48 protein-coding genes and 1 tRNA gene (1 of these 49 only partly in view) are annotated in these 47,050 nt (G+C 36.2%); 16 read left to right on the top strand and 33 right to left on the bottom strand.

All coding sequences use genetic code 11. From position 1 onward, the window contains the following. Positions 1–227: 227 nt before the first annotated feature. From FN817_RS19985 to FN817_RS19970, 4 genes are all read right to left on the bottom strand, one after another. The gene (locus FN817_RS19985) at positions 228–3,395 is read right to left on the bottom strand and encodes an ABC transporter permease/M1 family aminopeptidase (RefSeq protein WP_142719472.1); all 3,168 of its coding nucleotides are present in this window, start codon (positions 3,393–3,395) and stop codon (positions 228–230) included. 2 nt (positions 3,396–3,397) lie between these two features. Next, on the bottom strand, positions 3,398–4,270 hold the full coding sequence (locus FN817_RS19980; protein WP_142719471.1) for an ABC transporter ATP-binding protein: 873 nt from the start codon (positions 4,268–4,270) through the stop codon (positions 3,398–3,400). Positions 4,271–4,456: 186 nt separating this feature from the next. Beyond that, positions 4,457–4,660 (bottom strand): helix-turn-helix domain-containing protein, encoded by a 204-nt coding sequence (locus tag FN817_RS19975; RefSeq protein WP_002980904.1) that lies wholly within the window; start codon positions 4,658–4,660, stop codon positions 4,457–4,459. 1 nt (position 4,661) lies between these two features. Further along, positions 4,662–5,177, bottom strand: coding sequence for a DUF2975 domain-containing protein (locus FN817_RS19970; RefSeq protein WP_142719470.1), 516 nt, complete (start codon positions 5,175–5,177; stop codon positions 4,662–4,664). Positions 5,178–5,345: 168 nt separating this feature from the next. On the opposite strand from FN817_RS19970, the gene FN817_RS19965 reads away from it, so the two are divergent. Further along, positions 5,346–5,687, top strand: coding sequence for a TfoX/Sxy family protein (locus tag FN817_RS19965; RefSeq protein ID WP_142719469.1), 342 nt, complete (start codon positions 5,346–5,348; stop codon positions 5,685–5,687). A 92-nt stretch (positions 5,688–5,779) separates the two neighbouring features. Here the strand turns inward: FN817_RS19965 and FN817_RS19960 are convergent, their stop codons facing one another. The 3 genes from FN817_RS19960 to FN817_RS19950 form a co-directional block, all read right to left on the bottom strand. After that, positions 5,780–6,886 carry a nucleotidyltransferase domain-containing protein gene (locus tag FN817_RS19960; protein ID WP_142719468.1) on the bottom strand — a complete coding sequence of 369 codons (1,107 nt, stop codon included), beginning with the start codon at positions 6,884–6,886 and terminating at the stop codon, positions 5,780–5,782. Positions 6,887–6,892: 6 nt separating this feature from the next. Next, positions 6,893–7,420, bottom strand: a complete 528-nt coding sequence (locus FN817_RS19955; RefSeq protein ID WP_142719467.1) for a hypothetical protein — start codon at positions 7,418–7,420, stop codon at positions 6,893–6,895. Positions 7,421–7,482: 62 nt separating this feature from the next. Continuing rightward, positions 7,483–8,232, bottom strand: a complete 750-nt coding sequence (locus FN817_RS19950) for a nucleotidyltransferase domain-containing protein (protein ID WP_142719466.1) — start codon at positions 8,230–8,232, stop codon at positions 7,483–7,485. A 275-nt stretch (positions 8,233–8,507) separates the two neighbouring features. Between FN817_RS19950 and cobT the strand changes: the two genes are divergently transcribed. The 3 genes from cobT to FN817_RS19935 are packed head-to-tail and all read left to right on the top strand — an operon-like array spanning position 8,508 to position 10,834. Next, entirely contained in the window at positions 8,508–9,512 is a 1,005-nt protein-coding gene (cobT, locus tag FN817_RS19945; protein ID WP_142719465.1) for a nicotinate-nucleotide--dimethylbenzimidazole phosphoribosyltransferase, read from the top strand. Continuing rightward, positions 9,513–10,295, top strand: a complete 783-nt coding sequence (locus FN817_RS19940; RefSeq protein WP_142719464.1) for an adenosylcobinamide-GDP ribazoletransferase — start codon at positions 9,513–9,515, stop codon at positions 10,293–10,295. Then, positions 10,280–10,834, top strand: a complete 555-nt coding sequence (locus FN817_RS19935; RefSeq protein WP_142719463.1) for a histidine phosphatase family protein — start codon at positions 10,280–10,282, stop codon at positions 10,832–10,834. The genes FN817_RS19940 and FN817_RS19935 overlap by 16 nt, the downstream gene beginning before the upstream one ends. A gap of 58 nt (positions 10,835–10,892) precedes the next feature. Here the strand turns inward: FN817_RS19935 and FN817_RS19930 are convergent, their stop codons facing one another. From FN817_RS19930 to FN817_RS23625, 4 genes are all read right to left on the bottom strand, one after another. Beyond that, positions 10,893–12,098: a DUF1566 domain-containing protein gene (locus FN817_RS19930; protein WP_142719462.1), complete on the bottom strand. Its 1,206-nt coding sequence runs from the start codon at positions 12,096–12,098 to the stop codon at positions 10,893–10,895. Positions 12,099–12,242: 144 nt separating this feature from the next. After that, positions 12,243–13,997 (bottom strand): hypothetical protein, encoded by a 1,755-nt coding sequence (locus FN817_RS19925; protein ID WP_142719461.1) that lies wholly within the window; start codon positions 13,995–13,997, stop codon positions 12,243–12,245. A 237-nt stretch (positions 13,998–14,234) separates the two neighbouring features. Beyond that, positions 14,235–14,345 (bottom strand) — tRNA-OTHER (locus FN817_RS23245). A gap of 94 nt (positions 14,346–14,439) precedes the next feature. Then, complete coding sequence (locus FN817_RS23625) at positions 14,440–15,240, bottom strand: RtcB family protein (protein WP_394345055.1); 801 nt, start codon at positions 15,238–15,240, stop codon at positions 14,440–14,442. A gap of 749 nt (positions 15,241–15,989) precedes the next feature. Between FN817_RS23625 and FN817_RS19915 the strand changes: the two genes are divergently transcribed. The 3 genes from FN817_RS19915 (at position 15,990) to FN817_RS23490 (ending at position 17,612) form a co-directional block, all read left to right on the top strand. Next, positions 15,990–16,325, top strand: a complete 336-nt coding sequence (locus tag FN817_RS19915; protein ID WP_142719459.1) for a HopJ type III effector protein — start codon at positions 15,990–15,992, stop codon at positions 16,323–16,325. A gap of 69 nt (positions 16,326–16,394) precedes the next feature. Next, positions 16,395–17,414, top strand: a complete 1,020-nt coding sequence (locus tag FN817_RS19910) for a helix-turn-helix transcriptional regulator (protein WP_142719458.1) — start codon at positions 16,395–16,397, stop codon at positions 17,412–17,414. A gap of 63 nt (positions 17,415–17,477) precedes the next feature. Next, positions 17,478–17,612, top strand: a complete 135-nt coding sequence (locus FN817_RS23490) for a hypothetical protein (RefSeq protein WP_262712114.1) — start codon at positions 17,478–17,480, stop codon at positions 17,610–17,612. Positions 17,613–18,010: 398 nt separating this feature from the next. Here the strand turns inward: FN817_RS23490 and FN817_RS19905 are convergent, their stop codons facing one another. Further along, positions 18,011–19,195 (bottom strand): DUF1501 domain-containing protein, encoded by a 1,185-nt coding sequence (locus FN817_RS19905; RefSeq protein WP_142719457.1) that lies wholly within the window; start codon positions 19,193–19,195, stop codon positions 18,011–18,013. Positions 19,196–19,395: 200 nt separating this feature from the next. Next, on the bottom strand, positions 19,396–20,778 hold the full coding sequence (locus tag FN817_RS19900) for a DUF1800 domain-containing protein (RefSeq protein ID WP_142719456.1): 1,383 nt from the start codon (positions 20,776–20,778) through the stop codon (positions 19,396–19,398). Positions 20,779–21,186: 408 nt separating this feature from the next. Here FN817_RS19900 and FN817_RS19895 point away from each other — a divergent pair, with 408 nt between their 5' ends. The 6 genes from FN817_RS19895 (at position 21,187) to FN817_RS19870 (ending at position 26,544) form a co-directional block, all read left to right on the top strand. Continuing rightward, complete coding sequence (locus FN817_RS19895; protein ID WP_047423738.1) at positions 21,187–21,750, top strand: hypothetical protein; 564 nt, start codon at positions 21,187–21,189, stop codon at positions 21,748–21,750. 116 nt (positions 21,751–21,866) lie between these two features. Continuing rightward, on the top strand, positions 21,867–22,916 hold the full coding sequence (locus FN817_RS19890) for a glucokinase (protein ID WP_047423737.1): 1,050 nt from the start codon (positions 21,867–21,869) through the stop codon (positions 22,914–22,916). Positions 22,917–23,058: 142 nt separating this feature from the next. Further along, the gene (locus FN817_RS19885) at positions 23,059–23,625 is read left to right on the top strand and encodes a YceI family protein (protein WP_142719455.1); all 567 of its coding nucleotides are present in this window, start codon (positions 23,059–23,061) and stop codon (positions 23,623–23,625) included. 78 nt (positions 23,626–23,703) lie between these two features. Then, positions 23,704–24,330, top strand: coding sequence for a YceI family protein (locus FN817_RS19880; RefSeq protein ID WP_047423735.1), 627 nt, complete (start codon positions 23,704–23,706; stop codon positions 24,328–24,330). Positions 24,331–24,452: 122 nt separating this feature from the next. Next, the gene (locus FN817_RS19875; protein ID WP_142719454.1) at positions 24,453–25,094 is read left to right on the top strand and encodes an alpha/beta hydrolase; all 642 of its coding nucleotides are present in this window, start codon (positions 24,453–24,455) and stop codon (positions 25,092–25,094) included. A 106-nt stretch (positions 25,095–25,200) separates the two neighbouring features. Beyond that, the gene (locus tag FN817_RS19870; RefSeq protein ID WP_142719453.1) at positions 25,201–26,544 is read left to right on the top strand and encodes an ammonium transporter; all 1,344 of its coding nucleotides are present in this window, start codon (positions 25,201–25,203) and stop codon (positions 26,542–26,544) included. Between the two features lie 61 nt (positions 26,545–26,605). Here the strand turns inward: FN817_RS19870 and FN817_RS19865 are convergent, their stop codons facing one another. Continuing rightward, entirely contained in the window at positions 26,606–27,229 is a 624-nt protein-coding gene (locus FN817_RS19865; RefSeq protein WP_142719452.1) for an FMN-dependent NADH-azoreductase, read from the bottom strand. Positions 27,230–27,289: 60 nt separating this feature from the next. Further along, positions 27,290–27,868, bottom strand: a complete 579-nt coding sequence (locus tag FN817_RS19860; protein WP_142719451.1) for a Crp/Fnr family transcriptional regulator — start codon at positions 27,866–27,868, stop codon at positions 27,290–27,292. Between the two features lie 181 nt (positions 27,869–28,049). Here FN817_RS19860 and FN817_RS19855 point away from each other — a divergent pair, with 181 nt between their 5' ends. Next, on the top strand, positions 28,050–29,468 hold the full coding sequence (locus FN817_RS19855; protein ID WP_047423730.1) for an L-serine ammonia-lyase: 1,419 nt from the start codon (positions 28,050–28,052) through the stop codon (positions 29,466–29,468). Positions 29,469–29,578: 110 nt separating this feature from the next. Here the strand turns inward: FN817_RS19855 and FN817_RS19850 are convergent, their stop codons facing one another. From FN817_RS19850 to FN817_RS19815, 8 genes are all read right to left on the bottom strand, one after another. Then, positions 29,579–30,421, bottom strand: coding sequence for a prephenate dehydrogenase (locus FN817_RS19850; protein WP_142719450.1), 843 nt, complete (start codon positions 30,419–30,421; stop codon positions 29,579–29,581). A 230-nt stretch (positions 30,422–30,651) separates the two neighbouring features. Next, positions 30,652–31,191, bottom strand: a complete 540-nt coding sequence (locus FN817_RS19845; protein WP_142719449.1) for a hypothetical protein — start codon at positions 31,189–31,191, stop codon at positions 30,652–30,654. 10 nt (positions 31,192–31,201) lie between these two features. Then, positions 31,202–31,654 carry a hypothetical protein gene (locus FN817_RS19840; RefSeq protein ID WP_142719448.1) on the bottom strand — a complete coding sequence of 151 codons (453 nt, stop codon included), beginning with the start codon at positions 31,652–31,654 and terminating at the stop codon, positions 31,202–31,204. A gap of 22 nt (positions 31,655–31,676) precedes the next feature. Then, positions 31,677–32,234, bottom strand: a complete 558-nt coding sequence (locus FN817_RS19835) for a hypothetical protein (protein ID WP_142719447.1) — start codon at positions 32,232–32,234, stop codon at positions 31,677–31,679. A gap of 23 nt (positions 32,235–32,257) precedes the next feature. After that, the gene (locus FN817_RS19830; RefSeq protein ID WP_142719446.1) at positions 32,258–33,022 is read right to left on the bottom strand and encodes a hypothetical protein; all 765 of its coding nucleotides are present in this window, start codon (positions 33,020–33,022) and stop codon (positions 32,258–32,260) included. Between the two features lie 4 nt (positions 33,023–33,026). After that, positions 33,027–35,654, bottom strand: coding sequence for a M23 family metallopeptidase (locus tag FN817_RS19825; RefSeq protein WP_142719445.1), 2,628 nt, complete (start codon positions 35,652–35,654; stop codon positions 33,027–33,029). Positions 35,655–35,657: 3 nt separating this feature from the next. Beyond that, the gene (locus FN817_RS23340; RefSeq protein ID WP_185149926.1) at positions 35,658–36,509 is read right to left on the bottom strand and encodes a DUF4280 and LysM peptidoglycan-binding domain-containing protein; all 852 of its coding nucleotides are present in this window, start codon (positions 36,507–36,509) and stop codon (positions 35,658–35,660) included. Next, positions 36,506–37,534, bottom strand: coding sequence for a LysM peptidoglycan-binding domain-containing protein (locus FN817_RS19815; RefSeq protein WP_142719444.1), 1,029 nt, complete (start codon positions 37,532–37,534; stop codon positions 36,506–36,508). Before FN817_RS19815 ends, FN817_RS23340 begins: the two co-directional genes overlap by 4 nt. 191 nt (positions 37,535–37,725) lie before the next feature. Between FN817_RS19815 and FN817_RS19810 the strand changes: the two genes are divergently transcribed. Continuing rightward, complete coding sequence (locus tag FN817_RS19810) at positions 37,726–38,373, top strand: hypothetical protein (RefSeq protein WP_142719443.1); 648 nt, start codon at positions 37,726–37,728, stop codon at positions 38,371–38,373. Between the two features lie 7 nt (positions 38,374–38,380). Here FN817_RS19810 and FN817_RS19805 read toward each other — a convergent pair whose 3' ends face one another. The 10 genes from FN817_RS19805 to FN817_RS19760 all read right to left on the bottom strand — a co-directional run bounded on the left by FN817_RS19805 (position 38,381) and on the right by FN817_RS19760 (position 46,538). After that, the gene (locus FN817_RS19805; protein WP_317129988.1) at positions 38,381–38,905 is read right to left on the bottom strand and encodes a hypothetical protein; all 525 of its coding nucleotides are present in this window, start codon (positions 38,903–38,905) and stop codon (positions 38,381–38,383) included. A 35-nt stretch (positions 38,906–38,940) separates the two neighbouring features. Beyond that, complete coding sequence (locus tag FN817_RS19800) at positions 38,941–39,438, bottom strand: hypothetical protein (protein WP_142719441.1); 498 nt, start codon at positions 39,436–39,438, stop codon at positions 38,941–38,943. A 104-nt stretch (positions 39,439–39,542) separates the two neighbouring features. Continuing rightward, entirely contained in the window at positions 39,543–41,822 is a 2,280-nt protein-coding gene (locus FN817_RS19795; RefSeq protein WP_228451617.1) for a cation:proton antiporter, read from the bottom strand. A gap of 96 nt (positions 41,823–41,918) precedes the next feature. Then, on the bottom strand, positions 41,919–42,308 hold the full coding sequence (locus tag FN817_RS19790) for a hypothetical protein (protein ID WP_142719440.1): 390 nt from the start codon (positions 42,306–42,308) through the stop codon (positions 41,919–41,921). 111 nt (positions 42,309–42,419) lie between these two features. Next, positions 42,420–43,130, bottom strand: a complete 711-nt coding sequence (locus tag FN817_RS19785) for a LytR/AlgR family response regulator transcription factor (protein WP_142719439.1) — start codon at positions 43,128–43,130, stop codon at positions 42,420–42,422. Beyond that, complete coding sequence (locus FN817_RS19780) at positions 43,105–43,878, bottom strand: histidine kinase (protein ID WP_081983612.1); 774 nt, start codon at positions 43,876–43,878, stop codon at positions 43,105–43,107. The genes FN817_RS19785 and FN817_RS19780 overlap by 26 nt, the downstream gene beginning before the upstream one ends. Before the next feature lie 15 nt (positions 43,879–43,893). Then, positions 43,894–44,265 carry a DUF4258 domain-containing protein gene (locus tag FN817_RS19775; RefSeq protein ID WP_047423718.1) on the bottom strand — a complete coding sequence of 124 codons (372 nt, stop codon included), beginning with the start codon at positions 44,263–44,265 and terminating at the stop codon, positions 43,894–43,896. Then, complete coding sequence (locus FN817_RS19770) at positions 44,265–45,455, bottom strand: alanine dehydrogenase (RefSeq protein WP_142719438.1); 1,191 nt, start codon at positions 45,453–45,455, stop codon at positions 44,265–44,267. Before FN817_RS19770 ends, FN817_RS19775 begins: the two co-directional genes overlap by 1 nt. 67 nt (positions 45,456–45,522) lie before the next feature. Next, positions 45,523–45,930: a tRNA (adenosine(37)-N6)-threonylcarbamoyltransferase complex ATPase subunit type 1 TsaE gene (gene tsaE, locus FN817_RS19765; RefSeq protein WP_142719437.1), complete on the bottom strand. Its 408-nt coding sequence runs from the start codon at positions 45,928–45,930 to the stop codon at positions 45,523–45,525. 2 nt (positions 45,931–45,932) lie between these two features. Continuing rightward, the gene (locus FN817_RS19760; RefSeq protein ID WP_167498901.1) at positions 45,933–46,538 is read right to left on the bottom strand and encodes a transglycosylase domain-containing protein; all 606 of its coding nucleotides are present in this window, start codon (positions 46,536–46,538) and stop codon (positions 45,933–45,935) included. A 141-nt stretch (positions 46,539–46,679) separates the two neighbouring features. Between FN817_RS19760 and dnaG the strand changes: the two genes are divergently transcribed. Then, positions 46,680–47,050: the beginning of a DNA primase gene (dnaG, locus tag FN817_RS19755; protein WP_047423715.1), read on the top strand. The gene runs 1,615 nt beyond the window's last position; only the first 371 of its 1,986 coding nucleotides appear in the window; it begins with the start codon at positions 46,680–46,682; its stop codon lies beyond the right edge, outside the window.

The raw sequence follows: 47,050 nt of genomic DNA, 5'->3' as shown, positions 1-47,050 counted from the left end.
TATAGATTTAATTGAACGATGAGAATTTTTGTGAAGGTTAATACATTCTAATTTGAAAGCAACGCTAAATTTTTCTTTTCTATACATAAAAAAATGCCCCTAAAAAGTGTCTAACTTTTTGGGGGCAGTCCAATTTGAGGGATTTTTGCTTTTATATCATTGCGAACCGAAGGTGAAGCAATCTATTCCAATTTCTTACCTTGAGAATCATAGGTAAAATTCAAATTTTAAATGGTTTTAAATAATCTGTCAATCTGTTTTCTGGTTGAGGCATCAGGGGCAACTTTATAAAACTCCTTTATCAGATCCAATGACGTAGGCTTCTTCGGATATTGATTGTTTTTCAAGAAGCTTTTTAATGCTATATTGACATTATCCTCACCGATTAAATTGCTCAATTCTACCATGGCTTCAGCCCCTTTGGAATAAGAAATATGAGGAACATCTCCCGTAGCCTTATAGATAGGAACATTATCGGATAATCCTTTTTCATTGTCATACATCTGTTGATGCATTCTTATTCTTTCCATCATTTTTTCTCTGCCATGCATTTTCTTGTAAAGCATCATTTCCGTATACATCGCCAGTGTTTCGGTAAGCATTACAGAACCTTCTCTGTCGTCAGGATTGATCTGGCTGTTTCCCCACCAGAGGTGTGAAAGCTCATGTCCTGCCAGTTCATTGATGACATCCTGTTTTTTATCCGCCTGTATATTAGCATGGAAAATCATATCTTCAGGCATAAAGACGGCAGAAGGATAGGCCGTGGCAGCAAAACCTCGGGTAAAAGACGAAATCTCTGCAAAATTGATGGTTTTAAAAGGATATTTTCCGAAATTCTGCTGGCAGTACTCTAAAGTGAGCTTTGCATTTTCCAGAAGATGATCTGCATTTTCAAAATGTTTTTGATGATAAAAGATATTGATGGTAATTCCTTTATACTTCTCACTTTTTATTTCATAGTTAGCTGAAGAAATGGCAAATCGAAAGGGAATTTCACTTGCTTTGTACTTAAAATAATTACGCCCTGATTTTGTCCATTTCCTTATCAGATCTCCTGTACCTATGGCTGTTTGGTTCCATTCGGTAGAAACAGTCATATTAAGATTAATGAAATCCTTTTTTACCACTTCAGGAGCTTCTGGTTTTTTCAGTTCCGTAAGCTTTCCCAATTTGAACTGGCTGCGTTGCTTTTCATCCTGAATTTCATAATCCTTTTGATAACCAATGGTGGGATAATATCTGCTGATTCTCATAAAAGATCCGTTTTTAATAATAACATTAAAGGATTGATGACCATTAACAGCAAACCATTGGTAAGACAGGATGAAGTTCAGAAAAGCAGTTTTGCCCGGTTGAATAGGATGTTTTAGTACAATTTCTGTAGTGTTTTTATCAATTTTCATTGTTTCAGGACCTGATGTCAATGCAGCAGATTCAAGCTTTAAATCCTCATTAAAATTGATGAGTATTTTGTTGACAGGCTGATCGGTTTGATTGGTAAGGGTGTATTTTCCTGCAATCTGATAGGCATTTTCTGAAGGATACAACTTAATTTCTGTGGTAACATCGGTAATATCAGGCTGTGGAATATTGTCATATTTCCTGAAGTTTTTTTCATATTCTACAGAGCTTAAGAGGTTCTGGTCTTTGTTTTTAGAAATATATCCTCTCATAAAAAATATTCCGGCAAAGATTCCTGAAACCAGCAGAAGAATACTTAAAATGGAAGAGGCAACAGATATTTTTTTACTCCTGATTAAACCATTAAACATCCATAAAGTAGAGATAACACCCGCTCCGAACAGAAGCCTTTGTGCAAAAGCTTTTTCATAGATTCCATAGCCGTTGAAATCGCTGTAAGTGCCTTTGAAATCTGAAAATATTCTGAAAAGAGGGTAGGTGATGATTTTCCCGGAAACAGGGCTGGACAATACAAAAACTGCAAGAATGGAAAATCCAAGTGCAATGAATTTATTAGGAATTCTGTCATTAATCAATAGGATCAATCCGGAAAACAGCATCAGAGGGAAGGTATTGAAAAGGAAAACACCGAGATACGCCTTCCAGTCGATATGAAAATACTGATAAGCGGCCTGAAAAACAATTCCCTGGGCAATTAGAATTCCTGTAAAGAAAAACAGCAGAAGACTGATCGAAATAAAATGTCCTGTTAATCTGTTTTTGGAGAAATAAGTACTGTTTTCAATCAGAAAAAATCCGGAAGAGCGGCTTCTCCAGAAGATATCGTTCAGAAAATACACTGAAATAAGAAGACCAAGCAGATGAAAATTCTCTGAAATCGTTGTGGCCATAAGTCCCGAACCGGCATATTTCTGCGGAAGACGAATCCCTTTTTCAATCTCGGCATACATTTCCATGCCGATACAAAATAATAGGAGGATAGAAACTGCAGGAACAGCAATACTTTTGAACAGATAGGTAAGATCGGTTTTCACAAATGAAAATACAGCCCGAAAAGAAGAGACTCCACCAAAATTAGCTGAAACAGTTGAATATTCTGATCTGTTCGTTTCCGATAATGACTGAACAATTCCCGACGTTTTTACTTTCTTTCCTGATACATTGGAGAATGAAAATAATCTGAGTGAGAGAAAAAGAAATCCAACTGATATAAGGATAAATAAGAGTCTGTTGAACAACAGGTAACCTGTAAAAGGAACCATGTGAATATTTTTCTGATGCGAACTAAGGTCACGGGCCTGCATGAAATAAGCAGACAGTCCAAAAGGGTCAATCAAAGCTGAAAACTGCTGTGTTTCCAGAGATTGAGGCAAGCTTCCCGCCATAAAAGGTGAGTTGGAAAATAATAAAATAACCATATAAAAGACATACAAAAGCAGCCCACCCACTACAACCAGTAGTTTTTTCTTAACAATAAATGAAATAAGAAACAGGAAACTGCAGACAAACAAGCTGTTGATAAGGCCGAAGATCAATAGTGGGTAGATGTAATGGATGATATTAAAACCTTCCTGCATCTCACTTCCGGTACGCATGATTTGTCCTATGAGAAATCCTGTCATCAGAAACGAAAAGCTTACAAATGTCTGAAGAAAATAAGCGGTGAATTTCCCTTTTAGATAAGTAGATTTTGAAATCGGAAATGAAAACAGGATGTGGTCAAATTTTGAATCCTGATCTTTAAACAAGAGCTGTAAGGCATACACGGTAGCAAAAAAAATAACGGCAAGACTTAGCATTCCGGTCATAAAACCGATGGTATAGGGTGAGTTTAAATAAATTCCTTCCCCTACTGAAAGATTAAACTGGCTCCCGCAAAAAATACCAATAGCAACCAAGAGTAAGGCCACAAGATAGGTGAGCCAGTGCTTGGAAGAACGTCTGGCTTCAAATAAAAATATAGTGTTCATGATTAAGGTTTTTGGATGAGCGTATGGAAATAAACGTGTTCCAGTAAAGGAGTTACGGAACTGAAATCTTTGGGAGATTCTTCAGAAAATACGGTAATATGAAGTTCTCTTTCAAGAAGCTGTCTGCTGATGATCTCATAGCTGGAACCATAGGTTTCCAGTTCGGTTTTGTCAATCGGTTTTGACCAGATTTTATTTTCCAGCGCTGCGATTAATTTTCCCGGATTTCCTTTTCTGAGAATCTGTCCGTGATTCATTACCGCCATTTCTGAGCAAAGGTTTCTGACATCCTCAACGAGATGAGTGGACAGAATAACGATCACCTCCTGGCTGATATCATTAAGCAATGTATTAAATCGGTTACGTTCTTCAGGGTCTAATCCTGCAGTGGGTTCATCCACAATAATAATTTTCGGATCTCCCAATAATGCCTGAGCTACGCCGAAACGCTGTTTCATTCCTCCGGAGAAGGTGTGTACTTCTTTTTTGGCAAAATCAGAAAGGTTAACCTTTTCAAGAAGACCAAGAATTTGATTTTTACGATTAATTTTGTCGGTAATACCTTTCAATACAGCGATATGCTCCAATAGATCATAAGCAGATACCTTTGGATAAACTCCAAAATCCTGGGGTAGAAATCCAAGATTCTGTTTGATATAATCGGGATTTTTAATAATATCTACTTCATTGAAAAGCAGTGTTCCCGATGTTGGTTTCTGAAGCCCTACAATGGTTTTCATCAGAGAAGATTTTCCGGCTCCGTTGGGACCAAGAAGCCCAAACATTCCGTTTTGGATGTCGAGGGAAATGTTCTTAATGGCTTGAAAACCATTTTTGTAGGTGAGACTTAGGTTGTTGATTGATAATGTGTTCATAACGTTGTGTTTGGGGAATAGAAGGACAGGCGGCCTTTCGGCAGCTAGTTTAGGTTTAAAGTTTAAAGTTTAGGGTTTAGAGTTTAAAGTCTAGAGGTTAGTAGCTGGAAGTTAGAAGTAGGATTTTTACACACCTACCCTCAAACTCTCTAACACGCAACTCGTACCCTGCAACCCGAATCTCGTCTACTCTTTAAATTCAAGAATATCTCCCGGCTGGCATTCCAGGATTTTACAGATGGCTTCAAGGGTATCGAAGCGTACCCCTTTGGCTTTGCCGGTTTTCAGGATAGAGAGGTTTACGGGCGTGATACCCAGTTTTTCTGCCAATTCTTTACTCTGCATTTTTCGTTTGGCAAGCATCACATCTAAGTTGACTATAATTGGCATTTTAAATAAATAGGTCTTGTTCGTTTTGCAAATGTAGTCCTTGCTTAAAGATATTCGCAAGAAACAGGCAGAAAATTCCAAGCATAAAGTGAATAAACACCAGTCCCCATATCATACTTTCTACTTCCACAAAGAAATTCGCGATAATCACCATCGGAAGAGGAATGAAAATATTGTACAGGTAAAATTTCTTAAGCTGAATGATATTTTCCTGAGTAAACAGTTTCTGCTGGAAAAATACTTTGAAAACCCTGGCAGATAACCAGAAGAAGATTCCATAGGTGATGAGTACAGACAGAAATGAAAAAATCATATAGGAGTAATTGTTTTCGATATTCAGAAATGGCTGTTCTGTAAACGGATAATTAATGTGGAGGAACTTTCCCTCTTTATAAGATGTAACCGCAAACCCGCTGATCAGGCAGAATAAGGAATACACAAAAGTGATTAAATATCCGGCCGACAATACAGAACAGATATAGAATAAAATTTTTGAAATAATTTTGGTCTGGTTCATGGTACGAAGAATAATTACTATTGCAAATGTATAATTAATTATCGTAAAACAATAATTAGTTTAACTAAAATTTTATTTTGTGTTATATAAAATTTGAGAATAAAGTACTGAAAACATTGTGATAATCACTGTTTTTAATTAATTTTAAATAATAAAAAAATAGAAACCATGGCTTACAGTACTGAACTTGCCGACCGGGTACGTGAACGGCTTTCAATCATAGAAAATATTGAGGTTGAAGAGAAGAAAATGTTTAGCGGACTGTCTTTTCTGGTGAACGGGAAAATGTGTATCAATATCAGTCACGACAATCTGATGTGCCGTTATGATCCTGAAATGGAAGATGAGGTTTCGGAGAAAAAAGGTTTTCTGCCGATGATTATGAAAGGGAAGCAGCTCAATGGGTATTGCTATGTAGAACCCATTGGTTTTAAAAAAGCAGCTGATTTTGAATATTGGATCAGGATCTGTCTGGATTATAATCCGATAGCAAAGACTTCGAAGAAGTGAGTTGTTGGGTTTGAGAGTAAGAGAGTAAGAGAGTAAGAGAGTAAGAGAGTGGGAGTGATGGAGTTCACAATCCCACATTCATCACTCATCATTTATAATTCATCATTATCTCCGTACAGTTTTTCTCTGATCTTAATTAATATTTTTGTTGTTTTTTCCAGATCCGGCCCGTCAGGAAGACTGGATATTGAATAATGTTTTTCTATTGATTGTATAAGATGTTCTGCCTTTTGCATTACACTTTCATACGGTTGATTGCCTGCTTTGATATCTAATAGTTCGTCCCGGTTTTCTACGCGGATCGTTAGTGAACTGGTTTTAAAAATCTGCTCACAGGATTGCAGCAGCCGGATGGTGTGCATCATATTTTTGCTGTCGTAATTTTGCCCGTGGGTCTGATTGACATTATAACGGTCTTCATTACGCTCAGCAACCCATTTCCAGTATTCCCTGTAGTCTTTGCAATACGTAGAGTAGGCATCAAGGTTACAGAACAGATAAGCGACCGGTTTTTCATCTTTAGGAATGGACGACACAGAAACCTGATTGGCCTCTTCATTCTGGATAACACCTTTATATCCCAACGTTCCCGATTCATCATAGAATAAAGCATACATTCCCTTTGTGTGATCAATGCTTATTAATCCACATTTCTCTTGTGATAAACCACCCCGTCCTGCGGACACCCCTCCAGAGGAGGGGAATTCATGCAGCCATTTTTTCAACGGTACAGAACCTTGACCGTCAAGGATAAAACAGAAATCCAGAATAGATTTTCTCTCTTTATCGATAGGGTTTAAAATCTTTTTGTTAAGACCTTTCGCTTTTTTGATCTGTGATATAGCATAGCCTGCAAAGGTATCTTTACAGAGTTTTGACAGGAAATCTTCAGTTTTCAGAAGATCCATCAACGGATGTTTATATTGAATACAATCTTCAGGACTTGCCAGAATTTCAAGAATATTAGGATTATTTTTCTGCAGTAGCTCTACAAACCTCCCGATTTCATAATACGTAAGGTCATTGGTCTCGTTGGAAATCTGCGGAATATAGTTCAGACCAAAGAAATCTTTCTTCGGAAGATAATACACCCCGCGGATATCCGTATCAGAATTCTCCGTTGCCAGCCCAAAAGCCCGGCTTCCGGAAATAGCTTCGAAGAGGAGGAGGTTTTTGTTTTTAAGATCTTGGATGGTCATTTTTAACTACTTAAATTGGAGCTTTTTGATGAAATCTATTTTTTGATATTTAATAGAATTTGTATTAATTTCAATTTTTTTAAAATCATAATGAGAACGTCCTGCAATATACCCGGCTTTGTTATCATTAATTATGAGGAATTCTTCACCTCCACAGGTTTCAAATGTATAAATTCCAATATAAAAAGGAATTGAATGATATTCCTGAAGACATTCATTCAAAAAAGAAAAATCAATATTTTCAGAGACGAATCTTTTTTCAAGCAATGAATATTCATAATTCCCTTCATCAATTATATTTTGAAGAAATTCAAAATCTATAGCAGCATCTGGATATTTGCTGATAATAAACTTAACAAATTCTTTAGTATAAAATATTTTATAATCATCAGCTTTTTTAAGTGTCTGATAATAAAAATTGTCGGAATCTTCTGAAAATTTGGCAAAATAAGTCTGTATATTTTCTGGTATTATAATTCCATATTTTGACTGTATGATATTACAATGTTTAATAAAAGAGTTTTCTTTTTTCATGAGTATTAATTTTTAATACAACTGTTCAATTATTGTCAAAGTTTTCTTAGTATTGTTTTGATTTATAGTGATAATATTTCCCTGAAAACCCTCTCCATCTCACCTTTATCCGCCTTTCCTCCTGATAAACCTTTCGATTTCTCTTCATTTTCCGCGATTGTTTTCTCCAAAAAATCAAACAATTCCCAATCGTTTGGGTGGTAGTAAGACTCTCCTTTGGTTGCTTTTAAGACGACAAGTTCTTCTATTTTCCGTCTGGTTTTATCATCTTTTAAAACAAGCAGATCACTGAATAACACAGGAGGAACCGTACCTTTTTCTATGATCCATTTTCCTGTTAATGTCGTTCGTAAGCAATAAAAGTAACTTTTTAATTTTACTTCATTACTTCTGCAGGCTTCCAGATATTTCTTGCTCATGCTTAAATAATGGTAAGAAACAGCAACCGGAGAAAAACAGTCATCTGCCAAAGGTCTGAACAACTCCACAAACTTTTCATCTGCTTTATAGACGATAGGAGAGTAGAACCAGCTCAGCAAGGCCGCATTCGACTTCAGTAAAAGATGAAAGGTCTTTCTCAAATCCCAGCCGGAACCGTCCAGATCATCTTCTGTCATAAATTCTATCGTTTCATCCTTATCCCAGGGAGAAAGATACCAGTCTTTTTGATGACGGTATATGAAACGTATATCATAATCACTATCAGGAGACGCAAAACCCCAGGCTCTGCTCCCTGATTCTACAGCAAGAAGGACTTTTACGCCCCGTGTTGCTTCAACTTCTTTTATTTTTTCTAGTATTTTTGGTGTCATTGTTTTTTTATTTATGTTACAAAGTAAAAAGAATAGTGCGCAATGTACTCGCGTAGTTATTTTGAGTTACGGGATTCGAGATGCGGGGTGAGAGTTTCCGAGTTGGTGAGTTTGTGTGTAGGAGAGTTTGAGAATGGTGTGGGAAATTTCTTCTTCTTACTTCCAGCTCCCCAGCTTCTGGCTTCCAACTTATAAAAACTACAGACAAACGATACAAAATACTCTCTATTTTACTAATATTGCACTTTTCCATTTAACATAATTATTAAACATCCATGTTATCATCAGAATTACAGCATAAAATTGATTTTAAGACAAAGCCTTTAGGCGCATTAGGACATCTGGAACACCTTGCTCATAAAATCGGAATGGTTCAGAAAACCACTTCACCACAGTTATTGAATCCTCATATGGTAGTTTTTGCAGCCGATCATGGAATTGCCACGGCGGGTGTAAGTGCTTATCCACAGGAGGTAACCTATCAGATGGTGATGAATTTCCTGGGCGGAGGAGCGGCCATCAATGTTTTTTGCAGACAGAATGGAATTAAAATTAAAGTAGTAGATGCCGGAGTGAATTTTGATTTTCCGGAAGGGCTGAATCTGGTAGACAAGAAAGTCAGAAAATCCAGCCGTAATATTCTTGAAGAACCGGCAATGACTTCTGAAGAATATCAGCAGGCCCTTAAAAATGGGAAGTCTGTGGTATCTGAAATTGCAGGAAAAGGCTGTAATATCATTGGTTTTGGTGAAATGGGAATCGGGAATACTTCAGCTTCTTCATTGATGATGAGCAAACTGTTTGACATTCCGATTACCAATTGTATCGGTCGCGGAACAGGTTTGAATGACCATCAATTACAAAGTAAGATCCATATTTTAACACAAGCGATAGAGAAATATCCGTCTGAAATGACTGAAGATGAAATTGCTATGACCTTCGGAGGATTAGAAATCGTACAAATGATTGGGGCCATTGAAGAAGCTTATCATTATAACATGCTGATCATGGTAGACGGATTTATTGCAACGGTAGCGGTAGCCACGGTCTGGAAAAAGAATCCTGAAATCCTGAACAACTGTATTTTCTGCCATGTAAGCAATGAAAATGCCCATCCTCAATTGTTGGGACTGATGAGAGAACAAGCTATTCTCAATCTGAACCTGCGTCTTGGGGAAGGAACAGGTTGTGCATTGGCCTATCCGATTATTCAAAGTGCAGTTAATTTCCTGAATGAAATGTCGAGTTTTGAGGGAGCGCAGGTATCAAATAAAGATTAAATGAAAGCCATAAAAAATGAATTGATCTACTTTGCAACAGCACTGATGTTTTTCACAAGAATTCCGGTTCCGTTTACCATTCCATACTCCAGTGAGATTATGAACAAATCTCAAAAGTATTTTGCCTGGGTTGGATTAGTGATAGGACCCGTCAATGCGCTGGTTCTGTATTTTTCCACAATACTTTTTAATTTGGAAATAGGAATTGTTTTAATGATGATCTCCAGTGTTTTACTTACCGGAGCGTTTCATGAAGACGGTTTCACAGATATGTGCGACAGTTTCGGAGGCGGATATGGAAAGGAAAAAATCCTGACTATTATGAAAGACAGCCGGGTAGGAGCGTATGGAACGATTGGTATTATCCTTCTTTTTGCTTTGAAATTTTACAGCATTCAGGCTTTGGGAGTTGTTGCTCCTTTAAGAGTCTTGGGTATCATTATTTTAGCGCATACGGCAAGCCGGTTTATTTCAGGAACAATGATTTATACTCACCAATATGTTACCGATATTGATATCAGCAAATCAAAACCTTTGGCCAATAAACCTTTGGATGGAATGGCTTTGCTGGTAGGATTTATCAGTGTTTTAATTGCTTTTGCCTTGGTTCCGGACTGGCGTTTGATTTTCGCTTTTGCGCTGGCCTATTTAGGTAAAATATATATGGGATGGTATTTTAAAAAGCACATTGGCGGTTACACAGGTGATTGTTTAGGATCCGTACAGCAGGTTTGTGAAGTTTTATTTTACTTAGGAACAATAATCGTATGGAAATTCATTTAATCCGTCATACTGCCGTAGAAAATCCGGAGAACCTGTGTTATGGTTTTGCTGAAATGCCTTTAAGAAAAGATTATCCTGAAGATTTTAATACATTAGAGATAGATGATGATTATGATATAGTTGTCTCAAGTCCTTCTGAGCGATGCTATCTTCTGGCCGATTATTTTATATTGGAGTATCACACAGACGAAAGACTTCGGGAAATGAATTTCGGGAACTGGGAACTGAAAAAATGGACTGATATTCCGGAAGAAGAAATCAATCCCTGGTACAAAGATTTTGTTCATGAAAAAACCTCAGGAGGAGAAAATCTTCTTGAAATGCAAAAGAGGGTTCTCAACTTCTGGCAGGAATTGATTCAGAAAAAAGATATCAAAAAAGCTTTAATTGTTACCCATACCGGAGTTATCCGCCTGATTATTCAGTCTGTGCTTCAGTTTCCGCTGGAAAATATGTTCAGTATCCAGATTGATTATGGAAAGAAAGTCATCATCAATGTGAATGAAGGAATTTTTTCTGTTAAAAAGGTGAATGTTTAAAATCATTTTATATTCTCATTACAATAAAAAAAACCGCTAAGAGTAGCGGTTTTATATTTTAGAATCTTCTGAAAGGTCTTACCCTTACCATGTTGTAATCTTTGTTATATTCCCACATATAACCAGCATATCCGTCCAGAATTCTTGCTGAGTTACCACCCGGTATTTCGGTAGAACTCCAATAATACTTTTGAGAAACATCATTCCATGGGTTGGATGCAATATTGTAAACATTCTTGGCACTTTTATAAAATGCCATTAATTCTTCTTCAGATGGTAAAAACCAGTTACCAATGCCATTCACAGTGTAATTAGCACATAATCTGGCCGCGCAGTTGGCATCCGAACACTGGGAAATAATTCTTGTGGTATTGGCAGGTCCTGATCCCATGACAGCCTGAGTCTGGTTGATGATATTAAATGTACATCCCCATTTGATCTTATCAGAACCATTATAAGTAAGGTTGGCAGGCGCAGCTTCCAGATATCTCCAGCCGTCCGTAAACTCTCCCTTATCATAAAAAACATATCCTCCTGATGCACCAATGGCACCAGCTGTTTTAAATGTTTTTTCGTCCGAATAATATATCTGTGCTCCTTCTTTTACATAAGATCTTACATAATATGTGGTGTTCGGAAGTAATGCCGTAGCTTCCAGCTCGTACGCTGAATAATTGTTAGGATTTGATATTTTGATGATTTGGCCGTTTGATATATTAACTCCGGCACTCGTTCTGTAGCAGAATCCTTTTTCATCAGGATAGAATGCTTCAAGATAATTCACCGCAATATCATCAGTACTTAAAGTGGCGGAAGTAGTATATATTGCCTTAGCTATTTTGAAAGTAATATCCATCTTTGCGGGCGTAACGAATGTTACATTATCTCCATAAATAATATCCCCGTTATTAGTCGCAACATATGCTCTTACATAATAAGTTGTTGACTTTTCAAAATCAGTACTGTAAGTCGCCACAAGCTGATAATCTCCTGTAGTATTGGTATACTCTTCAATCATTTTGGAGTTGATGACGGTAGGGTTAATATTCTTTGCCCAGCAGAACCCGCGTCTTGAATATCCGGATCCGGAAGAAGTTACTGTTCCTGCAAATTTGAACTGTGCATTACTGAAAGTAGGTTTACCGGTTACCACTTTTGGAGAAGCATTGACATTGTTGGTTGTACCGTTTTCATCATCTCTGCCGCCGTCTGAACCACATGATGCCAGCGTAAGAGATAAGAATAGAAATAATAATTTCTTCATGATTATGTTATTAGTTTTTAATTAGGTCGGCAAATATATAGAAAAAGATGATCACTTTAAAAAAAATAATTTGCCTGTCGTTGAGAGTGTTCCAATAGATAAAACCAAAAGCGCCATCCGATACTATCAGATGACGTGAAGAATTTATTTAAAAATTCTGATAAAACTATCTTTTTCCAGACTTTCCAAAGAAAAATCAAAGTCAGCCTCGGACTTTTCTGTCGTAATCTCAGCCCCAAGTTCTTTTACAAGCTCATTGAAGGGCATGGCATCATACCATTGCTGATATAATGCGCTTGTTGCCATAGTGGAAACTTCACTATTTCCAGAAACATGAGAATGTCCGGCTCCGAAATTCAATAGTACGAAACATTGCTTTTCGTTTTTTGTGACCAGCATTCCCAGAATCATTTGCTTCTGAACAGAATTACATCTCGCTTCAGCAAATAGACTGTTGGGATTCATCATATAATCGTAAGAAATATTATCTCCTTTTCCGATGACGATTTTATATCCACAATTGGCAGCTCCGCTGAAAACGTTGTTCATGACAAGTGTTGGTGCACAATGACCTGTATTGGCATAAAGATATTCAACAGCACCGTTGGGAGCAGAAGTCATATCTCCTGAATACATCAATTGTCCGTCACCATGGTTATAAGCAGCATTCCAACCTATTTTTCCGGCGATATTCAATCCTGAAAGGTCAAGGTCATTGGCTCCCCATTGATCTTCCCAATAAATACCTACTGCCAGTCTATCAGCATAAAAACGGGTTCCGGTAGGAATATTTCCAACAAACATTTTTTCAGAAGTTGGTAACGCAAATTCTACATTATCAGGGAAATAGAATTTCTTTCCGGAAAGGTTTTCATATTTCAGTTTCAGAAAATCTAAAATAAAATCATAGTTGAATTGATTCACGTAAGTTTCCTTACCTTTTTTTACCCACGATTTTCCGTTTCTTACTCTATAGACAAAAGTATCCTGACCGTACATTCTTGAGTAACAGGCTGACAATGCTTTAAATAATGCAAACGGTGTCGCATTTTCCAGCCAATGCCAATCACTGTTTTCCAGCAATGTATTGGTGGCGTCATTCAATGGGTTTGAGACCAATGGCTTATGGTTTACTTTAGACAGCTTTGAAATTTTATTAATGACTTTCGGAGCTTTGTTTTTATACGCAAGGAATAAAGGCTTAAATCTGTTGAAAATTTCTGCCAGTTTTTCCATACCAAAGCTTTCAAACAGATAGGCTGGGTTAAAATTACTTTGCTTAATTAAATCAATCAATTCATCGTTTTTGATTAAAAGTGTTGTATTGGTCGTTTTATAAATGACATAACGGAAAAACTCAACAGGATTCTCAGGATAAATGTCGTATAAATCAGCTATTTTTATAATGGCTTCCTTATTTCTGATATTTTCTTTTCCTGTGAAATCATATTCCAGTTCCGTATGCAGAATATACAGCAAATCATCAATGGTTTCTTCTTTTAAAGCAATCCCTGACTTTAGGAGAGAAAGGCATTTTTCCTGCATTTCTTCTACGGTATAAGCTTTGATGACTTTAAAGATCAACTTTGCATCAGGAACATTCAATAGTTCTTCAGGAATATAAATTTCACTCTGGAAATTACTTCCATAGGTCGAAATATAATGTCTGATCTGTTCAAAAAACAATTCAACTCTGGAAGTATTTTTTATTTTCTCCCAGGATTTATGGAAGGTTTTATTCAAATCATTCCCATTCAGTTTTTCCTTGGCATAATAAGAGATGATTTCATTTTTTGCCCAAACTGCATTCGGTTCAATAACAAAACCGTCATTGGAAATAAATGGCTCTGAATTCGACTCTTTGGCCAATACCGCATTGAATAATTGTAGTGTTTTCATTGTTTTAAGTTTAAAAAATAAGTGAGGAGTATATTCATTAAAAGTGAAGGGTATAGGAACTCCTTTTACCTATAGTTTATAAAAAGCGGGGAGTATTTTTCCAAAATATAGGAACTCCCTTTGCCTTATAATTTGTAAAAAGGCGGAAAGTAATTCTGAATTGTAGGAACTTTCTTTGCCTTAAATTTTTTAACTGATGAAAATGAATAGGTTAATGTAAATATTTTCATTGTATTGAGGAGCAGACAGGACTCGAACCTGTGACCCACAATCTTGGCGATGTATAGGAACTTTAGCTGCCTGCAGCGAAAAGTAATTTTGATGCTCTGCCATCTGAGCTACTGCCCCTGCCTTTATAAAAAGTTTTCATGAACCTTACAGGCTTTTATACCTGCAAGGCTGGTTATTAGTTTTTGAAAACCTGTAAGGTTTATATTAAAAATTATGCTTTTCTGAATTTCTTCTTTTTCTTCCATGGAGCATTCTTCTGCACGTCTCCGGCCATGATACACCCGTAAGGCATCACTTCATCCAGAACTTTACAAAGTCCATATTCTTCAATCTGTGCTCTTACGTTCTTGGCACTTTTATAAGCGCTCGGAAGTTCAGAAATATCAACCTCATTAGAGTAGAAACGGATATCTAATCCTTCTGTTTCTTCATTGAAGATTTCTTCAGTTGTTTTATGAGCTAAAGATCTCTTATGCTGGCTTCTGCTAAAGTTTCTTCCGGCTCCATGCGGTGCAAAACCTATGTTTCTTTCATTTGTTTTTCCCTGCACAATCAGTACCGGTTCTGCCATATTCAACGGAATCAATCTTGGTCCCGTGATATCAGGCATGAATTTATCATCCAGCGGCGTTGCCCCTTTTGCATGGTAGAACAGATCTCCATCTTTGAAAACGAAGTTATGCTCATTCCAATATCTGTTTTCCTTCTCCATTTCCAGTTTATTCAAAACTGCATCATGCAGGGAAGTATGGTTTTCTTTTGTCCATTGTCTGATCAGCTGAAGCGCTTCCCAATAGGATTTACCTTCTTCAGTATCATAAGGGATCCATGCATTTTCTTTCAATGTTTCAGGAGAGATTTCCTGTCTGAAACGGTTGGCTGTTTTCATTCCTTTATCATATAATGCAGCTCCCGGTGCTCTTGAACCGTGATGAGTGACCATCATTGTATTTCCGGTATTTTTGGAAATTCCTACGAACAGGAAATGGTTTCCGTCTCCCTGAGTTCCCATATGAGAACGGGCAATGCTGATCAGTTTTTCATCATTTAAGAATTCATTTTCTCTGAAAGCATCCATCAGTTCCTCAGACATCGGCATCTGTTCACCTCTTGGTCTTCCTCCGTATCCGAAGTGCGTTACAGAATGTGCAGCATCCAGAACCTCTTTAGGATTGGTTTTTCCAAAATCTGTCAGCATCACTGAACAGCAGATATCAGCACTATGGAATCCCGGGTGAATGGCATTCTTTGCAATGACCACACCTCCTACCGGAATCTGACCTTCAGGACCTGTAGGGCAGGCATCAGGCATTATTGCACCACCAACGAGAGTAGGGGTTTTCATCAGAACTTTCATGGTTCTGATTACTTTTTCCACATTATCATTTTCACTTTCATGTTCTGCACGGATGTTGATCACAAAATCTTTAGCTGTTTCATGAAGCGGAATAATATCCGGCTGCTTGAACTGCACCAGATATTCTGAGATCTGATGTTCATCCAGGTTATTCTCATTGATATAGCTAATGGCATCTTTAAACCATTTTGCCGGTCTATATCCTAATTCGATTAAATGATTTCCATTAAATTCCATTTTGTTTCATTTTGATGATGCAAAGTAATATCATTATTGCGCAATAGTTTTGCGTAGATAAAGAAATTTTAATTATTTTTACAAAAAGTTATAAAAAGGCCGGAAAGCTGATCCGTGAATTGGTACATAAGCCTGAAACAATATAAACAAAATTAAAATCTGCAGTTATGGTACTATTAGAACAACTAAAACATTTCCCTGAAACGATTCAGTTTAGTGATGTTATCGCTTACATTGATGAACATTATGAATTTACTCCTACAGCTTTTCAAAACGGAGATACTACCAATCAGGCAGGGCAGAACAATGGATCGTGTAAAGTATTCAGCTTCGCAAGTATGCAGGATCTGACGAAAGAAGAGACACTTTGGCTTTTTGGAGAATTTTATAGAGATGATGTTTTGAAAAATCCGGAGGGAAATGATCACCAGAATATCCGAAACTTTATCAAATTCGGTTGGGAGGGAATTACTTTTGACGAAAATGCTTTAAAGGAAAAATAACTTTTAGAAAAGAGCAAAAATAAATAAGTGAACAGCTTATTTAAAACACCAATCATTAAACACTAAGGTATGTCATCCAATAAAAACGCTCTGATCCGGTATAAAACATTAGACAAATGTCTTAAAAACAAATACAGGAAATATACGCTGGAAGATCTCATTGATGAATGTTCAGAAGCATTATTCGAATTTGAAGGAAAAGAATCCTATGTAAGCAAACGGACGGTTCAGCTTGACCTTCAGAATATGCGGAGTGAGAAATTCGGGTATGAAGCTCCTATTGAAGTCTATGAAAGAAAATATTACCGCTACAGTGATCCGGAATACAGTATTCATAATATTTCTGTGAATGAAAGTGATCTGAAGGCTATGAACAATGCAGTCCAGATTTTAAAACAGTTTAAGGACTTTTCCATGTTCAAAGAGATGAATGGGGTTATTCAGAAACTGGAAGACTCAATTCATGCAACCAATCAGAAATCAATTATTCACCTCGATAAAAATGAACAGCTGAAAGGATTGGAACATATTGATATTCTTTATGAAAGTATCGCGAATAAAAAAGTACTGAAGATTCTTTACAAAAGCTTTACGGCAAGAGAATCCAATGTATTTACGGTACATCCGCAGCTGTTGAAGGAATTCAACAACCGTTGGTTTCTGATCTGTCTTTATAAACAGAAAATGTACAATCTGGCACTGGACAGGATGGAAAGTATTGAAACAGATGAAAGCCTTCCCTATATTGATAAAGATCTGGATGGAGATGAATACTTCAAAGATATTGTAGGAGTTACCGTTTCGGAATCAATGGACCCGAGAAATGTGATTTTTTGGGTAGATGCAGGAAATGCTCCTTATGTGAAAACAAAACCGCTGCACAAAAGTCAGGAGATCATCCGGGAAGATGAAGACGGTACCTTATTTAAAATATGTGTTCAGATCAATTTTGAATTAGAAAGATTGCTGCTGGGATTTGGGGACAGTCTGATTGTTCATAAACCCCGGAAACTGCGGTTGAAAATGGAAGAAAAGTTTAAAGCAGGATACAGAAATTACCAGAGTTTGATTGTTCCTGAGGAAAACTAAGCTTTCTGCTTATTTTCATCTTGGCTTGGAAATTGCATTATTTAAACACACAAAATTAAATTTATGAAATCAAGAATATTTAAAGCATTAATTGCGATCCTGGCACCCATAGCGATAGAATATATTGTTAAAAAAATATCTGAGAAACTTGATAAAAAAGAAGATCAGAATGAAAAACCAAAGCAGATTACGGCTTAAACGTAAAAGTAGTTAAAATTTAAAATTATTGAAAAGAGACTGTCATAACTAGGTACAGTCTCTTTTTTTTGTTAATGGATATTCTTGATGAACGCTGAAAACCACCCCGTCAAAAATTCTTTGAATTTTCGCCACCCCTCCAGAAGAATGGAATCCTTACGTTTTCAACTCAAACATTTTTATGGATATAGCTTCGATACTTTTTTGACGGATCACATGGGCTGGATTCCTACGGAATGACACAATTGGAATAATGGTCTATCCCTTCACCTTGTCATTCCGTAGGAATCTAAACAGTTTTATTATAGTTTTAAGATAAAGCTTAAGTGCAGTTCTTAAGCATTTAGTAGTATCTTAGAATAACTTAAGTGTTTAAAAAGCTTTTGTGGTTCGATAGATCATACAAAATCATAAATACCGTCCTTCCATCCCAGTACTTTAGAAGAATCCGCTTTAAGCCAGTTTTTCAGGATTGTTGCATATACTTTTCTGAAATCTTCTTTATAGATCAGATCACCTTCATTCAGATTTTGCAAATCAGGAAGTGCATTCAACAGACCTTTCTTTTTAAGGTTTCCGCTGACAAAAAACATCTGGTTAGCGGTCCCATGATCCGTTCCGTTACTGGCATTCTGGGCTACGCGGCGACCAAATTCTGAAAATGTCATCAGGAGGATATTATTGAAAAGCCCGTTATTTTTCATATCAGCAACAAATGATTTTACGGCTTCATTGATGTCATCAAATAACTTCTTTTGTCTGTCATTCTGATTAACATGGGTATCAAAACTTCCGATCGAAAGATAGTAAACCTGTGTATTGATATCAGATTTTATTAAAGAAGCCACAGTCTTAAAGTCTTTTCCCAACTGAGAATTAGGATAAACCTGTTCTGTCTTCTTGGCTTTGCTTTTTTCAAAGATATAATCTGCATTATTAATCGTAGAACCTAATGTCTGATAAAGATAAGACACGGTTTCATCATCGTGATGGTGATCGTAGAGAGATTTAAAATATTTTTCCTGGCTGGTTTGATAGAGCCTTTTAGGATCTTTAAAGGCAAAAGCTTTATTGTTTTCTCCTTTTAAAGCTAAACTTAGCATATCATCTACTTCCAGCGCCTGAGTCGGGTGGTCACAACGATAACACTCTTCGTCCAGAAAACGTCCCAGCCAGCCTGTTTCCAGAAACTGGTCACTTCTGCTTGCTGACTGCCAGATGTCCATGCTCCGGAAGTGAGATTTATCGGGATTAGGATAACCTACATTATTCATCACAGAAAGTTCTCCATTATCAAAAAGCTCTTTAAAGTAGGAGAGAGCCGGGTTGATTCCTGCTTCATCGGTCAATGGTATTGAATCCTGAATGGCCAGTGTTTTCCTTTCTCTGAAATAAATATCATTTTTAGCCGGAATAATAGTATTTAAACCGTCATTTCCTCCTGTAAACTGAAGCACTACCAGAATATTCTGACTGGGATTCAAAGCCTCATCCAGCGTCATCGCTTTTAAAAAATTAGGCATAAGCATTGAAGCCGTAGCCAGCGAACTTATTTTGAGGAATTCTCTTCTTTTGATTAGCATAATTTTGTTTTTTTAGGTAAAGGTGGCAGAGGATAGGTGGCAGATGATAGGTAGCAGGTTGTAGGTTGTAGGTTGTAGGTTGTAGGACTAGGTTGCATTTTTACTGGCATTTATTTTTATAACAATAAAAGATAAATAAATGGTAATTAAGCTATACTACGACAGGTATTACCTGCTACCTGCAACCTGAAATCTTCTCCCTAACATAACTGGTATTCCGGGGTAGACATCAGGTTGATGACATTCATTTTGATACTCTTATCAGAAAAATTTCTTACTGAGTTCATATCGAGGCTTTGAGTATTCTGGAGAAGATACTCTTCACAGTTTTTATGGGCAAATAGTTTTTCAATACGCTCCCAGTCGATGGTGATATTCGGGTTTTTAAAGCCCTTGTTAAAAGCTGTTTCTCTGGATTTCATTCCCATATCGATATCATCATCCTGTCGGGGGCTGTATTCCAAAGGCCGAAGCCCGGACCAGATTTGTGGAATCTGGAGTCTCACCATCAGAGTAGAACTGTCAATCCATGCCTTTCCATTCGGCCATCCCGCTACATTCGGTGGATAAAGCAGCATTTGCCCCAATAACTTCTGATAAACGATGAGGTTTTCAGGGTTCTGAATATGCATGGGAAGTATCCGCATTATACCAGCCATCAGTTCTACAGGAGATTTTATCCGGTTACCGATATTCTTTTGATCATAAAACCATGTGCTTGAAAATATTTCAGTCATCAGTTTTTTGATGTCATATCCTGAATTGTAGAAGTTTGCACTGAGTGTATTGACAATATCCTGATCTACCTTTTCATTCACAAAGAACTTATAGATTTTCGTGGTTATAAATTGTGCTGTTGCTTTCTGTTCCAGGATGATATTGAGTACATCACTTCCATCAAAGTTGCCTGTTTTACCTAAAAAAGTTTTAGAGCCTTCATCGTGGAGATTTTTTCTTTCCCTGAAATTTCCTTCCTTATCATAACTCCATCCCGTAAAGGCTCTGGCTCCTTCTCTTACATCTTTTTCAGTATAATTACCTCTGCCCATGGTAAACAGTTCCATGACCTCACGGGCGAAATTTTCATTAGGATGATCCTTTTTATTCTGTTGATTATTCAGAAAATTAAGCATAGCTGGTGACTGGCTTACTTCGAAAAGAAGATCTTTAAAACTTCCCAGTGCATTCTTTCGGAGGGTATTTAAAAGCTGTTTGTTAAATCTTGGATTGACTACTCTTGAAGCAAAATGTCCATGCCAGAAGAACGCCATCTTTTCCCTCATTTGTTCTTTGCTGTTTACAATTGTATTCAGAAAATTGAGATTCAGTTCATTGTTTTGCTCCCTGTTGAGCCGCTGCATTTCTTTTTTCTTTTCTGCAGGAGCTGTACTGTTCATATAATCTGTCGCCAAATCCGTATCAGGCGTGTCATACGTGACCTCGCTGAAGCTGTTTTCTTTCAATAATTCAGCCATTAAAGTTTTAGTGCTTTTGTTTTTCAAGTCATCAATCTGATGAATGCCAACACCAAAACCCGCCCGCCAAAGAAGATGCTTGTTTTTTAATAATGAATCAGCTGTCATGAGGAATTTATTTTTTTGATACGCTTTGAAGAAAAAGGTTAAAATGATAACGGGTTAAGGATTGTTAATATTATTTTTAAGGCTGGAAGCTGGAAGAATGAAAGCTGGGAGTTATGGTGAGCAGGAGGGAGCAATTTTCCTTTACTTTAATTATAACAGACATAAGTTGTATATAACAGCATATTACTTCCATCCTCCATCTTCTTGCTTCCTTTCTTTTTTTCTTTAATTCACTTTTTGAGGTCAATTTTTTGATAATTTTTGTTAAACAAATATTTAAATTTTGTTAAAAATAACGAGCTGATATTCATTATTTTATGATTTTCAATGGTGTTAAAATCAAAGAAAAAACCTTGCTTGGCATGATTTTTACATCCTCTTGTTTAATAAAATTTAAAAATTAGAGTTATGAAAATGTTTAAACAAGCAATAGTACTGGCTGGTATTTTAACAGCAGGTATCGCAAGCGCCCAAAGTTCTCAGATGAATAATATGATCAAAGTAGGTGCAAATGTTGGTTTAGCAGTTCCCGCAGATAATCTTTCCGCTGCAGTAGGAGTGGATGTATCTTACCAGAACCTGATTACACCAGGATTCGGATTAGGTATCGCATCAGGATATACTCACTACTTTGGAAAAGAGAACAACGGATATAAAAATAATGATGTAGGAGTAGTTCCTGTAGCAGCTTTAATCAGAATTTATCCAAAACAAACCGGTTTCTATTTCGGAACAGACTTAGGATATGGTTTCCTTGTTGGAGATAAAGCAGTGGCATCCAACACCAATGTTGAAAGAGCAAGCGGAGGTTTCTACCTTAAACCCGAGATCGGTTACCACAACAGAGACTGGAATTTCTTCGTACAATACCAAAAGGTTTTTGTAGGAACAAAAGGAGATTTGCCAGGTCAGGACTATAATGTGGGGAATATCGGTGTAGGATTCGGTTACAATATTCCATTAGGAAAGTAGTTAGATTTAATATATAAACAATTATTAACCAAAACCTTTTCACGAAAGTGGAAAGGTTTTTTTGTTCTGTGCAGGATTTACAAAAACTATTATTATATTTGGTAAAATTTGAGGTTATGATTCTGAATCCAAAATTTCCACTTTATTTACCAGGAGTAGAGAACAGTAATAATGATAATGTTTCTATCATAGGGGCAAGTCTCCGTGAAGATGTAACGATCTTAGGCTATTTCGTTTCCGGGAACGGAGGTCTTGAGATAAAAGTACAAAATAAATATGCAACCAAAGAATACACTTCTTTTTCAGATATTTTAAAGAAGTTTATTCAGGATAATCAATTGCAGAATGTAAAACGTCTTGGGATGGCAGTGCCAGGTCCTGTACTTGACGGAAAAAGCAGTCCTGCAAGATTGGGTTGGAATTTAGATGTTGAAGAGTATGCCCGTGATTTCGGGTTTGAAAAAGTAGACATGCTGAACGACCTTGAGGCGTCTGCCTACGGAATGGCTCTTCTTGAAGATAACGATCTTGAAGCTATTTATACAAGCGGACATCTTGAAAAAGGAAATGTAGCGGTCCTTGCTCCCGGAAACGGATTGGGTGAAGCCGGATATTTCTTTGACGGAAAATACCTGAGACCTTTCGCTACAGAAGGGGGGCATTCAGAATTTTCACCAAGAACCAATGTAGAAGTTGAATTTTACCAGTTCCTAAACAATATCTACGGTATTGTAAGCTGGGAAAATGTACTTTCCAAGTCTGGATTATTCAATATCTATAGATTCTTAAGAGATGTGAAAAGACATCCTGAGCCGGAATGGTTAGGAGAGCGCCTTACACAGGGGAATTTTGTGGAAGAACTTTATAAAGCGGCAATCGAGGAGAATGTATTGATCTGCAGAATCGCTTTAGATACCTTCCTGGAGTTTCTGGCAAGAGAAGCTAACAACTTGACATTAAAATTGAAAGCTACCGGAGGATTGCTGATTGCCGGAGATATTCCACAGATGATCGCAGAATATATTGATAAGGCGAAATTCTATGAGAAATTCAAGATCAGTGATAAAATGGAGGAGATGCTTAAAAACACTCCCATCTATCTGGTCAAGCAAAATCATACAGCATTAAATGGGATAGCGCTTTATACAGCTTACTATCAGGTATAAAACAGAGCTCCGAAGAAATTCGGAGTTTTTTTATGGAATGATATTATTCATGGAAATAATAAATTTTATTGATGTACATCAATGAAATCTATTGAATAAGATACTACCTTTGTACCGTTAAATAAGTAAACAACTCTATTCAATGAAAAAAATATTTTTATTAGCAGTTTTAGCTGGTGGTTTAGCATTTGGACAGTCAAAAAAAGTAGTAGCGTCTGATGTACACTGGTGGGGATATAAAGTAGCAAAATCTGAGGCGAGCTCTCACGACGGTACTGTAAAAGTAAAGTCCGGAGATATGATTATGAAAGGAAACCAATTGGTAGGCGGAAGCTTTGTATTGGATATGACTTCTATCAGCTCAACTGACCTTACAGGAGAATATCAGCAAAAATTAAACGGACACCTTAAGAACGGTGATTTCTTTGAAGTTGAAAAATTCCCTACAGCAACCTTTAAAATCACTGGAATCAAGAAAAACAGCGATAAAATCTACAGTTCTCTTGTAACAGGAAACCTTACTGTAAAAGGAAAAACAAATCCAATTACTTTCCCTGCAAAGATTTCTTACAGCAAAGGAGTAGTAAGCTTAGTATCTAATAAATTCTCTTTCGACAGACAGAAATTTGATGTAGCTTACAAGTCTACAATGCAGGATGTTTTTGTGAAAGATGATATTGATATGCAGGTAAAAGTAACTGCTCAATAAATTAATCAAAAAAAGATTGTTAAAAGTGTAGAAGTTCTACACTTTTTTTTATTTTTGTTGAATTGTAAATAAAAAAGAATGAAAAGATTACTATTGTTTGCTATGGTGTGCGCAAGCATGTCATTTGTTTCTGCTCAGAAGAAATTTGATAAGGTTTCAAAAGTGACTTCATCAGAGATCAGATGGTGGGGGTATAAAGTGGTAAAAACCGAAGAAACTTCCCATTCAGGAACAGTAAAGCTGAAAAGTGGAAAATTTAATTTTGACCATACGGTTCTGGTAGATGGAGAGTTTATCATAGATATGAGAAGTATGATGGCAGGAGATGTTTCTGATGAAGATCAGATCAAGCTTACCAACGATCTGAAAAGCTCGAACTTCTTTGAAGTGAAAAAATTCCCTATCGCAAAATTCCATTTGACTAAAATTATTCCTTTAGCAAACAGTGAATACAATTCTACAGTATACGGAGACCTTACCCTTAAAGGAGTGAGAAAAACAATTTCTTTCCCTGCGAATGTATATGTTACTCAGTTTACAACCTCTATTGAATCTGCGAAGTTCTCTCTGAACAGAAGAGACTTTAAAGTATTCTATCAGTCTTCATTGAAAGATTATTTCATTAAGAACGAAATGGACATCCAGTTCAAAGTGACTACAGAAATGCTGGATAACGAGAACAGAGTTCCAAAAAAGAAAAAATAAGATTACATACGATCAATATAAAATGAGCAGTTCACCAGAGCTGCTCATTTTTTATGCTTTTGTTACATCAAAGATTTGGCTTAATCATTTACTGTTCCCTGTATTTTTTATAAATTCGTATTATGAAAATTTATATCGTCAGCGGTCTGGGAGCAGACTTTAAAGTCCTTGAAAGATTAGAGTTTCCCAAACATTGTGAATTGATTTTTATAGACTGGCTCATCCCTGAAAAAAATGAGCCTTTTGATGCCTATGTTAAAAGAATGGCTGATAAGGTAGATGACTCTGAACCGTTCTGCCTGTTGGGATATTCTTTCGGAGGTATCATTGTTCAGGAAATTGACAAATTGAAGCCTGCAGAGAAAGTGGTAATCCTTGGAAGTATAAAATCTGACAAGGAAAAGTCAAAATTCATCAAGACAGGTGAGATGACCAAAATCCCCAGAATATTACCGGTAGGTTTGTTCAACGATAAGGCGGCCAATGTATATGCTGTTATCCGAAAGCTTTTTGATCCTAAGAATCCTAAACTTTTGCAATATTTTAAAGTAAGAGATCCCTATTACCTGAAATGGTCTGTGGAAAAAGTGTCCGAGTGGAAGTTTGAAGAAAACCCCAATGTGATTCAGATCTTAGGTGATAAAGACATTGTTTTTCCAATTCGTTATTCCAATCCGGATTATATAATAAAAGGAGGAACCCATCTTTTTCCCGCTACGAAATCCAAAGAAGTTTCAAAAATATTGAATGAAGTATTCTGTTAAAAATAAAAATATTATTATTTAAATAGTTTTTTTAGGGGTATTTGTTTTAAAAATATGATTTTTATAGAATTTATATTTAAATTTGATAGGGTTAAATATAAATTATATGAAAGTAGGCTTGAAGTGGATCGTTTCATTCTCAGTAATTACACTCGTTGCAATTGGTGGTTTATTCTGGAATCCGGCTGCAGATATTCCTGTTACCGGAGAATTTTTAAGTGAAGATAAGATTGTAGGCGCGGATGTTGCCTGGATTCTGGCTGCAGCTGGGCTTGTCCTGTTGATGACACCCGGACTGTCTTTCTTTTATGGAGGAATGGTTGGCAGGAAAAATGTGATTTCTACCATGCTACAGAGTTTTATCGCCTTAGGAGTAATCTCTATGGTCTGGGTAGTCGTAGGTTTTTCTTTATCTTTCGGAGAATCTTTGGGTATTAACATTGCCGGAAAACATTATGGAATTATTGGAAACCCGCTCAGTTATCCTTTTTTTAGCGGAGTAGGGAATCTGCCTCATAAAATGATGGCGCCTACTATTCCTTTTATTCTTTTTGCTTTATTTCAAATGAAATTTGCGGTTATTACCCCTGCAATTATTACCGGATCTTTTGCGGAAAGGGTTCGTTTTATTTCTTATTTATTATTCATTGTCCTTTTCAGCATCTTTATTTATACACCGCTTTGTCATATGGTATGGCATCCTGATGGGCTTTTAAACAAATATTTTGGGGTAAAAGACTTTGCAGGAGGAACGGTTGTACATATGAGTGCCGGTTTTGCTGCACTTGCCGGAGCTTTGGTGGTAGGAAACCGAAAGAACCCGCATCATGAGCCTTCCAATATTCCGTATGTTCTTCTGGGAACAGGAATGCTATGGTTTGGCTGGTTCGGATTTAATGCAGGATCTGCACTGAGTGCTTCTGCTTCTGCGGCTACAGCTTTTGGAACAACTACCATAGCATCTGCTTCTGCAATGATGACCTGGATTTTTTTTGATAGAATCAATGGGAGAAGTGTTTCTGCTTTGGGTGCCTGTATCGGAGCTGTAGTAGGTTTGGTGGCGATTACTCCGGGATGTGGCTTCGTAAGTATTCAGGAAAGCCTTTTTATCGGGTTTATTACTGCAATAGTTTCTAATGTAATGGTTAATTGGAAGCCTTTAAAGAAAATAGATGATACGCTGGATGTTTTTGCCTGTCATGGAGTAGGGGGAATTATGGGAATGATTCTTACCGCTATTTTTGCTCATGGTGAAAAAGCAAGCTTACTGCATGGAGGGTTAGAGGTTTTTCTTCATCATATGGCTGCATTGGTTTTGGTTTCTGTTTTTACGTTCTTCGGTTCATTGCTTTTATATAAACTTACAGATTCCATAATTACATTAAGAGTTTCTGAAGAATCTGAAAATAAAGGACTTGATCTTTCTCAGCACGAGGAAAGTTTCAGCTGATAAAAAGGGCATAAGTGTTAACTGATGCCCTGATTGATATTTAAAAAGATCAAGAAATGATTTATTGAATGGAATGAATCGCTTCAAAGATTTTATTTTTGGAGTTTTCAAAAACTTCACCTCCAAATTCCTCATTATCTAAAGAATGAATGGTAACATCATTCACCCCCATAATCCCGAAAATATGTTTCAGATAGGTAGTTTGAAAATTGATGTGTCCGTTCTTTTCATTTTCTCCATATCCGGTATCTCCACGGGTTGAGAGAATAAAGAGCTTTTTGTTTTCAAGAAGTCCAACATAATCACCATCCGGCATTCCGGATCTGAATTTCCAGGTTTCGTTAATCCTCATTACCTGATCAATATAAGCTTTTAACCCAGACGGAATAGACCAGTTATACATAGGGGTTCCGATTACATATACATCATGTTCCCTGAGTTCTACGACGAGTTCATCACTGAGCTGTAAAGGTTTTTGGTTTTCCTCGGTTTTGTCTGCCGGTTTTTTGAATGCTCCCGCGATCCAGGATTCATCAATATTGGGAATAGTGTCAGTTCCTGCTTCCCTGTAGGTGAAAGTATCAAGAGGATATCTTGTTTTCCAGTTTTCAGCGAAAAGCTGTGTCAGTTTTCTGCTGTAAGATCTTTCATTTCTTACACTGGCGTTAATAATCAGTATTTTCATTTGTTAAGAATTTATAACAGCAAAATTCCTGATTATTGAGTTCTGAAAAATTGATCTAGTTCAAGATGATTTATTTTTTTTCCTGATTCTACTGATAAATTCAGCAGATACTCCCAGGTAAGAAGCAATCAGATACTGGGGAACCCTGGAGGAAATATCTGGGTAAGTATCCAGAAAATCATAATATTTTTGTTCTGCTTTGTGCATATGATTGAACACCACTCTTTTTTCAAGGGTTCCGAGATAACCTTCTAAAATAATCCTGAAATATTTTTCTAAAGCTGGAATTTCCTTCAGCATTTTTTGAAAAGACTGATGGCTGATCTGCAAAAGCTTTGTTTTCTCTACAGCCTGTATATTGTAAATGGAAGGTTTTTGTTTTGAAAAACTGGAAATATCTGTTGCCCACCAATGATCAATGGCTAAAAAGAGGATTTCTTCATTTCCATTTTCTTCATTGATGCAGAAAGCTTTTAAAACTCCCGAAATGATATAACTGTCATGACGGCAGATTTCTCCATTTCGCAACAGAAAATCTCCTTTTTCCAATGTTTTTTCTGTCCAGAAGCTTTTACATAAGGCTATTTCTTCCGGAGTTAGTGGGACATGCTGCAGAATACTCTTAATTAATGTTTCCATTTAAAAAAATAGTTAAAAAGAACAATATAATGATGGATCTGATTGATATTGATACTATATATTTCATTGACAAAAATACTTATTTTATGGGCAGTCAAAACCAAATAAATCTGGGATTTTGCTATGCTATTATTAGGATTTATCCTGTATCTTTGTTTTTGAGGAAAATGACGAATCATTTATGGAATCAATATCGGTTTTTGAAATTATTAAAGTAGGAATAGGCCCGTCCAGTTCGCATACAATGGGACCTTGGAACGCAGCAGCAGCATTTATCAGGATTATAAAAAGAGAAAGATCAATAGAAGAAGTTAAAGAGGTTTTTCTTGAATTCTTTGGCTCACTCGCAAAAACGGGGATTGGGCACGGAACTGATATTGCAGGAATGCTTGGATTGAATGGAGAAGATTTTAAGACCATCAATACTTCAAAAATTGATGAAAAAATAGATTACATTAAAAGCACTCAGACCATTAATCTGGGAGGTGAGAAAGTTATTCCGTTTATCTACGGGCATCATCTGATTTTAAATATGAAAAAGAGCCTTGATTTTCACCCGAACGGGATGATCTTCAGAGCTGTTTTTGAAGATGGAACAGAGCTTGTGCAGGACTTTTATTCTGTAGGTGGTGGTTTTATTGCCAGTCAGGAAAAAAACTCTATCCAAAAGCAGTGTGTACGTACATTATATCCTTGTCATAAAGCTTCTGATATTGCAAAATACTGCGAGAAACTTGGATTTGATAAAATTTCAGATTTAATTTTCATGAATGAAGAAAGCTGGAGAACTCAGGAAGAAACGCGGCAGGAAGCACTTTACATCTGGCAGCAGATTAAAGAATGTATTTATAAAGGTGTTAATAAAGAAGGAATTCTTCCGGGTGGACTGAATGTTTCCCGAAGAGCTGCAGGAATCAACAGAAAACTGTTAGGAGATAAAATCTATAAAAACAAAGACGAGTGGTTCCAACAGGTTGTAGATGCTGAAGAGAATTTCACCAATATCAACAAATGGATTGCCTGTTTTGCGCTGGCTGTGAATGAGGAGAATGCAAGTTTCGGAAGAATTATTACCGCACCTACCAATGGAGCGAGTGGAGTAATTCCGGCGGTATTAATGTATGCTCAGGCGTTTACTCCATTTACGAGTGAGGATGATATTGTGAGATTCCTGCTTGTGGCAGGAGAAATCGGAACATTATTTAAGAAAAATGCAACCATTTCTGCAGCAATGGGAGGATGTCAGGCGGAAATCGGAGTTTCTTCTGCAATGGCTGCGGCCGGACTTACAGAAATCTTAGGTGGAAGTGTCGGGCAGGTATTGATGGCAGCAGAAATTGCTATGGAACATCATCTTGGATTAACCTGTGATCCTATCAAAGGGCTGGTACAGATCCCATGTATTGAAAGAAATACGATGGGAGCAATGAAAGCGATTACGGCAGCCAATATTGCATTGGAAAGTGATCCTACCAAAGCAAAAGTGACATTGGATGAGGTAATTCTTACGATGTGGGAAACGGCTCAATCCATGAGTGACCGTTTTAAAGAAACTTCTGAGGGCGGATTGGCAATTGCAGTCAACGTTCCGGAATGTTAATAGAAATAATAAGTTTTAAAAACATAAAACCCTTAGACATTATTGACTAAGGGTTTCTTAATAAAATAAAAGTAAAAACCGTTGGGCTTTTAGTATCGTATAAGGAAATTTTACCTTAAAATTCCTCTGATTCTGTTGGCATTGGAAATCAGCTCTTCAAGGTATTCATAGTTTTCTTTTTCCAGAGCGGATTTGAATTTTCTGAGCTGGGTGATGTGTTCGTTCAGAACGTCCAGTACATTTTCTTTGTTTTGTTTAAAGATGGGAACCCACATTTCCGGATGCGATTTGGCAAGACGTACGGTGCTTGAAAAACCGGAACTGGCAAGCTGGAAAATTGTTTCTTCTTCACGCTCTTTTTCCAGTACGGTATTGGCAAGGGCATAAGAGGTAATATGGGAGATATGGGAAATATAAGCAGTGTGGACATCATGATCTTCAGCATCCATATAAATCATGTGCATATCAAGGGCATTGACTACTTTTTCAACAGTAGCTAAGGCATCGTCCGCGGATTCCTCTTTGTTGCATATCACCCCTGCTTTTCCGGAAAAACTCTCTGCAATGGCGGATTTCGGACCATTGTTTTCTGTTCCCCACATCGGGTGGAAAGCGACAAATCTTGAACGTTTTGGATGGTTTTTTACAGCATTTACAATTCCTGCTTTGGTGGACCCAGCATCCATTACAGTCTGTTGATCAGTCACAAGATCAAGAACAGAAGGCAACAGTTTTCTCGCAGCATCCACAGGGATCGCAAGAATAATCAGATCCGAATTTTTAATTCCATGCTCAAGATCTACTCCGGCATCAATGATCTTAAGATCCAATGCATCACTGATATGCTGTATATTGTTATCGATTCCGTAGATGAAGCTGGCCAGGTTTTTCTCTCTTAATTTCAAAGCCATCGAACCTCCGATTAATCCCACTCCAATAATACTTATTTTCATCTTTTCAAATTTTTTAAATAAAAAAACCTCGTCCCTAGGACGAGGTTTTAAATTATATTCATAAGAATCCCTATCCCAGAGCTGAGGTAAAAATTCTATAATAATATGTTCCGTTGTTAAAAATCACAAAGCAAAGGTATAAATATTTTTTAAATGAAACGAAATTTCTTTTCTAAATTGTGTATAGATGGGATGAATTGTTTTTTTTTAGGTTTTACCTTATATAGATATTATTTCGTTTTATCTAATTTTATCCATTCATTAAATGTAGCTTCGCCTCCAACTCCTTTAATATAATAAGTGTTGTTTTCTTTTTTAATTTTAAAATTAGGAGTTATTGATTGACAATTTTTATCGTTTCCTGAATAATACAATTCTAGAATGTTGTTGTTGTTTTCAATAATTTTATAATCGCCATTGCATATAATTGGCTCATGATAGGTTTCTGTTGCTAAAACTGCTTTATCTTTTTTTATACTAAAATTATAAGTAATATATGCTGTACCAGTTGTTGTTTCCTCTGTTTCTTGGGTTACAGAAAAGTCCCCTGAAAAACTAGAATTTACGGTCTGTAAGTTTTCTGATATACGAATATTGGGAAGGTTATCTTTATCAGCAGCAGCTGTATCTTCTATGTCTATACTTCTTGTGACGGCGCTATCTTTTCTAGGTGCTGCTGTAGTGGTTATTTCATTGGCCGCTTTTTGAGTCTCATTTTTACAATCTGTCAATACTAATAATGTTATAGCAATAAAGTTTAGTTTTTTCATTGATCAGAGGTTATTTATCTTTTAATTTTTGTAGTGGCATTTCATTATTTCCGGGGTTGATAAAGTATATTGGATTTCCTGAAATAAAGTAATTGTCATCTGATTTTTCAATGTAAATAATTCCCATCTCATCAGGAGAATCATCATATTTTATTTTAATTTTTTGAGGATTAAGTTCTTCTGCCCTTAGTTTAGAATATTTATTTGTTGTTCCTTCTTCAGTAACATCTACAGAAATATTTTCCAGAGAATTTATCGTTATGTTAAAAACTGTTTTTGCTTCATCTCTATTTGATGCTTCAAAATGATATTCTCCTTTCCAAAAGTTAGTATAGTTCCTTGTAGCATCAGAAATTTTTTGCGTCTGCTGAATATTTTGAATCTTTGGTTTCGAGTTTTCAATTTTCTTTTTGCAATTAAAAAGTGCAATTGAGAACAATATAAAGGCTAAAAGGTGTTTCATAACTTACTACAAATATTTTATATTATTCAGAACACTTAATAAGGTTTGCAGAAACATTATGCTCCTTATTGAAAGGATTTTCAGTTTGTATATTTTTCTTAGTTTTTTTATTATAAAAGCCAAACCATGTTAAGGTTATTTTAGATTCATCAATTATTTGAATGTAACCAACGGCCTTTTTGTTATCTAAATTTTCCCAGTTTTGCATTTCATCAGGAAGAGGAATAATCGGAGGAAAATCGGTAAAGTAAAATTCATATTTATTATTGTCTACTTTTTTTAATTGAGAATTCATAGAAAATCTACCTGGGACTGTAAACTGCATATTATTGATATCTGTCTTAATACTGATAAATTTATCAGCTGTACAGTCAGTTGACCAAATAGAAGATTTAGAAATTGTTATAGAATCTACTTTTTTTACTATTGTTGAAGACTGAATTTCATTTTCAGTAATTAAAAGGTTTGTTTTGTTTGATTTTGTATTGTCCTTTATAAAAACATCTTTCTGTTGTTTCTTCTTTTCACGTGAGCATGAGAGAAATATGAATGATAATAGAATTAAAAAGGGTTTCATCATTTACTACTTATATTATAACTGATTTATTTTATAAGATCAATTATTTTATTATTAATCATTTTATTATAATCTCCTTCAAAAAGCCCATTTTTATACTTTCTGTAATATTCTATTTTTGATGTAGAAAACTCATAATATGATTTGTCCTTATCTTCATAATATTTTCCATCCAAATAATTTGGATAATTTTTATAGTCATTATCGTCTTTAATAATGTATTTGCTTGGTATTTCAACTAAAACTTTATCTTCAGATTCAAAAACGTTTAGTATGTCAGAGTAATTAATATTAGTTTCTTCATAATCAGGTTTCCAATACATCACTCTTTGTCCTAATGGATATAAGACTTTATTTTTATACAGATACAATTTCCATCCAAAATGATTTTCACCATTTATGGGAAAAAAGATAATATAATTTTTAGATGTATTTGAAAAATATACCATCGGAGAGGAGGTTTCCAAATCTTCATTATTGATTTTTCTAATTATAGCTTTCTCTATGTCATTAAAAACAAAAGTTATAAGCTCATATCTGTTTTGGTCACTTCCATCAATAAGTGTATTTGATATAGTGAACTTTTTACAGTTTAAATTATAATTTGTTGTTTCTGTACTTTCTTGATTACAGCTGATTTTACTTAATGGAATTAAGTTTTTAGTATTATCTGTCTTGCTTGAAACTTCAGATACTGATGTTTCTTTTTTACTATTTTTTTCTTCTTCTTTTTTCTGCCCTTGGCAAGATAATAGAAAGAACGAAATTAAAATTGTTATTACCTTTTTCATATAATTAATCCCAAAATTTTTGTGCTATCTCTTTTTGATAATCTTTTTCTTTTTGTGACATTGTATTTTCATCTTTGTAATATACAAAAATACCTGGATGACATCGATTAGTTAATCCACCACCTGTAGCAGAACTTCTAATTTCAAAATGTAGGTGCGGGTCTTTAGTTTGTCCATAACCACTTGTGCCATTCTTGCCAATAATTGTCCCACAACTAACTTCTTGTTTAGCTTTTAATGATTTTTCTACCTCTTGTAAATGAGCATAAAATAAATAAAAATCTCCATTAAAGCTAAAACCTGATCCACTTTGTATTTCTCCCATATTTGAATATTGTAAACTGAAATCTCTTTTTCTTTTTAAAAATTCTTTAGGATCTTTTACTTTCAAACAAATTACATTTCCATATCCTGATTGTATACTTATAAATTCTACATATGCGTCAACGCATGCATAAGCATTTGATCCTGGTAAAGCAAGAAAATCTATTCCTTGGTGGTTGTGATTACTTCTTTCCTTTCTAACTGTTCCAAAAACATTATATCTGGGCCTGTAGTTTCCATTTTGAGTATAAAGGCATAACATTGGATTGTCAACGGGATCATGCCATTTAGTACTTTTAGGAGGAGAACTTTCAGGAATTGTTATAGCATTTTCACAGTTGAATGTTTTGGGCTTATTACCCGAACCTCGGCTAAAACTAATATTATACCTACCTAATATTTCTCTTCTTTGAATTTTCTTATCATTGTTATTCTCTTCATCTACACTTTTATTTGCATTATAATTTTTATTACTAGTTTTTTCTTTATTATTTTGTGGGTTATCATTTTTTTGATATAAAATAAAATCATCACTTTTACCGACTCCTATTGGAGCAAAAACTGATAAATAAATATCTTCAGGAGATTTAATATTGTTTTTTTGAGGCTCAAAATATTTTTTCACTTTATCAAGTTGTTTTATTTCTCCCATTTGAGCATATTCCAATTTTAGTTTGTTTAGTTCATCAAAGCGTTCTTCAACAGATAATTTTGGGTTGCTTTTATACTCTTTAAGATTATTTTGTAAAGCATCTTGGGTAAATTGGATTAAGCCTATTGCTCTTGATGACTTTCTGTTTCCTTCTTTCCAGAAGTCTTTTATTGTCATTTTTTTTGGGTCTTTTGTTGAGTTCCATCCTTCTAATTGTTGTGCTTTAAAACTTCCACTTGTCTCTACATTCATAACAGCCATTAAACCATTGGCCATTTCCATTTTTCTATTTTCTCCCCATAATTCAGCGCATATTTGAACTACTTTCTTTCTAAACTCACAACTTACTTTTCCACCCCATATTAAATCTTTGTATTGTTCTTGACATATACAACTTCCAGGCTTATCTGGTTTCTGCGTATTCTGCACTCCCGCCGCACTCTTCACCTTTTCCACCTGCATCAGGCCTTCCGAATTTACCCCAAATTTCTGAGATTCTGCAGAAAGATCTTTGGAGATAATTTCTATAAAATAATTTTGTTTATCGGAATCCGGATCGCCGATAGGGGAGTCTACTCCTTTTTCAAAAATAGCTTTTGTAATGATAAATCCTGAAGTGTCGCATACATCAGCAGGAATTTTAATATTTCCGCTTCTGTAAACTTCATCATTGGAAGTAGAATCATATTCCCAAACTACATACTGGATGTGTTTTCCCACCATATTTTTGGAGTGGATTCTTACTCTTACTTTATCTCCTACAGCTACTTTGGACAGTTCATTTCCTGTATCATCAATGAAAAGAGCTTCTATAATATTACCCTTAGGATCTGGCTGTTTGGGACCACCTCCATGTTTTGTAGGAAATTTTGGGGTCTGGGTGCCGGGTTGAGACTTAGGTTGGGGTTGATTTTGAGGCTGTCCTTTATCATCAGGATTGGCAACATCTACATTTACCTGGCTGGCTCCCTGGATTTTTCCTGAATAAGTGGCTGTAACATAATACTCATGATTGGCGCCTTCATTTCTGTCACCTTTCATCAGAAACTGATTGGCCATCTGACGAAGAATTTTCTCATCAGACATCAGAGGAATTGACACTTCTGCAATCCCTTTTTCATTGACCCGAGCCTTATAACTTCTTGTGTGCCGGTTATTTTTATTGATATTAGCATCGTGGCCTTTTCCAGGCGCATCATCTTCCCAAAGATGAAATTCGATCTCTTTATTAAACATGGCGATGCAATGTGCCTGCGCAATAAGAGTATCGCGGTAACTTGCCTTATTGACATCTTTTGCGCCTCTGTTGAAAAGAATTACCTTCTCTATTTTTGAAACCTTATCACTGGTCGGAACCAATATACAGCTGCCGGCCAGTTCTTTGGTGGCAGACATGCCGGGTAAAATTCCTTTTTTAATCTCATAGACTTTCATCTGAAATTCTATACCCAGGCCTATTTCTCCGAATCTGTACGTTACTTTTTCTCCCCTTTTGGGCTTGTTGGTGATATCTTTCCAGATTCCGTTTTTCTGCTTTTTATAAAGATACCATTCATAGTCACTTTTCAGACCGAATGAAAGTCCTGAAGGTTTTATTTCGTAGGTATAGGTTGTTCCTACCAGAGGATTCTGATTCCCGATTATACTTCCTGTCATGGCTTAGCTATAATAAAGTTCGTCTGTACCTTTTGTATCTTCCTTGAATTCATCAAAATCCACAACGGGATTGTAAACCTGCTGTTCCTGCGTATTCGCTTTGGCAACCTGGCTTTTACCGACTTCACTCTGTTGTCCATGTTTGAGAATGGTGATTTTTCCTCCCGTACTGCACATCAGTTCTGAGATTTCCGTAAGACAGCTTTTTCCCATCACTTTTACTTTTTCATACGTCTTCTGCCACTTTCCAGCAGGGGCATAAGCACATGGAAGATAACCTCCGGAAGATGGCTTAAGTTTGCACTGTCCAAACGGTTGTGCAGCCGGATCCAGCTGAAGATCATCCTCCGTTACTGCCAGATAATCAGCATTTCCTTCTCCGTCATTCCAGTAATGTTTCTGATGGCTGGTGACTTTAAATTTCGGAAATTTGAATCCCTGATTACACTGCACGGTTCCCTTCTGTACAATAAAATATTTTCCTTCATGAGGACTGGAACCACTGTCTTCTTTTTTATCTTTCTTTTTTTCTTTATTGGTTGGCTCTTCTGCTGTTCCTGATGATTGCTCTTCATTTGGAGTTTCTTCCGTTGAATTTCCTTCATCAGAAACTACATCTTCTTTAGTTTTTTCCTGAGAGGAGGATGCAGAGATGTTTTGAGATTCTGTTTCCTCAGCCAAAAGCTGTGGATCTTCCGGAATAAAAATGGTTTTTCCGGGAACGGGTTCCTGCATGATGTCTTCCGGCGGACAGTGAAGGTTATGATAGGTTTTTAAAATGCCCTCATTTTTCAGCTTAAACTGCCGGGCCAGCGAACTGAAAGTATCGCCTTTTTGTGTGACATAATTTTTCATATTGATCCTTGTGTTATATTGATATGGTGCTGGTGAATCAACTCTTCTTCATGACTGAGCAAAACTGAAGCTTTAGCCTGTAGAAGATTCTTATTTTTTGTGTGGGTGGTGTATTCTAAAATTATATTTCCTTGTGCAGGTTCAGCTGCAGAATCCTTAAACTTAATACCGCGCATGATCTCCTGTGGAGTGCATAGCTCTGTGATTTTACCGTTTAAAATGGTCAAAACAGAGTTTTCATCATCATTTAACTGTTCAATATTGAGTTCACATTGTACAGAAAACGAATTCTGTAAAAAATAAAAAGGTTCTTTCCAATTCTTTTTTCTCTGGAACCAATCTATTTTAGGAAGTAAAGTCTGAAAGAGGAGTGTACTTTGCAATTGTTTCAAGAAAACCGTTTCATCGCTGATGCTCCTTTCAAACGAATCCATGTAATTTTGAGTAACTTCTCCTACATAAAACTCTTCAAGATCTTTACGCTGACAGGTAAATGTGTCTGTAATTTTCTTGTGATCCGCAAAGCCGGTAATTTGACCCTTATTATTCACGATAAATTCAAGAGGCATAATACTTTTCATACAGGCAATGGATAAGCTGCTTACTTTATCATCAGGCGTATTTCCATTGGATTTAAAATCGTTCTGGCTATAGCTCAAAATATATTGATCTGTACTTTTGTTTTTGTCTAGAGCAAGCTCAATGATATAATCAATAGTGACGGAAGGTTGAAACGGACTTTCAAAGGTCTCATTCACGGAATAGGTTGTAGCAAGAAAAGACTCGGAAAATGTTGAAGGAAAACTGTTTTTTCTTTCCTGTTCTTTTTGAGTCTCTGTTTTAAAATTGGTAGGAACATAGATATTTTTAACCTCATTAAGATTTTCAAACCAAACCTTATCCATCTTTTGGCAATGGGAATTGTGAAACAGTTTTAGCTCCTCGCCGGTCATGCCTAGCCGGGAAGCGATAGAGGTCAATGTGTCTCCATTACGTACCTTATATTGTAAGAAATCAATTTCCATCCAATGTGAATTATAGGATAAAACTATTAAAAAACTCTATTTGAAATTAATTTTTAGGGTTAAATTTTAAAAATTGTCGTAGAATTACGACATGAAATTGATGGTGTGAAGAAAACCGCCCCGTCAAAATTCTTTGAGTTTTCGCCTCCCTTCCAGTGGAATTATTAATTTTAAAGCCATAAAAAGCAAATATGAAGAATAGATTCTTATACGGAGTTTTCATAATATTGATCAGTTTAGGCTCTGTGTATGCTCAGAAGTCAGGTGATCAAGCGTCTGTTTTTTTCACTACGAAAGCAAAGGATACTGTAAGGATCAGCGAAACATTCAATGAAAATGATACAACAAATAGCAAGGGCTTAAAAAAACAGCTGAAACCTATTCAGGCCAATTTTAAAAGGATTAATTCTATAACAAAATGGACCTCTGTCAAAAAGAAGGATATTGAAGGCGAATCTGCAGAAGGCGGGGAGGCTACATTTTATTATACGGATAAAGGCCTGGAAAAAGTTATTGCCAGGCATTATGGTGAAATGGGGCAGAAGCTGATAGAATATTATCTTCTTAACGGACAGCTATCGTTTGTTTTCGAGAAAGAGTATAGGTATAACCGACCGCTTTTCTATGATGCTAAAGCAATGACAGAAAATAATGATACAGAAGCATTTGATTTGAAAAAATCAGAAATTACAATGACCCGGAATTATTTTGAAAACGGAAATATTATTTTAATCAATGCTACTACGGGACGCGGGTATAATATCAGTGCGGATTATCCCGATGAGCAGGAGAAAAATATCAAAGAAGACTTTAAAAGACTTCTGAAATTAGCAGATTAAATGATTGTTATGGCTTATTTGCTTTAATAATATTCAGTCTTTCTTCCACCTCATTGATTCTCTTGAGCCAATAGTTGATTCCTTCCTGATTGGTCACTGTTTCTTTGAAAGCATTACGGCTTACAGCCCATAGATGTGAGCTGTTCTTTTGATAATCCAGTTCCCGTTCCTTTTTATTTTCAGGTTCTATCCGGTATCTCCAGAATACGAGGGATTTCATATACTCTGAACGAACTTTTTCCAGATAATCAATAATGGCTTTTCTGTCCTGCGGAATATATCCGGGACCAGAGCATCCACATGAATGAAAAGTGATTCCTACCGTATACAAATCACGGATGTGCGCCCATTGTTTGTCGTCATTTTTCGGAGGGGATTTAAAATCAAGTCCCATATTGGCCATCAGGTTTCCACATTCGGGGCACTTGGCTTCCACCGAAGTCTGAGCATCCCTATCCACGTCTTTCAGGTGGCGGCGTTTGAATGTTTTCTGGCAGTTAAAACAGGCATAATGTCCTTTGTAAACCATCATGGCATATCGGCACATAGTAAAATCTTATTCTTTGGTTATAAGTTATTTTTTATTTGTTTTTCCTCTTCATTAAAATTGATTCCCATCAGGCTGGCGGCGCTTCTCGGGTCGTAGACCGACCACACATCTCCCCAGGGAAATTTGAAGGTGCAGCTTGGGTAAGGTTTTTTCTTTTTTTGGGTTGGAAGCATTTCCAGGATTTGGATAAGAAAAGTATTGTTTCTGTGAAAAACGTTCATTTCTTTTTCCTCGGTCCATTCATTCCAGTCTTTGGCATCACCATTTTCCCATGTGTTCATATGGATGATTTCCAGCTGATCTTCAAAAAAGCATAAGCTGAAAGATAACTGGTACCCCAGTACTTCTATATGCTTAAAATAATACCAAAAATACCCGGTTTTTACATCCCACATATTATGATATTGTTCTTTATAAAAATCAGTCTGCTTCAGCTGATCAGGACTCATTCCCCGATAAAGCCGTGTATTGAAGGTTTTCAGCTCTATAACTCCATTTTCACTGTTAATCAGCATGTCCCAAAAAATTGAAGCTATAAATATACCCGTTTTTTCTTTACAGACAACGAATAATATTTACAGCTTCTGGTAGAAATAGAAATATCGGTGTGTTATTTTGGCTATGGGTTTGAAATTATTAATGTAGAAGGGATATCAGAAAGCCAAAGACTTTTTGTATCAATCAGATTTTTCCAGCTTTTACTGCTGATCAGCATAAGATCCTGAGCGTTCAGAAATTCTTTCTCAATCTTTTTCTCATTGTATAGCGTAATATGATTAGGGGCTACCTGTTCAATACTTCTGATAAGTTCCTTTACTTCAATATTGTTTCGGATCTGTCCTGCAGCATCCAGAATGATAATCTGAGAATTGTTGTTATTGATCAGTCTTTTCGCGTATTCAAGAAGATAAAAATCACTCAGATTAAAGATGGGCACAAATACTTTATCCGCTGCTTTAAAATCTTTTTCCACCAAAATTCCCACAGGAATATTGGTTTTGTCCAGGATCTGAAGGGTGAAATCGTCAAAAGGAGAATTGTTGAATATATTTCCTTTACCTTTCACTGTATTCAGAAGTTTTTCAGGATTGATGATTTTGGTTGTAAAACCCAGTAATCGTCCTAATAAACTTCCTTCATACATGGATTTTCCAAGCATGATCAGCAGAAGGTCATAATGTCCTTTATTGGTAATGCTGGTAAGATCACTTTCAATATCGGTAGAGGCTTTGAAGAGGGTAGTTACTTCCAGATTAAGATCGTGAGAGGTTTCAATGACGTTTTGGAATTGCGAATCCTCATACTCATTGATATCGTAGGCATGCATTTCATCTACCGGGGCAATATTCATAGCAGTGATACTTTTATTGCCATTCATCTTATGGGTAAAATTGTGAGCTAGTTTTAAGAGAGTGCTTCCTGATTCCGGTTTATCAAAAGAGAGGAGAACACGATACTTGGAATCATTTTCATGAATGGGCTCGTCCTGATTTTTTTTAGATTTAAAAATGAAATTAATAAAGTCTAAGGCTGGCCCGGTCATAAAAGTGGTGAAAAGGGCCATGATGACTAGCATTGCGAAAATTTCAGGGCTCAAAACTCCAAGGTCATATCCGATGTTCAGTACGATAAGTTCCATAAGACCTCTCGTGTTCATCAGAGCTCCGATCGTTAAGCTTTCTTTCCAGTTAATGCCTACAAATCTGGCCGTGAGTGCACTCCCTGCAAACTTTCCAAGAACAGCGGTCAGAATAATAAATCCTGCCGTCATCCATAGGTGGCTGTCATTCAGAAGTCCGATTTGGGTACGAAGTCCTGTAAATACGAAGAACAACGGAAGGAGAAGCACCAAAGCCACATCTTCTACTTTATCAATAAAAAGAGTACGGAATTTTGTATTCTCAGGCATAATAGCTCCTGCCATAAACGCGCCGAATAACGCGTGAATACCAATTACTTCAGTGGCATATGCAGATAAAATAAGAGTCAAAAAGAAAATAGCGACCATTGGTTTACTGATTGTATTTTTCCCTGCCTGAAGGTCCCCGATTCTTTTCAGGAATGGTCTGACAATTTTTATTATTAAAAATACATAAGCAATGGCCATAATAATTACATAGATGGAGCTTGCAAAAGAACCTGCCTTTACAATAGCAATTACTGCAGCAAGAATGCACCATGCCGTAATATCATCTGCAGCCGCACAGGTAATAACAATAGTTCCCAGTTTGGTTTTCTGGAGATTTCTCTCCTGTACAATTCTTGCCAGTACCGGAAAGGCTGTAATACTCATAGAAATAGCTATGAATAAGGCAAAAGAAGTAAACTGGATACCTTCAGGTGCAAATTCCTGGTAAACAAAATAAGAAAGTCCTATTCCCAAAGCAAAAGGAATAATAATACTCGCATGGCTGATGACTACAGCATCATGAGCTTTTTTTCTTAATACACTCAGATCCAGTTCCATTCCAACAATGTACATGAAAAGGATAAGACCTATCTGACTCAGAAACTGAAGGTTGCCTAATGATTCTTTTGGGAAAAGAAATGCCGAAAACTCAGGGAAGTACATTCCCACAAGTGATGGCCCCAGCACAATACCTGCAATCATTTCTCCAATTACCGTGGGCTGTTTTATTTTCATGCAAATCCATCCGAAAAGCCTTGCAGTCATAATGATAGTGACGATTTGCACCAATAATAATGCAAGCGGATGATGAAGATTGGTTTTAAAAGATTCCAGGAAATTTTCCCAGGTAGAACCACTGCTGGTTTTAGCAACGATATTTTCTTTTACTTCCAAAGTCTGTCCTTCAATAATGAAATAATACATCAGACACGAAAAAACAGCGATGGTAGTAATGTAGAAAATTAAATTTTTGTATTTCCCCAAATTCATGATTCCAATATTTTATGCAAATTTGATAAGAATATAGTTATGTTAAATATTCTTTTTTTTAAAATGTAATGAATGTTCTAAAAAATGTAATAAAATCTATCTGAAAGAATAACCGAGCCCGATTCCTATTCTCCAGTTGCCATTCTGATCAGCCGTTTTGGTATTATAGTAAGCCGGAATCTGAAGGGCAACCTTTTTATAAATCATGGTAAGACCAGCACCCAATGTGGGCATAATAGGACTGTTTTTTGTTCCCGATGAACGGTCTTCTTTAATTCTCAGTGAAGGAAGCATTCCCAATACGAATTTTACATTGTGGTGGGTAATACTTACATTGGGTCCGGTAAAGTTAATAAAAGCACCATGATCTACATATCCGGCCACTGCTATTCCGTCAAAAAAAGATACTTTCATTTTTGAAGGTGTCTCCTGGGAAAAACACAAGCCGGATATGAGAAGTCCTGCAGCATAGAAACAGTTTTTCATTATACAATCAATTAATTCTGTGCAAAAATAAATGGATTGTATGTTGAAAAAGAGGGGTTGTAATAAAGCGTAGAAATTCTGTAACGAAACCCTGAAGATTTGAAAAAGGACTTATTTCCCGAATAGCTCCATCAGGGAACTTTTGTAGGCATCACCGATCTGAAGTTTCAGAAAAGTATGGTCTTCAGTGGCAATTGTGGTAATAATTTCGTTGGTTGAAAATACTTTAATGGAAGAAAGCGCAATGATTTCTTTTTTGTTAACCTGGGCAAAATCTTTGGCAGGAAGCATTTCCAGAAGGTTTTTAAAATTCAGGTTTTTAAGAACGATTGTGGTTCCGTCACTTAGGATGATATCTTTATCCCTGCTGTCGATTTCGGAAGTTTTAATATAAGAAATCTGTTCTGTAAATATGACGGTTTTGCCGATATTGGTATTCCATTCAATAAAAGCTTTTTTACGGCTGTCTTCCACCAGTTCTTTAGCTTTTTCGAAAGCCTGGATCAGTCTTTCTTTTTTGATGGGTTTTCTTACATAATCTACCACATTCAGGTCAAAAGCTTCGGCTGCATATTCTTTATAAGCCGTTGTAAAGATGATTTTCTTGGAACCGGAAATAATTTCGGCTACCTGAAGACCAGTCATTCCGGGCATTTCAATATCCAGAATGCACAGATTGCAGTCGATGTTATCTATTTCGTTCAGAAAGATTTTAGGATCATTGAATGCTTTTACCACTTCTACATTGTCGATCTGCTCGCATAGAAGTTTTAAATAGCTGATAGCCAATAATTCATCATCCAGAATAACGCATTTTATCATAGAATTCTCCTAAATTGATTTTTAATTCTGCAGTGAAGATTCCGTTTTTTGAACTTCTTTCCAGCTGGTAGTAAGTGCTGTAGATCATTTTAAGCCTTTGATCAAAAGACTGGCTTCCGAAACCGCTTTTTTCCTTTTCCAGAATATTCTTTAATGAAGCTTTATTACTTACCTTCATTGTGAAAATACCGTTTTCAAGCTCCATATAAATGGAAATAAAAGAGTCCTGAGCCAGGAAATCCGTATGTTTAAAGGCATTTTCAATAAGATCCACAGTGATCAGCGGAGCAAATACCTTTTCTTCATACAAAGAATCAGACTTGTTGATCCTTGATTTGATTCTGAAATCGAAAAGAGGATTGATCTTTATTTTATTAATTTCAATAAGGCTTAATGCAAAATTGAGTTCCTCTTTCGGGCTTACATACTTATTATTGCTTTCATATAAAATATAATCCAGCACATTCGCCAGCTTATCCAGTGACATATACGTCTGATAGGCATGAGACTGAACCGAATTAAGAATATTTTTAAACAAATGCGGATTCAGCTTTGTACCGATATGTTCCAGACGGACTTCATTCAGGCGCTGTTCAATAAGTTTGTTGGTTTCCGATAATTTGCTATTTCTCTTTTTCAGTTTCTCATGCTGGCTGAAAAGGTAAATACTGGTTGTCAGAAACAGGAAAATGGCAAAAACTCCGATGAATATCAGATAGTCATGAATCATGTAGTAATTGCCGTCCATACTATGGTATTAAAACTATTTAAGTTTTTTAAGGCTGTTTACCATCACCGTTTCTTCACATTTTTCATAGGTGATCTCGTAAGACGGATTTTTTTCGGGATAGGTTAAAAGATAGCTTGGGCAGGGTTTCTTTTGTGCATGGCTGCGGTCAAAATCTACTTTCCCGTTGGTAATGATGCTGTCTTTTATAAATTTCTCATCAATCTTATAGGCTGCCATTGCGCTCTTAGCCTCGTCAGAATATTTGAACTCTTTGGAAAGGCTTTCAGCAATAACACGGCTGTTCGGTAGATAGCCGCTGCAGCTTGCCCCTTTTTTGTTTAAAATAAAAAATACGATCAAAAGCCCCGGAACGAAGCCTATTGCATAAAATTTCAGTTTCTTCATTAGAAAATTAAAAGATTGATATCGTGGTACGTAAGTCCGAAACGGTCGCAGATGATCTTCTTGGTATGTCTTCCTTTGTACATATATAAGCTCTGCTTCATTTCGTTTTTGCGGATCAGCATGTTTTCAAAGCCGCCCTCTTCGTCATAATTTAAAATATAGGAAAGGAAGAAATTCGAGATGGCCTTCGTGGTAGTTCTTGGCATTCTTGAAGTAAGGTTCGGAAGTCCGCAGTGGATGACACCGTGTTTGATGACATATGGATCTTCCATGGTAGTGAGTTCAGAGGTTTCAATAACTTTACCGTTATCTATGGTAATATCGATAATGACACTGCCTTTTTTCATTTTCATCACCATATCTTCAGTGACGATAGGAGTCATGTTCAATCTTGGCAGCGCTCCAATCACCACATCAGCACGTCTTAAACTTTTGCTGAGTTCTTTAGGATCAATAATGGAAGTCGGTACCCGGCTGTCAACAATCGTATGAAGTCTTCTCAGCTTTGATAAAGAGTTGTCGAAAACTTTCACACTGGCTCCTAAACCTATTGCTGCTTTTGTAGCAAATTCACCTACAATTCCGGCTCCAAGAATTACTACTTCTGCAGGCCTTACTCCTGTAATACCTCCAAGCATTAGTCCGTTTGATAAGGCCAATAATTCTGAAGCATATAAAATAGAAACAGTTCCTGCAATTTCCCCGATTAATCTTACCAGTGACAGCTGTTTGTATTCATCAACGATAAATTCAAAAGCAATGGCATTTATTTTTTTCTCTGCGAGCTTTAAGAAATATTCTTTATCCCTGAGGTTGATCTGAAGTGCTGAAACCAGATAAGTATTAGGTTTCATATACTCAATTTCGTCTTCAGTAGGAGGGTTGATCTTCAGAATAAGATCCTGTCCGAAAGCTTCCTTAGGATCATTGGTGATCTTCGCTCCTGATTCGGAATATTGTAAATCTGTAAAAAACGAACCTTCCCCGGACCCGGATTCTATAATAATCTCATGGCCGTGCTCTACCAACACCTGTACGGCGTCAGGAGTGATGCAGGTTCTCCTTTCGTTGAGACAGGTTTCTTTAGGAATTCCAATACTGAACTGTTTTCCCTTTTTAATAACCTCCAATTTTTCCTCTTTCGGCATCAATTCTTCTTCTGTGAAAGGAGTAAAAATATTTGTACTCATCCTTAAATTAAATTATGTCTTACAGATTGTTATTTACACTCAATTAATGAGCAAAGATACATAATATTTAATCGAATGAAACTTCTCTGTATTCACCCGTGTTCACAATACTCATTGTGTGATAGTTGAGACCATAAAGCTCCTCTTCATACACTTCCGGCCATTCGATAATGCATAAAAAAGAGTTGTCCAGATATTCTTCAATTCCGATATCATAGACTTCTTCAATGTTTTTTAAGCGGTAAAGGTCAAAATGATATACTTTCCCTTTTTCCGTATTGTATTCATTGACAATAGAGTAGGTAGGAGAATTTACTTCATCCTTGCTGCCCATATTTTTAAGCAGAAATTGTGTGAAAGTAGTTTTCCCGGCTCCCAGATTTCCCTTTAATAAAAGAATATTATGTTTTAATTCCGGAATGATGCTGTCAACAACTTCCTGCCAGTCTTCGATTGTATTGATGGAATAATTCATCTTTATTTTTTCAAATTATTTAAATATAAATTATAAAAATAGGTTGCTCTTTCCTTTGTATATTCAGGATTTCTATAGCGATTACTTTTACGGGGATTATTGTACAGAGCAAGTATTTCTCCCATTTCAAGAGGTTGCAACTCTTCAGCCTGTTTATTAAACACAGATCGAGAAACCTGTTCAATACCTTTATTATTATTTAAGAAGTCAAAATTACTGAAATTAAAATTCAAACAATCTTCCTGACTATAATTTTGCTCAATATATCGTATAAGAAGAAAATAATCTAATGTTGATTTATTTTGAATATCCAGAATGGGCATAATTCTGTTACCAGTTTGACGGCAAGGGCATTCATTTGCAGGTAAATTCGAGTGAGTAATGGATTTTATATAAAAATTCCATGAATTTTGCAATGTAGAATTTGGATACACAGTATTATAAAAGTTGACGAAGTTTCCTGGTAATTTTTTACTACTTCGCATATACCATACAATTTCTCTTTTATTATCAGTATTTAAAATATAGATGCCTCCAAATTCCAAATAGAGAAGTAATAGAATAAGTAATGTAATTATAAAAAGTAAAAATCTTTTTAGATATTTCATGGCAAACAATTTCATGGTTGTTCAAAAATAGCTAATCAATGGCAAATTGTATAATTATGATTGTATTTATTATTCCTAATAGACTAAAGTCCTCTTACTTTAATACTTCCTACTTCTCCATAAATTACTTAATTTTACAGCATGATTTCCAAACAGACCATTGATAAAATATTCTCCACAATCCGCGTTGAAGAGATTGTGGGTGAGTATGTGCAATTGAAAAGAGCAGGGTCTAACTTTAAAGGACTCAGTCCTTTTCATGAAGAAAAATCTCCAAGTTTTGTTGTTTCACCAAGCAAACAGATCTGGAAAGATTTCTCAACCGGAAAAGGAGGGACGGCAATTTCTTTCCTTATGGAAATTGAGAACTTTACCTATCCTGAAGCCCTTCGCCACGCAGCAAAAAAGTACGGAATTGAAATTGAAGAAGATCTGCGTGAAATCTCTGAAGAGGCAAAACATGCACAGACTGAAAAAGATCTTTTATATAAAATTCATGAGGTTGCCAATAC

The organism is Chryseobacterium rhizoplanae (assembly GCF_900182655.1).
GTDB lineage: Bacteria > Bacteroidota > Bacteroidia > Flavobacteriales > Weeksellaceae > Chryseobacterium > Chryseobacterium rhizoplanae.
This window is presented reverse-complemented; position numbering and strand designations above follow the sequence as displayed.

Bases quoted from the DNA above. Each gene is read 5' to 3' on its own strand.
- FN817_RS19895 (WP_047423738.1), top strand. From the start codon at position 21,187: ATGAAAATGTTTAAACAAGCAATAGTACTGGCTGGTATTTTAACAGCA.
- FN817_RS19925 (WP_142719461.1), bottom strand. From the start codon at position 13,997: ATGAAAACACTACAATTATTCAATGCGGTATTGGCCAAAGAGTCGAAT.
- FN817_RS19785 (WP_142719439.1), bottom strand. From the start codon at position 43,130: ATGATAAAATGCGTTATTCTGGATGATGAATTATTGGCTATCAGCTAT.
- FN817_RS19935 (WP_142719463.1), top strand. From the start codon at position 10,280: ATGGAAATTCATTTAATCCGTCATACTGCCGTAGAAAATCCGGAGAAC.
- FN817_RS19880 (WP_047423735.1), top strand. From the start codon at position 23,704: ATGAAAAGATTACTATTGTTTGCTATGGTGTGCGCAAGCATGTCATTT.
- FN817_RS19860 (WP_142719451.1), bottom strand. From the start codon at position 27,868: ATGGAAACATTAATTAAGAGTATTCTGCAGCATGTCCCACTAACTCCG.
- FN817_RS19980 (WP_142719471.1), bottom strand. From the start codon at position 4,270: ATGAACACATTATCAATCAACAACCTAAGTCTCACCTACAAAAATGGT.
- FN817_RS19770 (WP_142719438.1), bottom strand. From the start codon at position 45,455: ATGAGTACAAATATTTTTACTCCTTTCACAGAAGAAGAATTGATGCCG.
- FN817_RS19930 (WP_142719462.1), bottom strand. From the start codon at position 12,098: ATGAAGAAATTATTATTTCTATTCTTATCTCTTACGCTGGCATCATGT.
- FN817_RS19805 (WP_317129988.1), bottom strand. From the start codon at position 38,905: ATGATGGTTTACAAAGGACATTATGCCTGTTTTAACTGCCAGAAAACA.
- FN817_RS19950 (WP_142719466.1), bottom strand. From the start codon at position 8,232: ATGACACCAAAAATACTAGAAAAAATAAAAGAAGTTGAAGCAACACGG.
- FN817_RS19870 (WP_142719453.1), top strand. From the start codon at position 25,201: ATGAAAGTAGGCTTGAAGTGGATCGTTTCATTCTCAGTAATTACACTC.
- FN817_RS19910 (WP_142719458.1), top strand. From the start codon at position 16,395: ATGTCATCCAATAAAAACGCTCTGATCCGGTATAAAACATTAGACAAA.
- tsaE (WP_142719437.1), bottom strand. From the start codon at position 45,930: ATGAATTATTCCATCAATACAATCGAAGACTGGCAGGAAGTTGTTGAC.
- FN817_RS19835 (WP_142719447.1), bottom strand. From the start codon at position 32,234: ATGATGAAACCCTTTTTAATTCTATTATCATTCATATTTCTCTCATGC.
- FN817_RS23490 (WP_262712114.1), top strand. From the start codon at position 17,478: ATGAAATCAAGAATATTTAAAGCATTAATTGCGATCCTGGCACCCATA.
- FN817_RS19855 (WP_047423730.1), top strand. From the start codon at position 28,050: ATGGAATCAATATCGGTTTTTGAAATTATTAAAGTAGGAATAGGCCCG.
- FN817_RS19845 (WP_142719449.1), bottom strand. From the start codon at position 31,191: ATGAAAAAACTAAACTTTATTGCTATAACATTATTAGTATTGACAGAT.
- FN817_RS19900 (WP_142719456.1), bottom strand. From the start codon at position 20,778: ATGACAGCTGATTCATTATTAAAAAACAAGCATCTTCTTTGGCGGGCG.
- FN817_RS19790 (WP_142719440.1), bottom strand. From the start codon at position 42,308: ATGAAAAACTGTTTCTATGCTGCAGGACTTCTCATATCCGGCTTGTGT.
- FN817_RS19965 (WP_142719469.1), top strand. From the start codon at position 5,346: ATGGCTTACAGTACTGAACTTGCCGACCGGGTACGTGAACGGCTTTCA.
- cobT (WP_142719465.1), top strand. From the start codon at position 8,508: ATGTTATCATCAGAATTACAGCATAAAATTGATTTTAAGACAAAGCCT.
- FN817_RS19825 (WP_142719445.1), bottom strand. From the start codon at position 35,654: ATGACAGGAAGTATAATCGGGAATCAGAATCCTCTGGTAGGAACAACC.
- FN817_RS19850 (WP_142719450.1), bottom strand. From the start codon at position 30,421: ATGAAAATAAGTATTATTGGAGTGGGATTAATCGGAGGTTCGATGGCT.
- FN817_RS19985 (WP_142719472.1), bottom strand. From the start codon at position 3,395: ATGAACACTATATTTTTATTTGAAGCCAGACGTTCTTCCAAGCACTGG.
- FN817_RS19905 (WP_142719457.1), bottom strand. From the start codon at position 19,195: ATGCTAATCAAAAGAAGAGAATTCCTCAAAATAAGTTCGCTGGCTACG.
- FN817_RS19760 (WP_167498901.1), bottom strand. From the start codon at position 46,538: ATGAAATATCTAAAAAGATTTTTACTTTTTATAATTACATTACTTATT.
- FN817_RS19795 (WP_228451617.1), bottom strand. From the start codon at position 41,822: ATGAATTTGGGGAAATACAAAAATTTAATTTTCTACATTACTACCATC.
- FN817_RS23340 (WP_185149926.1), bottom strand. From the start codon at position 36,509: ATGAAAAATTATGTCACACAAAAAGGCGATACTTTCAGTTCGCTGGCC.
- FN817_RS19815 (WP_142719444.1), bottom strand. From the start codon at position 37,534: ATGGAAATTGATTTCTTACAATATAAGGTACGTAATGGAGACACATTG.
- FN817_RS19970 (WP_142719470.1), bottom strand. From the start codon at position 5,177: ATGAACCAGACCAAAATTATTTCAAAAATTTTATTCTATATCTGTTCT.
- FN817_RS19780 (WP_081983612.1), bottom strand. From the start codon at position 43,878: ATGGACGGCAATTACTACATGATTCATGACTATCTGATATTCATCGGA.
- FN817_RS19800 (WP_142719441.1), bottom strand. From the start codon at position 39,438: ATGCTGATTAACAGTGAAAATGGAGTTATAGAGCTGAAAACCTTCAAT.
- FN817_RS19885 (WP_142719455.1), top strand. From the start codon at position 23,059: ATGAAAAAAATATTTTTATTAGCAGTTTTAGCTGGTGGTTTAGCATTT.
- FN817_RS19975 (WP_002980904.1), bottom strand. From the start codon at position 4,660: ATGCCAATTATAGTCAACTTAGATGTGATGCTTGCCAAACGAAAAATG.
- FN817_RS19875 (WP_142719454.1), top strand. From the start codon at position 24,453: ATGAAAATTTATATCGTCAGCGGTCTGGGAGCAGACTTTAAAGTCCTT.
- FN817_RS19775 (WP_047423718.1), bottom strand. From the start codon at position 44,265: ATGAAGAAACTGAAATTTTATGCAATAGGCTTCGTTCCGGGGCTTTTG.
- FN817_RS19940 (WP_142719464.1), top strand. From the start codon at position 9,513: ATGAAAGCCATAAAAAATGAATTGATCTACTTTGCAACAGCACTGATG.
- FN817_RS19865 (WP_142719452.1), bottom strand. From the start codon at position 27,229: ATGAAAATACTGATTATTAACGCCAGTGTAAGAAATGAAAGATCTTAC.
- FN817_RS19960 (WP_142719468.1), bottom strand. From the start codon at position 6,886: ATGACCATCCAAGATCTTAAAAACAAAAACCTCCTCCTCTTCGAAGCT.
- FN817_RS19830 (WP_142719446.1), bottom strand. From the start codon at position 33,022: ATGAAAAAGGTAATAACAATTTTAATTTCGTTCTTTCTATTATCTTGC.
- FN817_RS19840 (WP_142719448.1), bottom strand. From the start codon at position 31,654: ATGAAACACCTTTTAGCCTTTATATTGTTCTCAATTGCACTTTTTAAT.
- FN817_RS19915 (WP_142719459.1), top strand. From the start codon at position 15,990: ATGGTACTATTAGAACAACTAAAACATTTCCCTGAAACGATTCAGTTT.
- FN817_RS19955 (WP_142719467.1), bottom strand. From the start codon at position 7,420: ATGAAAAAAGAAAACTCTTTTATTAAACATTGTAATATCATACAGTCA.
- FN817_RS19810 (WP_142719443.1), top strand. From the start codon at position 37,726: ATGAAGAATAGATTCTTATACGGAGTTTTCATAATATTGATCAGTTTA.
- FN817_RS23625 (WP_394345055.1), bottom strand. From the start codon at position 15,240: ATGGGAACTCAGGGAGACGGAAACCATTTCCTGTTCGTAGGAATTTCC.
- FN817_RS19890 (WP_047423737.1), top strand. From the start codon at position 21,867: ATGATTCTGAATCCAAAATTTCCACTTTATTTACCAGGAGTAGAGAAC.